52 protein-coding genes and 1 pseudogene (1 of these 53 cut by a window edge) are annotated in these 56,905 nt (G+C 65.6%); 29 read left to right on the top strand and 24 right to left on the bottom strand.

Features of this window, described 5'->3' with window-relative positions; translation table 11 throughout:
- From BFF94_RS32880 to BFF94_RS32855, 6 genes are all read left to right on the top strand, one after another.
- Positions 1-599, top strand: the 3' portion of a protein-coding gene (locus BFF94_RS32880; RefSeq protein ID WP_128843312.1) for a DUF4123 domain-containing protein. It extends 424 nt beyond the left edge of the window; 599 of the gene's 1,023 nt are visible here — the last part of the coding sequence; its start codon lies off the left edge, out of view; the stop codon is at positions 597-599.
- A 4-nt stretch (positions 600-603) separates the two neighbouring features.
- A complete protein-coding gene (locus BFF94_RS32875; RefSeq protein ID WP_128843313.1) occupies positions 604-1,419 on the top strand; it encodes a DUF3304 domain-containing protein in 816 nt (271 codons plus the stop codon).
- Positions 1,420-1,577: 158 nt separating this feature from the next.
- Complete coding sequence (locus BFF94_RS32870) at positions 1,578-2,429, top strand: DUF3304 domain-containing protein (RefSeq protein ID WP_128843314.1); 852 nt, start codon at positions 1,578-1,580, stop codon at positions 2,427-2,429.
- Positions 2,422-4,716 carry a DUF2235 domain-containing protein gene (locus tag BFF94_RS32865; protein WP_128843315.1) on the top strand — a complete coding sequence of 765 codons (2,295 nt, stop codon included), beginning with the start codon at positions 2,422-2,424 and terminating at the stop codon, positions 4,714-4,716. Before BFF94_RS32870 ends, BFF94_RS32865 begins: the two co-directional genes overlap by 8 nt.
- Before the next feature lie 80 nt (positions 4,717-4,796).
- Positions 4,797-5,507, top strand: coding sequence for a hypothetical protein (locus BFF94_RS32860; protein WP_219140278.1), 711 nt, complete (start codon positions 4,797-4,799; stop codon positions 5,505-5,507).
- A gap of 11 nt (positions 5,508-5,518) precedes the next feature.
- A complete protein-coding gene (locus BFF94_RS32855; protein WP_128849534.1) occupies positions 5,519-6,322 on the top strand; it encodes a hypothetical protein in 804 nt (267 codons plus the stop codon).
- Positions 6,323-6,406: 84 nt separating this feature from the next.
- Here BFF94_RS32855 and BFF94_RS32850 read toward each other — a convergent pair.
- From BFF94_RS32850 to BFF94_RS32825, 6 genes and pseudogenes are all read right to left on the bottom strand, one after another.
- A pseudogene (locus BFF94_RS32850) lies at positions 6,407-6,583 on the bottom strand (IS30 family transposase); the annotation flags it as partial.
- 315 nt (positions 6,584-6,898) lie between these two features.
- Positions 6,899-7,474, bottom strand: coding sequence for a DUF3592 domain-containing protein (locus BFF94_RS32845; RefSeq protein WP_128849531.1), 576 nt, complete (start codon positions 7,472-7,474; stop codon positions 6,899-6,901).
- Between the two features lie 137 nt (positions 7,475-7,611).
- Positions 7,612-8,571, bottom strand: coding sequence for an OmpA family protein (locus BFF94_RS32840; RefSeq protein WP_219140277.1), 960 nt, complete (start codon positions 8,569-8,571; stop codon positions 7,612-7,614).
- Between the two features lie 4 nt (positions 8,572-8,575).
- Entirely contained in the window at positions 8,576-9,565 is a 990-nt protein-coding gene (gene tagF / locus BFF94_RS32835; RefSeq protein WP_219140276.1) for a type VI secretion system-associated protein TagF, read from the bottom strand.
- Positions 9,562-13,512: a type VI secretion system membrane subunit TssM gene (gene tssM / locus BFF94_RS32830; protein WP_219140275.1), complete on the bottom strand. Its 3,951-nt coding sequence runs from the start codon at positions 13,510-13,512 to the stop codon at positions 9,562-9,564. Before tssM ends, tagF begins: the two co-directional genes overlap by 4 nt.
- A 301-nt stretch (positions 13,513-13,813) precedes the next feature.
- Complete coding sequence (locus tag BFF94_RS32825; RefSeq protein WP_128848028.1) at positions 13,814-14,659, bottom strand: M15 family metallopeptidase; 846 nt, start codon at positions 14,657-14,659, stop codon at positions 13,814-13,816.
- 121 nt (positions 14,660-14,780) lie between these two features.
- On the opposite strand from BFF94_RS32825, the gene BFF94_RS32820 reads away from it, so the two are divergent.
- The gene (locus tag BFF94_RS32820; RefSeq protein ID WP_219140274.1) at positions 14,781-15,749 is read left to right on the top strand and encodes a phage tail protein; all 969 of its coding nucleotides are present in this window, start codon (positions 14,781-14,783) and stop codon (positions 15,747-15,749) included.
- A 202-nt stretch (positions 15,750-15,951) separates the two neighbouring features.
- Complete coding sequence (locus BFF94_RS32815; protein WP_162285578.1) at positions 15,952-16,980, top strand: transporter; 1,029 nt, start codon at positions 15,952-15,954, stop codon at positions 16,978-16,980.
- A 21-nt stretch (positions 16,981-17,001) separates the two neighbouring features.
- Here the strand turns inward: BFF94_RS32815 and BFF94_RS32810 are convergent, their stop codons facing one another.
- Both BFF94_RS32810 and BFF94_RS32805 read right to left on the bottom strand, forming a co-directional pair.
- Complete coding sequence (locus BFF94_RS32810) at positions 17,002-17,154, bottom strand: DUF1427 family protein (protein WP_128848329.1); 153 nt, start codon at positions 17,152-17,154, stop codon at positions 17,002-17,004.
- Positions 17,155-17,178: 24 nt separating this feature from the next.
- Complete coding sequence (locus BFF94_RS32805) at positions 17,179-18,156, bottom strand: quinone oxidoreductase family protein (protein ID WP_219140273.1); 978 nt, start codon at positions 18,154-18,156, stop codon at positions 17,179-17,181.
- Positions 18,157-18,317: 161 nt separating this feature from the next.
- Between BFF94_RS32805 and BFF94_RS32800 the strand changes: the two genes are divergently transcribed.
- Positions 18,318-19,238, top strand: a complete 921-nt coding sequence (locus tag BFF94_RS32800) for a LysR family transcriptional regulator (protein ID WP_219140272.1) — start codon at positions 18,318-18,320, stop codon at positions 19,236-19,238.
- Between the two features lie 144 nt (positions 19,239-19,382).
- On the opposite strand, the gene BFF94_RS32795 is transcribed toward BFF94_RS32800, so the two are convergent.
- Positions 19,383-21,551 carry a M1 family metallopeptidase gene (locus tag BFF94_RS32795; protein WP_219140271.1) on the bottom strand — a complete coding sequence of 723 codons (2,169 nt, stop codon included), beginning with the start codon at positions 21,549-21,551 and terminating at the stop codon, positions 19,383-19,385.
- Between the two features lie 684 nt (positions 21,552-22,235).
- Between BFF94_RS32795 and BFF94_RS32790 the strand changes: the two genes are divergently transcribed.
- From BFF94_RS32790 to BFF94_RS32780, 3 genes are all read left to right on the top strand, one after another.
- Positions 22,236-22,730: an LEA/WHy family protein gene (locus tag BFF94_RS32790; protein ID WP_219140270.1), complete on the top strand. Its 495-nt coding sequence runs from the start codon at positions 22,236-22,238 to the stop codon at positions 22,728-22,730.
- 123 nt (positions 22,731-22,853) lie between these two features.
- Positions 22,854-23,987, top strand: a complete 1,134-nt coding sequence (locus BFF94_RS32785) for a methyltransferase (protein ID WP_143269662.1) — start codon at positions 22,854-22,856, stop codon at positions 23,985-23,987.
- A gap of 89 nt (positions 23,988-24,076) precedes the next feature.
- On the top strand, positions 24,077-24,967 hold the full coding sequence (locus BFF94_RS32780; RefSeq protein ID WP_128845033.1) for a class I SAM-dependent methyltransferase: 891 nt from the start codon (positions 24,077-24,079) through the stop codon (positions 24,965-24,967).
- Between the two features lie 46 nt (positions 24,968-25,013).
- Here the strand turns inward: BFF94_RS32780 and BFF94_RS32775 are convergent, their stop codons facing one another.
- Together BFF94_RS32775 and BFF94_RS32770 are read right to left on the bottom strand one after the other, a co-directional pair.
- The gene (locus tag BFF94_RS32775) at positions 25,014-25,586 is read right to left on the bottom strand and encodes a DUF1415 domain-containing protein (protein WP_128851406.1); all 573 of its coding nucleotides are present in this window, start codon (positions 25,584-25,586) and stop codon (positions 25,014-25,016) included.
- Between the two features lie 76 nt (positions 25,587-25,662).
- The gene (locus tag BFF94_RS32770) at positions 25,663-26,283 is read right to left on the bottom strand and encodes a TetR/AcrR family transcriptional regulator (RefSeq protein ID WP_128851404.1); all 621 of its coding nucleotides are present in this window, start codon (positions 26,281-26,283) and stop codon (positions 25,663-25,665) included.
- A gap of 223 nt (positions 26,284-26,506) precedes the next feature.
- Here BFF94_RS32770 and BFF94_RS32765 point away from each other — a divergent pair, with 223 nt between their 5' ends.
- The 3 genes from BFF94_RS32765 (at position 26,507) to BFF94_RS32755 (ending at position 29,966) form a co-directional block, all read left to right on the top strand.
- Complete coding sequence (locus tag BFF94_RS32765) at positions 26,507-27,790, top strand: MFS transporter (protein ID WP_219140269.1); 1,284 nt, start codon at positions 26,507-26,509, stop codon at positions 27,788-27,790.
- Between the two features lie 132 nt (positions 27,791-27,922).
- Positions 27,923-28,528, top strand: coding sequence for a nitroreductase family protein (locus BFF94_RS32760; protein ID WP_128851401.1), 606 nt, complete (start codon positions 27,923-27,925; stop codon positions 28,526-28,528).
- 187 nt (positions 28,529-28,715) lie between these two features.
- On the top strand, positions 28,716-29,966 hold the full coding sequence (locus BFF94_RS32755) for an Hsp70 family protein (RefSeq protein ID WP_128851398.1): 1,251 nt from the start codon (positions 28,716-28,718) through the stop codon (positions 29,964-29,966).
- Between the two features lie 97 nt (positions 29,967-30,063).
- Here the strand turns inward: BFF94_RS32755 and BFF94_RS32750 are convergent, their stop codons facing one another.
- Complete coding sequence (locus BFF94_RS32750) at positions 30,064-30,267, bottom strand: cold-shock protein (RefSeq protein WP_085042926.1); 204 nt, start codon at positions 30,265-30,267, stop codon at positions 30,064-30,066.
- A gap of 420 nt (positions 30,268-30,687) precedes the next feature.
- Here BFF94_RS32750 and BFF94_RS32745 point away from each other — a divergent pair, with 420 nt between their 5' ends.
- The gene (locus BFF94_RS32745) at positions 30,688-32,286 is read left to right on the top strand and encodes an APC family permease (RefSeq protein ID WP_128851392.1); all 1,599 of its coding nucleotides are present in this window, start codon (positions 30,688-30,690) and stop codon (positions 32,284-32,286) included.
- 121 nt (positions 32,287-32,407) lie between these two features.
- Here BFF94_RS32745 and BFF94_RS32740 read toward each other — a convergent pair whose 3' ends face one another.
- From BFF94_RS32740 to BFF94_RS32710, 7 genes are all read right to left on the bottom strand, one after another.
- Positions 32,408-33,199, bottom strand: coding sequence for a DODA-type extradiol aromatic ring-opening family dioxygenase (locus tag BFF94_RS32740; RefSeq protein ID WP_128851390.1), 792 nt, complete (start codon positions 33,197-33,199; stop codon positions 32,408-32,410).
- Positions 33,200-33,410: 211 nt separating this feature from the next.
- Positions 33,411-34,007 (bottom strand): UbiX family flavin prenyltransferase, encoded by a 597-nt coding sequence (locus BFF94_RS32735; protein ID WP_114175933.1) that lies wholly within the window; start codon positions 34,005-34,007, stop codon positions 33,411-33,413.
- A gap of 13 nt (positions 34,008-34,020) precedes the next feature.
- A complete protein-coding gene (gene grxD, locus BFF94_RS32730; RefSeq protein WP_006753626.1) occupies positions 34,021-34,332 on the bottom strand; it encodes a Grx4 family monothiol glutaredoxin in 312 nt (103 codons plus the stop codon).
- Between the two features lie 67 nt (positions 34,333-34,399).
- Positions 34,400-35,242, bottom strand: a complete 843-nt coding sequence (prmC, locus tag BFF94_RS32725) for a peptide chain release factor N(5)-glutamine methyltransferase (protein WP_128851387.1) — start codon at positions 35,240-35,242, stop codon at positions 34,400-34,402.
- Between the two features lie 7 nt (positions 35,243-35,249).
- The gene (gene prfA, locus BFF94_RS32720; protein WP_128851385.1) at positions 35,250-36,332 is read right to left on the bottom strand and encodes a peptide chain release factor 1; all 1,083 of its coding nucleotides are present in this window, start codon (positions 36,330-36,332) and stop codon (positions 35,250-35,252) included.
- Positions 36,333-36,415: 83 nt separating this feature from the next.
- Complete coding sequence (gene hemA, locus BFF94_RS32715) at positions 36,416-37,714, bottom strand: glutamyl-tRNA reductase (protein WP_128851383.1); 1,299 nt, start codon at positions 37,712-37,714, stop codon at positions 36,416-36,418.
- Positions 37,715-37,740: 26 nt separating this feature from the next.
- Positions 37,741-38,502 carry a response regulator transcription factor gene (locus BFF94_RS32710; protein WP_219140268.1) on the bottom strand — a complete coding sequence of 254 codons (762 nt, stop codon included), beginning with the start codon at positions 38,500-38,502 and terminating at the stop codon, positions 37,741-37,743.
- A 171-nt stretch (positions 38,503-38,673) separates the two neighbouring features.
- Here BFF94_RS32710 and BFF94_RS32705 point away from each other — a divergent pair, with 171 nt between their 5' ends.
- The 4 genes from BFF94_RS32705 to BFF94_RS32690 are packed head-to-tail and all read left to right on the top strand — an operon-like array spanning position 38,674 to position 41,987.
- Positions 38,674-38,928 carry a DUF1129 domain-containing protein gene (locus BFF94_RS32705; RefSeq protein WP_128851380.1) on the top strand — a complete coding sequence of 85 codons (255 nt, stop codon included), beginning with the start codon at positions 38,674-38,676 and terminating at the stop codon, positions 38,926-38,928.
- A gap of 18 nt (positions 38,929-38,946) precedes the next feature.
- Positions 38,947-40,761 (top strand): aminopeptidase P family protein, encoded by a 1,815-nt coding sequence (locus BFF94_RS32700; protein WP_219140267.1) that lies wholly within the window; start codon positions 38,947-38,949, stop codon positions 40,759-40,761.
- Between the two features lie 54 nt (positions 40,762-40,815).
- Complete coding sequence (locus BFF94_RS32695) at positions 40,816-41,367, top strand: cysteine hydrolase family protein (protein ID WP_128851378.1); 552 nt, start codon at positions 40,816-40,818, stop codon at positions 41,365-41,367.
- Entirely contained in the window at positions 41,364-41,987 is a 624-nt protein-coding gene (locus tag BFF94_RS32690) for an HAD family hydrolase (RefSeq protein WP_128851375.1), read from the top strand. The genes BFF94_RS32695 and BFF94_RS32690 overlap by 4 nt, the downstream gene beginning before the upstream one ends.
- 131 nt (positions 41,988-42,118) lie before the next feature.
- Here the strand turns inward: BFF94_RS32690 and ettA are convergent, their stop codons facing one another.
- From ettA to gcvA, 3 genes are all read right to left on the bottom strand, one after another.
- Positions 42,119-43,786: an energy-dependent translational throttle protein EttA gene (gene ettA, locus BFF94_RS32685; protein ID WP_128851371.1), complete on the bottom strand. Its 1,668-nt coding sequence runs from the start codon at positions 43,784-43,786 to the stop codon at positions 42,119-42,121.
- 187 nt (positions 43,787-43,973) lie between these two features.
- Positions 43,974-44,282 (bottom strand): DUF3761 domain-containing protein, encoded by a 309-nt coding sequence (locus BFF94_RS32680; protein ID WP_128851369.1) that lies wholly within the window; start codon positions 44,280-44,282, stop codon positions 43,974-43,976.
- A gap of 106 nt (positions 44,283-44,388) precedes the next feature.
- Positions 44,389-45,306: a transcriptional regulator GcvA gene (gene gcvA, locus BFF94_RS32675; protein ID WP_128851366.1), complete on the bottom strand. Its 918-nt coding sequence runs from the start codon at positions 45,304-45,306 to the stop codon at positions 44,389-44,391.
- Between the two features lie 194 nt (positions 45,307-45,500).
- Here gcvA and BFF94_RS32670 point away from each other — a divergent pair, with 194 nt between their 5' ends.
- The 5 genes from BFF94_RS32670 (at position 45,501) to BFF94_RS38250 (ending at position 50,459) form a co-directional block, all read left to right on the top strand.
- Positions 45,501-46,766: an MFS transporter gene (locus BFF94_RS32670; protein ID WP_219140266.1), complete on the top strand. Its 1,266-nt coding sequence runs from the start codon at positions 45,501-45,503 to the stop codon at positions 46,764-46,766.
- A gap of 78 nt (positions 46,767-46,844) precedes the next feature.
- The gene (locus BFF94_RS32665) at positions 46,845-47,189 is read left to right on the top strand and encodes an MmcQ/YjbR family DNA-binding protein (RefSeq protein WP_128843754.1); all 345 of its coding nucleotides are present in this window, start codon (positions 46,845-46,847) and stop codon (positions 47,187-47,189) included.
- A 417-nt stretch (positions 47,190-47,606) separates the two neighbouring features.
- Positions 47,607-48,998, top strand: a complete 1,392-nt coding sequence (gabP, locus tag BFF94_RS32660; protein WP_128843753.1) for a GABA permease — start codon at positions 47,607-47,609, stop codon at positions 48,996-48,998.
- Between the two features lie 355 nt (positions 48,999-49,353).
- The gene (locus tag BFF94_RS32655; protein WP_128843752.1) at positions 49,354-50,223 is read left to right on the top strand and encodes an alpha/beta hydrolase family protein; all 870 of its coding nucleotides are present in this window, start codon (positions 49,354-49,356) and stop codon (positions 50,221-50,223) included.
- 107 nt (positions 50,224-50,330) lie between these two features.
- Positions 50,331-50,459 carry a hypothetical protein gene (locus BFF94_RS38250; RefSeq protein ID WP_281426397.1) on the top strand — a complete coding sequence of 43 codons (129 nt, stop codon included), beginning with the start codon at positions 50,331-50,333 and terminating at the stop codon, positions 50,457-50,459.
- A 140-nt stretch (positions 50,460-50,599) separates the two neighbouring features.
- Here BFF94_RS38250 and ychF read toward each other — a convergent pair whose 3' ends face one another.
- Positions 50,600-51,694 (bottom strand): redox-regulated ATPase YchF, encoded by a 1,095-nt coding sequence (ychF, locus tag BFF94_RS32650; RefSeq protein WP_128843751.1) that lies wholly within the window; start codon positions 51,692-51,694, stop codon positions 50,600-50,602.
- Positions 51,695-51,940: 246 nt separating this feature from the next.
- On the opposite strand from ychF, the gene BFF94_RS32645 reads away from it, so the two are divergent.
- From BFF94_RS32645 to BFF94_RS32630, 4 genes are all read left to right on the top strand, one after another.
- Positions 51,941-53,119, top strand: coding sequence for a UbiH/UbiF family hydroxylase (locus tag BFF94_RS32645; protein ID WP_128843750.1), 1,179 nt, complete (start codon positions 51,941-51,943; stop codon positions 53,117-53,119).
- A gap of 90 nt (positions 53,120-53,209) precedes the next feature.
- On the top strand, positions 53,210-53,938 hold the full coding sequence (locus BFF94_RS32640) for a DsbC family protein (RefSeq protein WP_128843749.1): 729 nt from the start codon (positions 53,210-53,212) through the stop codon (positions 53,936-53,938).
- A gap of 107 nt (positions 53,939-54,045) precedes the next feature.
- A complete protein-coding gene (locus BFF94_RS32635; protein WP_219140265.1) occupies positions 54,046-55,845 on the top strand; it encodes a M61 family metallopeptidase in 1,800 nt (599 codons plus the stop codon).
- Between the two features lie 146 nt (positions 55,846-55,991).
- A complete protein-coding gene (locus tag BFF94_RS32630) occupies positions 55,992-56,588 on the top strand; it encodes an FMN-dependent NADH-azoreductase (RefSeq protein ID WP_128849885.1) in 597 nt (198 codons plus the stop codon).
- Positions 56,589-56,660: 72 nt separating this feature from the next.
- On the opposite strand, the gene BFF94_RS32625 is transcribed toward BFF94_RS32630, so the two are convergent.
- Positions 56,661-56,905, bottom strand: a 245-nt coding sequence (locus tag BFF94_RS32625; protein ID WP_219140264.1) for an integrase core domain-containing protein, incomplete at its 5' end; no start/stop codon positions are given.

Here is a 56,905-nt window from a genome sequence, read left to right as displayed (position 1 = left end):
ACGTGAAGTACACGCTGCCGAACGGTCGCGCGTACTACCTGTTTTTCTTCGACAACCACGTATTGGGGCGACTTCGACTGGCGTGGAGCGATACGCAGGCGCAGCAGTTCGTCGCCCCGTTCGACGAGATCCGGTATCGCGACCGGCGGCTCGATGAAGTCGTGTGGCGCAACGACACGCCCGCGGTCGAAGGGGCGGCATCGGCAAGTCAGGCGCCAGGCCTGAGCGAGCGGCAGCATGCGCGACTGATCGAACTCGGGTATCCGGACAAGCTCGTGCTGAAGTTTCGGGAGACGATGGGGGCGATGGTCGACCACTTGTCCGATGCGGAACTGTATGACGAGGTCGTCGAGCAACTCGATCGCGCTGCCGCGCATGGGATTGCCGATGAAGCGGAATTGCAGTGCTACGTGATGACGGGCGTGCTGGTCTCGCCGCGGTTCGACGAGTATCCGGCGGTGCAAGCTTGCCTCGGAGCCGTGGCTCATGGGGACACGACGCTCAATGACGCGTTGGCTACGATCGACGACGCGACATGGGATGTGATTCGCGATGCGCACGAGCAAGCGTTGCCGGAGGTGCGTAGTGCCGTGGCGTAGGTCCATGCTAGCGGTGGGGCTGCTTGTTGTCGCTTTGAGCTTGAGTGCCTGCGGCAAGTCGGAGCCGACCTATAGCGGGATTTCCATGATGGGCCGGAATTATCTGCCGTACAACATGAGCGGTTTCACCATTACCGACGCGTATGGGAACAGGGCGAGTGGTGGTGGCGATGATCCGCCGGGTGCGGGTGGCGGGAGCCTGACATGTTGCTACAAACTCAAGGGAACAGAGTTTACGGTCAGGTGGGAGTACTACGATGTCGACCAATGGCACAAAGGGGACGAGCAGACGTTCCGTGCCGAGGCGAAGGTGTCGATGCCGCCGTCCCAGTCGCCGGACAATGTGGGTTCCCGGATTTTTGAGGTGCACTTCTTTCCGGACCGGCATGTCGAGTTCCAGTTTCCGGGCCAGATGCTCGATGATGCGCGCCTGCCGATTGTCGATGTCGTGAGATGGGTGAAGCGGTATCAAGGGCAACTGGACAAGCGATACGACGAGCGCGAGGACCAGCAGTTTCGTCGTGTCGCCCGGATCGTGGCGTCTGCGTGGCTGAAATATCGTCTGACCGACCGTGACGATCTGGAGCAGTACGCGTACTTCGCTTTGTTGGTCAACAGTCGATTCGATGCGCATTCCGAGATTCAGCGTCTCTTGCAGACGGTTGCCGGTAAGCCGGGTATGTTCGCGAAGTCGATGCAGTCTCTGCCGAAGAACGTGAAGTCGGCGCTGGCAACCGATAGCTTCGAGCCAGTGGTTGTCCCGGTCATTCCAGATGGATTGTTGCCGCCGCTGCGTGTGCCGGAGGTGCGGCATGGTTGAATCGGGTGCGTTCGATCAGGAGTGCGCGCAGTCGCCTATCGGCATCGCACGCCGGACGGCATTCGAGCCGTGTGCAAAGGTGATCGATAACAGATGCAAAACAGGCGCTTGCTCGCCACGGCGCGGCGTGCGAGGTGCCACTCAGAAGGGAAACGTCGATGCATAGAGGAACGAAACCGGCGCGCATGACGGGCCGTGTTCTGGCGACTTGCCTGCTGTTCGCAGCCGTGACGGCTTGCGGCAAATCCGAGCCAACCTATAGCGGGATTTCGGTCATGGGCCGGAACTATCTGCCGTACAACATGAACGGCTTCACAATCACCGATTCTTATGGCAACAAGGCAAGCGGTGGCGGAGACGATCCTCCCGGCGCAGGTGGCGGCAGCGTCGCGTGTTGCTACAAGCTCAAGGGCACCGAATTTACGGTCAAGTGGAAGTACTACGACGCAGATCGATGGACGATTGACGACTCGCATACGCAGCAAGTCGAGACTAAGGTGGTGATGCCGCCGTCGGCCGTTCCCGAGAAAGTCGGCGGCCGTATTCTTGAAGTTCATTTCTATCCGGATCGTCACGTCGAGTTCCAGTTCCCTGGCCAACTTTTGGACGAATCGCGTATTCCGGTCGTGGATGTTTCCCGATGGATGGCGACGCACTATCAGGAGCAACTGGACAAGAAATTCGACGATACGGACGGACAGTCGCATCGGCGCATTGCGAGTGCCGTAGCTGCCGCGTGGCTGAAGTACCAACTGACCGACCGGAATGACCTCGAGCAGTATGCGTATTTCAGTTTGCTCGTGAACAGTCGATTCGATGCGCATCCGGAGGTGCAGCGGATCTTGCGGGCAGCGGCTGGAAAGCCCGGTTGGTTTGCCAAGTCGATGCAAGCGCTTCCAAAGAACGTGTTGTCCGAACTGGCAAGCGGCAAGTTCAAGCCGGTGAACGTACCGACAATTCCCGACGGACTGGTGCCGCCGCCACGCGCAGAGGAGAAGCAGCATGGCTGAGAGAATCAAGCTCGATCCGGACGACGCGACGCCGATGTCCACGTATATGCAGCTTGTCTGCCAGGACGCGAACATGTATCCGAAAGGCGATTGTCTGCCATGCGGCGCGACGATTCGCATGGGATTTTTCTTCGATGCGTTTGGCAGAAGTCGCGATATTGACGACAAGTCGAGCTCTCAATATTCGAACATCTGCCGTTTGTGGGAGGCGCACCGGGACAACGACGACAGGCATCGGCCGGTCAATCAGTTCTGGTTCCGCTTCTATTATTCGGGACTGGGCACGCCGCTAAACGAGTCAGCCAAGGCCAATGAGTGGATCAATGCGGGCGTAGCTGCAGTCAAGATGGGGGGCAAGAAGGCGATGAGCGGAGCGGAGTCGGTCGCCAAGTCGTTCACGCGCGTCGATACGCCAATCAAACAGGCCAGCGTGAAAAAACGTGTCGACGACGTAAAAAAGCAGTTCATTGAGAACTTTCTCGAGGGGGATTTTTCGCTTCGACCAATCGACAAGGCATTCCAGGATCTTCGCAAGGACATCGAGCACATCCCTGCTCAGGCGCGACGTGTGATGAACGTGTTGAATGCATCGCAGGAGCGTTACTGGGAACGAACCAAGGCGACCGGAACGCTGCTGTGGCGCAACGCGAAGAACGACTTCAAGAACAACGTCAAAGGCGCGCCGATGAAGGCGGGCTGGGCGGTCGCGCGCAGTCTTTTTGTCGGCATTGCGATGGAGAACGTGCCGATCGTGCGTGACAATTCCGTCATGGCGAAGGCTTTCGGCACGGGTGTCGATACGCGATTGATTGCAGCGAAAGACCAGTTCGAGGCTGCGTACCACGCCGTCAAGAAGCAGATGCCGAAAGTTCGGGCCATCGAGGTATCGGTGTTCGGCGCCGACCGGGGATGCGTACTCGCGCGTGCCTTCATCAACGATCTGGCGGAAAAATACAAGCGCAGGGACGACATGGATCTCGCCATTGACGGCGTATCGATTCAGATCAAGTTTGTCGGACTGCTCGATGCCGTTTCATCGGCCATGTCCGAAGAGGCTGGCGAGCTGATCGGCATGGTGCCGTATCTGGGAATGATCAAGACCAGCTTCAAGGACCGGGCCCTCGGCATACCGGCCAGTGTGCAGCGCTGTGTTCATTTTGCCGCGGCACACGAGATGCGCTTTTATCAGCGTCTCGACAGTCTCGAGAAGACCCGTGGCGAGCAATTCCTTTATCCGGGTACGAGTTGCGATGTCGTAGGCGGCGCGCCCAAGGGTTCACTGGGTTTCAATGCCGAGTTGATGCGGATTCCTCTGCGTGACATGCTGCTGGAGGCATTGAAGGCAGGTGCAGTCATGGATACGATGGAGGATCTGCGAGACAAGAAGCCGGACACTTTCCGGAAATTCACGATTGCACCGCCGATCAACGCGGACGGCAAGCAATACCGCATCAAGCAACTCGTCGACGCGTACTACGCGCTCGTCCCCCGCAAATCCGGCGCCGACTTCATGGAGCATTCGAAAGTCTTCATGCGCTGGATTTCGGCCCGCTACATGGATCCCGAATTCCGTCGCACGATCGCGGACCCCGTCGCCGACTGGAAGCGCAACATGAGCGACGCCGACCTGCAGCGCAAGACCGCGAAGTCGCAACTCGACTGGGAGCTGCAGCGACAAGGCATCAACATGAGCATGCTCGCCAGCCGCAGCCAGGACGATCAGGCGAAGCTTCGGGGAATGAAGGCGGCGAGCGACGCGGCGCAAAAACGCTATGAGAAGTTGATCGCGGAGGCGCCGAAGGACTATTCGACGGTGTGGGAGCGTCTCGAAAAAGAAGCGGCAAAGAAACTGCGCAGCGCGTCGTATCAGGAGGGCCTGAAGCAATCCGCCGAGCGCATCCGCAACATGCCGGATTCGTGGGATTCCAACAACAAGGCCAGCGCGGATGCGGTCGAGGCGGCCATGTTGCCTGAAGCCGAGATGGAGCTCGTGTCGGCCTGGAAGGAAGGGATCGAAGGCAAGCATCCGCTACCGGCGGAAGTCATGGCGCTGTTCGACATGCTCGTCCACGATACGTTGCTGACGAGCTGGCAGGACCATGTGCTGGCGCCGTCACTGTACTTCCGGACTCGCGACAAGGATACGTTCGGGTCGAGCGATCTCGCAAAGGAAGCGAAGCAGCGCAAGAAGGACGACCTCGCCGCGGCGCGCATCGACCAGGCAGCCAAACAGAGTCAGGAATGGGCACGGGGCTACAAGGGCGGTGCAACTCCCCCCATTCATTGAGCGGCGTTGCTGGATGACGGAGCGCTTGCCTCACTGTCTGTCAGAGACGAGCGCTCCGGGATATATCCGTCATATTTTTGATGCAGGCTGGGAATATCGGTGCGTATATCAGGGATGCTTGGTACGGAAGTGAGCCTTGGGCGAGGGATTTTTTTAAAAGGTCATTTTTTTTAATAGAGCGTGGTGGTGAAACGGTGCTCGCGTTCTCCACCGTTCCGGAAGATTGGAAAACTCTAGGGTTTCTACTGGTTGGCTATGCGCGGGAAGTGCAGCCCGGTACCAAGCTGGCAACGATAGCTGGCGGGGCTGGATCATTGTCGTCCGCGGGAGCGGCGGCGTGGAATGCAGCCAAGGGGTCCTTTTCCGGAAATGCACTCATCGCATTCTTTATTGGCGCCGGCATAGATGCGATCGTCTGGTTTTCGGATTCAAATCAGGATTTCCGAGATTTAATCGCAATATTGTTGGTGGATGCATTCAAGGCGGCATTGGTCGGTGCGGCGATAAGCTTGGTCAATGCAGGCATAGTCGCTATGGCTGCAGCGACCGGAGTGACTGTTGGTGCTTTGGCAATAGGTGGATTTTTCTTGATTTTGGGCGTCGGTTTGCTTGTTGATTATTTGTTCGATGCTAGTGGGAAGAGGTTCATGAAGTTGCTGCTTCATAATTCGAAGGCCATCGTGGATGAAATCGATGACATGGTGCGAAGAGCGGGTAAGGCACTCGAAGAAAGGCTGCCGAATGACTATGGGAATTATTATTCTGGGTCGCAATGGATGTTGCTTCCCTGAGGATTCGCTAATTGGCGATTTTTGAGGGTTTTGATCTGGCGATGATGGAATCAAATATTGACAGAGAACCGGTCGATGACGGATCGCCGATAGATTTTCATGGAAAGCTGGCTGCGATCGAGTTGGCTATTGGTTTGCTTGTGGCTGGCATATATTACGTATTTTCCCAGTTGGGTGTGATGGCGGATTCTCTGTGGAAATCAATAATAGTTGTTCAGTTTTGTATATCGATTGTTTTGTTTATTCATTATGTTGAGAATCGGCAATCTCGAAGACTCTGGGTTGAGGGTATAGTTTCTTTGTTTGCCTTGGGGCCGTGGTTGATGATCGCGTTGGTTTGGTTGTTCTATATATCATATATTCCGATGCCCGTGATTCTGAAGGTTTCTGTGATTGCTGCGTGTTTTGCTATTATTGGGTGGCACTCATTCAAGGTTTTGGCGGATTTTCGTTGTGCGGTGGAAAAGGATTCGGTTGTAAAGACGATTTATTATGAAGGTGGTGCGAATATGGTGTTTCGTAATTCGCTGGGTGGTTATATCGATCAATTGACTTCGCGGAATCCGCTGAAAAGGTCTCTGCTTTCCGTGGTCGGTTATTCGATGCCGTTTGCTGCGGCATTTGGATTGAGTGCGAATCATATTTTTGGTGAGAACGTTGGCCCTCATGTGTTGTGCATTATTTTGTCGCTCCTTGGGTTTCCGATGTCTATCTGGATTATTGGGAATACCTACGTGCGATCGATTTTTTTTCGAGTGTATTTGCCATTGATGCTTGAGAGGAAGACCGGGAAGAAGGTTATTCTGAGTTCGTGAGTGGGCTGATTGCTTGCAATGATTTGAAGCGAAGCTTCATATCTGCGCAATGCCACAATTTCCAAAGCGAATCGGGTTGCAGGTGCGGCTATTGCGGCGTCGGTTTGGCTGTATGCGGCCCGTTTCGGCCAGAATCCGTTGTGCCGAAGAATGGTTCTGATCAAACAACTGAGCGATCTGCAGCGATTCGCCCTTGTGCCAGCGCTCCCACATTAACGCCTTCTGGCTGTCTGTATAGTAGATCCGCCGCCTCTGTTTCATTGCAACACTCCTTGCTGCTATGCAGCTTCAAGTGTGTTGCGTCGACGGGTTGAATCCGCAACATTTATCTGCCACTCAAACTAGAGCGTGAAACCGGAAAAAGGGTAATTCTCGGGCAGTAAGGTGGGATGATTGCGCGAGCATGGATGGTGGCGTGCGATTTGACGGAGCAACGAACGAAGACCTTTCTGGATTACCTGAAACAGGTACGCGATCAGTGAATGCCCGATTCCCGGGCTACGCGCTACGGCGGTCAGCGGCCTCACATGGTTGGCCGCGACGAAGCGAGATCCGAAACCAGTCAGCACGTCCGCATCACGAACCACTGACGCGAATCCGTGCGCGCCGCGCTTTCCGATTCACCACGGGCTTTTTGCGATCCTCGATCCACGGAAGCAGCGAAATACCCCCCGCACACAGCATCAACCCGGCGACCAGGGCAAACAGACCGAATCCGATTTCACGTACCCATGCTCCACCCACAACCGCTTCGTTGCGCCGGGCAATGCCCGGAAACATCGGCGAAATGCGCAGGCCATCGTCCGCGGCCGCACTGCAATAAGTCTTCGTGAACGCGGCGAACTGTTCGCGGCTGATGTTCGATGCGGCCGAACGCGAATACACCGGCGATCCGGCAGGCTGCCACGTCGTATCGTAGTGCTGCGTCTGTCCCGCGCCATAGCGGAAGACGGCCTGCGCCTCCCATGTCGCGTCGGATTTGCCGTATCGCAGAGACATCGCACATTGCTCGACGAGGGCGGGGACATGAGGCCACGCGCGAGCGCGAACGAGGATGGCCGAATTGATGGTGCCAACTGCGCCCGCCAGCAGGACGAACGCACCGACAAGCAGAAGAATGGCCGATCGCAAGCAGCGCAGTGCGAATGTCACTGGAATGGCTGGATTCAGTAGTCGGTTAGTGAGGTGACCGGCGTACCGCCGATGCGGGAGCTGACGGGGCCCGCGCAATCCGCGGGATGTATCTGCCGGTATCGTGCGCCCGGCTCGCCATGCCTCCGAATCCCCGCCTACTGCCCCACCCGGAACTCGATCCGCCGATTCCTCGCCCTTCCATCCGCCGTATCATTCGGCGCGATCGGCTGATCCGGCCCGACGCCCGTCGTCGTCATCTGCTGCGGCGGGATGCTCTTCGTGATCAGGTAGCCCTTCACCGCGTCCGCGCGCGCCTGGCTCAGCGCGATGTTCGACGTCCGGTTCCCCGAGTTGTCGGTGTGGCCGATGATGTCGACCGTGCGGTTCTGCATCTTCGCGAGCGCGGCCGCCATCTGGTCGAGGATCAGCCTGCCCTGCGGCGTGAGCGTTGCGCTGCCGGTCTCGAATTCGATCGTCCGGTTCGCGAGCGTCTGATCGAGCACGCCCTGCTCGGATGCCGACACGCGCAGCCCGTTCTTGATCGTGTACGTCGGGTTCAGCGTGTTTGCCATGTCGCTCGCGAGCTGCTGGCGCTGCGCTTCGTTGTGCACCTCGCCCTTCATCTCGATCTGCGTGCCGTTGATCTTCAACTGCCCCTTGCTGATCTGCTTGAGCTGCGCGCCGAGCAGCTTCTGCACGTTCGCGCTCCAGTTCGGCGGCGTCGCGACGTCGCCGACCTCGATCTGGTCGACGACGTTCGCCGCGCCGTAGGTATCGCGCAGCTTCTGCAGCACGGCGGCCTTGGTCGCCTCGTCGGGCACCTTGCCGCCGGCGACCACCTGGCCGGGCGCCGCGTTCGCGGGCGGCGGCGTGATGGTGCCGGCCGTGCCGTGCACCACCGTGCCGGATGCGGTCGCCGCCGCGGCGCCGGCGTTCGTGTTCGACGACGGCAGCGCGGTCGTTGCGACCGTGCCGTTGCCGACCGGCGTGACGGTCGCGCCCGTGTTCTGCGCGAAGGCCGCGCCGCTCGCCACGAGGCCGGCGGCGAGGAGGGCGAAGAGGGTGGAGCGGGCGGGCGAGAAGCGCGCGCGCCGAGCGTGAATCGTGCGATGCATCCCGTCAGCCTCCGATGAACGCTTCGCGGAACGCGTCGATGGCGACGCGCAGCGAGAGTTGCGGTTGGTCGAGGTAGCTGACGAGCTTGCTGATCTGGTGATCGTTTTGCGCATGGGCGTCGATCCACTCGGGATCGTCGATGTCGATGTTGTGGGCGGCGTAGGTCTGCGGGTCGACAACGCTCAGCAGCGTCTTGGCCGACGCGCCGTTGAAGCCGATGATGAGCCGTTCGCGCTCGGCGATCGTGCCGATGAAGATCGCGAGCTCGAAATCGGCCTGCGCGACGAACGGCGCGATCAGTTCGAGCCAGAACGCGGCGACGAGGCTGCGGTAGAACGGATCGACCGGCAGCGGCAGCGTGAGGCCGCGCTCGATGTGCGACGAGCCGCTCTGCATCACCGGCCGCAACAGCGAGCCGAGCGCGAGCATCGCGCCGCGCAGCCGCACGGGATGACCGCTTTCGAGCAGCATCTCCTGGAGGCCGTACAGCGACTGGTGTTCGACGAAATCGTTGAAGGTGCCGTCATGCGACGTGCCGGGGCCGCCGACGTCGATCGGCACTTGCGTGTCGCCGAGCGCCTGCAGCGCGCCGGGCGGCTCGTCCTTGCCGAGCAGCGGCGGGATCTGCGTGGCGACGCGCGACCACAGCCGCGCGAACGCCAGCGGGCTGCGCGCGAGGAACGCGAGCGGCCGGTCGACCTCGAGCGCCGTCGCGCCGAGGAACGGGAAGCGGCGCATCGACACGTCGTGGCTCGCGACCATGTGGCCCGCGATCACGAGTTTGCTGCGCGAGCCGAGGAACGCGAAATGCATCGGCTTCGCATCCTCGTAGACGAGCTTCCAGCGCGGATCTTCCGCGAGCAGTTCGAGCGCCTGCGCGATCCAGCGGTCGAGCGTCTGCAGCAGTTGCGGATTGTGCGCGCTCTTTACGAAGTCGCCGCGCGACGGAATCTTGCCGAAGTACGCGATTTGCGCCTGTACGGTTTGCGTCATTGCGCCCCCTGTGCGTTCGTTGCGTTGGCGGCCGCGACGGCCGGCGCTGCGCCCGGCGTGCCCGTGCCGGACTGGGTCGCGTTCTGCGCGGCGCCCGCGCTCGCGTCGGCGACCGACGACGGCAGCTGCAAGCCGCGCAGGCTTTGCTGCTGCGGCTGGTCACCGCCGCCGCCGCCGCCGCTCGGTTGCGACGTGCTGATGATGCGCATCGTCACCGACACGTTCACGCTGCCCTGCACCCACGTCAGGTCGAAGGTGCCGTCCGGACGGCGCTTGCGTTGCGCCGAGTTGATCAGCTTCTCGAGACCGTAGCGGCCCGGCTCGTTGACGAGCTGCACCGTGCGGCCGTCGAAGGTCGTCGCGGACAGCGTCGCGCCCGGCGAACCCTGCGGGTTCGGCCACACGAAGTTGGTCCACTGCGGCGGCGTGTTGCGGTAGCGCAGTTGCTGGCCGTCGATCGCGATCGTGTATTCCGTCGTGCCCGTGCTCGGCTGCGGCAGGATCTGGAACACGGTCTGCGGCTCGGACGCGGCGGCCGCGCCGCCTGCCGCGCCGCCCGCGAGCGGTGCGACCCAGCGCGCGAAGCCGTTCGTGAAGTCCGGCGTGAGCCCGACGCCCATGTCGCCCCACGTGCGGGCGGCGAGCGTGTCGCCGCGGCGCACCGCGAGCGGCCCGAGCGTCGTGCCGACGAACTTCGCGATCGAACCGTCCGGACCGAACACCTGCGCGATCTCGCCGGCGCCGGCCTCGACCTTCGCGTTCGCCGCGAACGGGTACTTCGTCGCGAGCGAGTTCTGGAACGGCTGGTAGACCTGCGCGTTCCACACCTTGTTGACTTCGGCGCTGGCCGGCTGGATCACGACCGCGAACGCCTGCATCAGCGGCCGCACGAGCAGCGGACGCAGCGACTTGCGTTGCGAATCGGTGAGGCCCGTCAGCATCTGCTCGTCGACGAGCTTCAGCGAATCGGCGAGTTCCGAACCGTTGCCGTCGAGCGTCTGCTGCATCAGCTGGCGCGCGCCGGGGCCCGGGTCGCCCTGGTTCTTGATCACGTTGAAGCGCGTACGGACCTTCGACAGCGAATCCATGTAGCCCTTGAGCATCGACGTGCCGTCATGCGTCGCGACGATCCGCGCGAGCCCGATGAACTCCTGGCCGATCGGACCCATCGGCACCTCGGCCGGATTGCCGTTGATGTCGATGTTGGCGGCCGCCACCTGGCCGGCCTGCGAGCGCGAGAACAGTTGCTTGACCCAGTTCACGACGCCCGTCTGCGCCTTCTTGATCGTCACGTTCGCGAGCGACGGGTTGTCCCACGACGTCTGGTCGTACGCGGTCTCGAGGATCTTGCGGATCGGCGAATCCTGCGGGTCGCCTAGGCGGTTCATCCCGTCGACGGCCTGGCCGAAGCTGCTGAAGCCCTGCACCGCGATGCCCTGCATGAACTTCTGCCAGTGCTGCGCGTACTCGGTCTTGTACATGCCGACGAGCGTCTTCTGGATCTGCTCGGGGCTGCCCTCGAGCGTCAGGTCGTCCTGCGTCGACGTGTTCAGCACCCAGTCCTTCGCCTGCAGTTCCTTGGTCGCCGCGTCGCGGATCGCCGGCTGCACGTAGTCGAACCACGCTTCGCGCGTGAACGTGCCCGGAATCGCGTAGCTGCCTGCCACGAGACCCTGGTTGCCGTCGCCGACGATGCGCGCGATGGTCATCGGCGCGAAGCGGGTCGACGCGCGCGCCTTGATTTCCTCGTAGACGCGCTGGCGGGCCGGCATGCCGCGTACGACGCGGCGCAGGTTCTCGCGAGTCTGGTCGACGAGCGCGAGGTTCGCGTCGATCATCGGCCAGTCGTTGTCGTTCACGCGGGACAGGTAGAACGAGATCATGCGCTCGGCGCTCTTGATCATCTCGTCACGCGGCATGTTGCCGCGATTCGTCTCGAGCCAGCCGCGCCAGAAGCGGGCGAGCTGGTCGGTCAGGTGCGCCTGCTCGACGTGACGCTTGTCGGACAGCATCAGGTACGTCTTGAGCGCGTTGTATGCGTCCTGCACGTTGGTCGGCGACGCGTCGCTGTAGAGCCCGCCCTGCGGTGCGGCCGCCTGCTGCGGCGCGGCGGCCGGCGCGGTGCCGGATGCTGCCGGTGCGGCACCGGCCTGCGGCGCGGCGCCTGCCGCGTTCGTCGAGACCGGCAGCGTGCCGCCCTGCACGGCGCCCGATTCGGGCGGGCGCGTCATCGGCACGAGCTGTTCGGGGTGCGTGTTCACGTCCTTCATGAACGACGCGAGGTTTTGCGACACGGGGGCCAGCAGGATCTGGCGCACGCCGTTGTAGTACTCGGTCAGCAGGTGCTGCTCGAGACGGTCGCCCTGGTACAGGCCGAGCGACACCGACAGCGGCTTGTCGCGGCGGAACTGCTCGAGCTGTTCGATCCGGTCTTCGAGGATGTCCATCGCCTGCAGGCGCGACTGCAGGTCGTTGCGCCCCTGCTGGAGGCGCGTGACGTTGTCGAGGTCGGCCTGCACGTTCGACACGAGCTGCTGGTTGCCGATCGTCGACCAGGTCCAGCCGCCCAGCGCGAGCGCGAGCGCCGCGACGAAGCCGAAGAAGGTCGCGTAGCGCAGCCGCGTCTTGGTCGGGCTGGCGAACTGGCGCACCGTCTGGCGGTCCGCGAAGATCACCTTCGAGAACAGGTCGCGCAGGAAGAAGCCGTTCTTCGAGAACGCGCTGTGCGGCTTCGGCAGCGCGTCCGCGTCGAGGCCGAAGCGGTGCGCGATGCGGTGCGCGGCGGCGCTGTTGGTTTCGCCTTCCTGCAGCGCGCTGGTGAAGTAGAAGCCGCGGAAGATCGGCTTGTACTGGAACGGGTTGTTCTCGAACAGCGTCGCGAGGAACGCGCGCAGCGACGGCTTGATCGTCGAGAATTCGAGCGGGAAGCTCAACTGGCCCGGCGACAGCTGGTTGCCGCGCGACAGCGAAAGCTGCGCGACGCTGATCTCCTTCAGCCCTTCGTAAAGCTCTTCGAAACGCTCGTCGAACTGCGCGACGACGTCGCGCTTCTCGTCGGGCTCGTAGGGCAGGGTGGCGCCCCACACGCGGTCGTACTCGTGCTTGTCGCTGCTGCTGAAGAATTCGGTGAAGCCGGTGATCAGGTCGGCCTTCGTGAACATCACGTAGACCGGCGCGAACACCTCGAGCTTTTCCGTCAGCTCCTGAACGCGCTGACGGAGGTTTTTCGCGAGGTTGATCGCGAATTCGGGGCGGTTGCCGGTGAGTTCGGCGATGCTCGCGGTGACGATGATGCCGTTGATCGGCGCCTTCGGGCGATAGCGCTTGAGCAGGCCGAGGAAGCCGAGCCACTCGCTGCGGTCTTCCTCGTGCACCGAATAGCGGCCGGCCGTGTCGAGCAGGATCCCTTCGGTCGTGAAGAACCAGTCGCAGTTACGCGTACCGCCGATGCCGTGGATCACGGCGCTGTTCTTGTCCGCGAACGGGAATTGCAGGCCGGAATTGAGCACGGCGCTGCTCTTGCCCGCGGCCGGGTTGCCGATCACGATGTACCACGGCAGTTCGTACAGCGCGGAGCCGCCCGATACCTGGCCGATCTTCGACGTCTTGATCGTCTTCACCGCATCCGACAGGCGCGTGCGCAGCACGTCGAGGTCGGCGGTCTTCGAGTCGGGCGCGAGCGCGGCGGCGGCGGGCGCGGTGATCTTGCCGGTTTCCGCCTGCTCTTCCAGCACCTGGCCGAGCTGCTGGTTCGCGCGCTTCACGCGCCAGCGGCGCCACAGCGCGACGACGAGCCACAGCGCGAGGATCGTCGCGAAGGCGATCGCCGCCCACAGGAGCGGCAACTGCAGCATGTCGGCGACGATGAAGAGGATTGCCGCTAGCGCGACGATCCCGACGATCGAGAGCGTACGCGGATGAGTCAGCACGTTGAGGATGCGTTGCATAGGACGTTCAGGTTCCGGTGCGATTCGGTGAGGCGACGCAGGCGCGCCGAGCGGCAAGGGTGGCGCCGCGATGTGTCGCCACGCTGTCAAACGGGATGAAGGGGGCAGGCATCAATGCGCCCGCGGCATCGGAGAAGGCGCGCGCATTAATGAAAGGACGCTGTGAGATTTAAAACGGAAGCGGCGGCCGGAAAAAATCGCGCACCGGAATGCTCGATTTTTTGCGCCGCCCATATCGTTTCCTGCCGGGATATTAAAAAGCCCCATGCCGCCCTCATTATTTCCTGTCCGGCAGCCATGGCTAGCTGCCGCGTCCCAGTTTAAAACCGGGTTTATGGTATTCCACGTGCCCGAGATCCATCATTTTCCATCGGCCCCCCCAGGTCAGGCCGACCTGCTCGGCGACCTGGCCGTACAACTGGTAGCCGCGCATCGCCCACGGATCTTTCTCGGAAATGACCAGCTTGCCGTCGCGCAGGAATGCGTTGTCGGCCGCCAGCCCGAATTGGTGATAACTCTGGAAGGCTGCCGCGTTGGTCACGTTGCCGCCCATCTGTGCCAGCCGGTTCTGCCGTTCCGGGCTCCGGTAACCTTCCAGCAACGCCATTTCATAACCATATTGTTCGTGCATGATCTTGTAGACCAGCAGCAAACGCGTCCGGAAATCCGGGTCCAGCAGGTTCCAGTCGCGGCTCGCATCCTTCAGCGCCGGGCGCACCTGTTCGACTTCCTTGGTGGCGAAGACTTCCGGCGGCAGCGGCGGGGGCGGCACGAGCTGTTCGCCCTGCAGCAGCGCGGCGATCTTCTCGTCGGGCACGCGCGCCGTGTCGTCGTACTGGAACAATTGCCGGCCGCGTAACGCAATGGCGACCAATGGCGGCGTCGCAAGAATACCTGCCGACACCATAATCATCAAGCGCCGCCGAACCAGTAAATTTTGCACGTCGTTTAAAGCGCCGCGCGTAGCGGTTGCCGATTTAACAATCTGACTTCGCGTACGCGTGGCGCGGTCGTTCGCACGGCGCGTAAGACGGCCATGAAACTGCGCGACGGATTCGAAAACGGTCGCGCGGATACCCGGTAAAAGCAACAGTGCCGCAACCGCGACGGCAAGGGCGAAATAGGCGACGAGTGCGACGGCAATCAAAGAAATCCCCGGAAATTGGAATTGATTGTGTTTTGCAATGCTTGCTCTTAGAATCAGGCTGCTTCGAGAGGCCGGGCTATATTATCGCGGTGAATTAAACCAGGATTCAATGAGACGCTGAATGAGTGCGCCGGAAAATTCAAATTCGAAAACTCCGCCCAGCCTGCTGTCGGATACGAAACCGGCAGGCAACGGAGGACCTCAGCAGTCGCGCATTCTCGCGAATCTGGAAGGACGTGTCACGCCGCCGGCCGAATCGCCGCGCCGTTCGCTGAAGGCGCCGATCGCGGCCGTCGTGGCATTGGTGGTTGCCGTCGGCGGCTGGGGCGCGTGGCGCACGCAGCAGCATTCGGGCGAGCCGGCCGCCGCTGTCACGGCCGCGGCCGCGCCCGCAGCGACGGCGCCGGCCAAGGTCGCACCGGCCAGCGACGCCGCCGTGCAGGTCGCGCAGAATGCGGCATCCGCCGTGCAACCGGCCACGATCGTCATCGACGATTCGGCCTCCCAGACCGTTGCTTCCGCATCGTCCGCGCCCGCGGCGGACAACAGCCGCCTGTCGCGTGCGCTCGCCGGTGGCGCCGACGACGCAGCGGGCGCTGCCACGGCCGGTGCTGCCGCAGTCGCCGCGGCTGCCGCTGTCGGAACGACGAAAGCCGCGAAGGCCGACTCCGCGAAGAGCGCGAAGGTTGCGGCGCACGGCAAGGCCGACACGAAGGCCGATGCCAAGGCTGACGCCCGCAAGCATCGCAAGGAACAGGAGGCGGAGCTCGCGCAGGCGAAGAAGCGCCGCGACGCGACGTCGACCCGTACCGCGAGTGCGAAGGCGTCCGGGAAGGACGATCCGGATGCGGATCTGCTCGCGGCGCTCGTCGCGCGCACGAAGCCGGCCGACAAGAAACTGGCCGCGCAGAAGGGGCAGGCCGTACCGACCAAGACGGGCGCCGCGACCGGTTCGGTGGCGGCGCGCGTGAAGGAGTGTTCGGAGCGCGGCTTCTTCGAGGATCAGCTGTGCCGCTGGCGCGTTTGCGACGGCCACTGGGGCAAGGACCCGGCGTGCCCGAACGCCGCGCAGTCGGAGACGCGTCAGTAACCCGTTTCCGCACGCCACCATGCCTTGCTTGCGCCGCCCGTTGGGCGGCGCGTTGCTTTGGTGGCCGGGACGCGACGGTATGATGCCGCGTGACACTGTCACGAGAGCGTCATGCCCGTCGGGCATACGTTTCCTTTCTTTTCCCGGCGCGGGCCCGCGACCCGCGATGTGCGGCGCGCCGCGCGCCGCACGACCTTTGACGATGGACCTGATCGTACAGACTTACGGCGCCGATACGTCCGGCATGGTGTGCGGATTCCGCTTCGTTCCGGGCGGATCGGGCGCGATGCTCGATGCCGACGCGGCTGCCGCGTGGCTGCGCACGTGCCGCGCGCACGATGCGACGACGCCGGGCGATTTCGTCTGGCTGCACTTCAATCTCGCGCACGGCGCGAGCGAGCGCTGGATGCGCACGCATCTCGAGCTGCCCGACAGCTTCTTCGAATTCCTCCACGAAGGTTCGCGCTCGACGCGCATCGAGCAGGAAGACGGCGCGTTGCGCGCGATCGTCAACGACGTGATGTTCAACCTCGAGCTGACGCCGTCCGAGATCGCGACGCTGTTCGTCCACGTCGAGCGGCGCATCATGGTCACCGCGCGGCTCAAGCCGCTGCGCTCGGTCGATACGCTGCGCGCGTGCGTGCGAGACGGCGAGCAGTTCCGGTCGCCCGCGGAGCTGCTCGTGCACCTGCTGCGCGACCAGGCCGATCTGCTGATCCAGATCATGCGGCGCACGAGCATCGACGTCGACCGCATCGAGGATCGCTTCCTGTCGCAGCGGCTCACGTCGAGCCGCATCGAGCTTGGCGCGATGCGCCGCACGCTGACGCGCCTGCAGCGCATGCTTGCGCCCGAGCCCGGGTCGATCTTCCGGCTGCTCGCGAAGCCGCCCGCATGGCTGCACATCGAAGACGTGCAGGAGCTGCGCGAATCGACCGAAGAGTTCTCGCTGGTGCTCGCCGATCTGTCGGGGCTCAACGAGCGGATCAAGCTGCTGCAGGAAGAGATCGGTTCGCGTCTCGACGAGCAGAACAACCGGACGCTGTTCACGCTGACGCTTGTGACCGTGATCGCGCTGCCGATCAACATCGTCGCCGGTTTCTTCGGGATGAACGTCGGCGGCGTGCCGTTCTCGGAGAACAAGCACGGCTTCTGGCTGATGGTGCTGCTCGTCGCGGGTTTCACGGCGCTCGCCGCATGGTGGGCGTTCCGCCGGCGCGACGACCGCTAGCGCAGGCGCCGCATCAGCGCATCAACGCAGCAGCGCGATCGCGCGCTCGCCGATCACCATCCCGAGCAGGCCGACAAGCGCGACGAGCGGCGGCGCCGGCGAGCGCACGTGCAGCAGCGCATACAGCACGCCGACGCCGAGGCCCGCCGCGAGCGAGGTCACGTAATCCGTCATGGCGGTCTCCCGTCTGGTCCGGCGTCAGGGCTTGAGGATGACGCGCTCGCGCGCACCGGCCAGCACCGCGCGATACGCGTCGTGCGCGCGGTCGAGCGGGTAGATATGGTCGTCGCCGATCGGGAACGGGCGCAACGTGCCGTTGCCGAAGCCGGGTGCGAGCGCGTCGAGGATCTGTGCGACCGCGGCGTCGCCTAGCTGCAGCGAATCGACACCTACGTACGTGTGCTGGCCGCGATAGAACGCGAAGATGTCGAACGGCACGCTGCGCTCGATCGTCGAGATGAAGATTTGCCGCGCGCCGATCGCCATCGATGCGTTCGCGGCTTCGAAATACGGGCTGCCGACCGTGTTGTAGACGATGTCCGCGCCGTGGCCGCCGGTCGCCGCGCGCACCGCGTCGGCAACCGTTTCGTTCGATGCGTCGATCATGCGCACGTCGCCCGATGCGTGGCCGCGATAGCCGCCGGGGCCGCGCTCGACGCCGATCACGCGCGCGCCGCGCGCGCTCGCGAGCTGGATCGCGGCCTGGCCGACCTTGCCGTTCGCGCCGAACACGAGCACGACGTCGTCGGCCGTCGGCATGCCGGCCCGGCGCAAGCCCTCGTACGCGGTGACGAACGGCACGCCGACGCCCGCCGCTTCGTCGAGCGTCAGCACGGCCGGCTTGCGGCGCACCCGTGCCGCGTCGAGCACGAGCCATTCCGCGTGCGAGCCGTCGCGCCCGACGCCGAGATCGCCGCCCGAGCCCCACACGGGCGCGCCGATCCAGCCGTCCGGGCCGCTGCGCACGATGCCGGCCCAGTCGCGCCCGGGCGTGCGCGGCCACACCGCATGCGGCATGCGGCCGAGCGCGGCCTTCACGTCGCTCGGGTTCACGCCGGCCGCGCGCACCTCGATCAGCATCTGGCCGTCGGCCGGCACGGGCGGGTCGATTTCCCGGACGCGCGCGTCGAGCGACTCGATGTCGGCGGCGGGGGCGTCGAAGCGGATGCTGCGCATGATGATCTCCGTAACGGATGGCTGCTGCGCGGCCCGGCGGGCCGGCGCGTGCAATGGATGGAAAGGATGGATGCAGTCTAGGCGGTCCGGTTTGACGCGGAAACGTGCAAAGGCGGATGATTGTTTTGCGAATTACGCATAGCCAAATCCGAAGGCCTTGAATGGACGACTTCCTTTCCCCGCATCTGGCGCTGTTCGTCGACGTGGTCGACCAGCAGAGCTTCTCGGCGGCCGCGCGCCGGCTGGGCGTCGCCGCGTCGTCGGTCACGCGGCGCATCGACCGGCTCGAGACGCAGCTCGGCATCCGCCTCCTCCATCGCACCACGCATGCGCTGCGGCCGACCGAAGCCGGGCAGTTGCTGTACGGTCGCGCGACGCGGATGCTGGCGGAACTGCGCGGCCTGCAGGAAGACCTGCACAGCCAGCACGACGAGCCGAGCGGGCTGCTGCGCGTCGATTGTCCGGCGCCGTTCGGCCGGCGGCACCTGATGGCCGCGCTGGCCGCGTTCATGCAGTGTCATCCGGCGCTGCAGGTCGACCTGGTGCTGACCGACAGCATGGTCGATCTGCAGGGCGCGCGGCTCGGCTCCGACGTCGATCTCGCGGTGCGCATCGGCCCGCTCGAGGACACGCGCTTCGTGGCGACCGTGCTGGCGCCGCAGCGGCGCGTGCTGTGCGCGAGCGCGGCCTACCTCTCGCGGCGCGGCGAGCCCGAATCGCCCGACGCGCTCGCCGGACACGACTGTCTCGCGTGGCATGGCGCACCGCCGCCGGGCGCGTGGCGCTTCGGCGAGCGCCGCCACGTGCCGGCGCAGCCGCGGTTTCGCAGCAATCATTCGGAAGCGTTGCTCGAGGCGGCGATCGACGGGCTCGGTCTCGCGCACCTGCCGACCTGGCTCGCGGGGGACGCGCTGCGCGACGGACGGCTGCGCGTGGTGCTGCCGCAGTACGCGGCAGAGCCCGAGCAGGCGACGATCCATGTGTTGCGCCAGCAGGCGCGCGGCAGCGCGCGTGCGTCGCGGCTCGTCGCGTTCCTGACGACGTGGTTCGCGCAGCCGGCGTGGGATGCCGCGTGGGCGTGACGGCGGGCGGGTGCGCAGGACCATGGGGCCACCGGGCCGCGCCGAAAGAAAAAAGGGCCTCGCTCGCGAGGCCCGTCAAAGGTCGGAGAAGCCGGTACGCCGGCCGGCGCCGCAGGCTGCGCGGCACCGGCCGGGTGCGCACCGTTACTGCGTCACTACCTTGCGCGGCTTGAAGATGCCCTGGTATTGCAGTGCCGGGCGTTCCTTCGTTACCGGCTCGATGCCGCCGAAGGTCGGCGTCTGGCGCAGCTTCATCGCGGCCGGCGAAGCGACCGAGCCGATCGACGTCGAGCGCGAAGCCGGCGCGAGGTTGTTCGCGACGAGCAGCGCCGCCTCGCTCTTCAGGTTCGCCAGCAGCACCGGATCGGTCGAGCCGTTGACCTGCGTGAGCAGTCCGCTCCAGGCCGCGTCGCTGTAGTTCACGACGTAGTAGTCGAGCCCGCTCGGGTCGGCGACCACGCCCGTGCAGCCGTCGATCCGCGTCTGCGTCTGCGTATCCTTCAGCGCGAGCGTCGTGTGTTTCGCGAGACCCTGGCCGTACGCGAGCGTGATCGGCACCGTCCACTGCAGGCCCGGATACGCGTTCTTGTTCGGGAACGGCTGCTGTTTCAGCGTGACGATCGTCTGGTTCTTCGTCAGGTCGCACTGCGTGTCGAGCGAGATCAGCGGCACGCCCGTCTGGCGCACATAGCTGTCGCCGATCGGGCCGACCGCCTGGCCGCTTTCCTTCGACAGCGCATCCCACAGGCGCTTCGGCGTGCCGTTGCCGAACGAGTAGTCGACCAGGTATTGCTGCAGGCCCTTGCGCAGCGTCTGTTCGCCGAGATAGTTCTCGAGCGTCTTCAGCACGTGGCCGCCCTTGTCGTACGTGAACGCGCTGGCGCTCAGCACGAAGTCGTTCGACGCCCAGTCGTTGAAGTTCGGCGCGACCGGGAATGCGTTCGGGCCGATGTCGCGATTGATCACGCGGTACTTGTTCTTCACCTGGTCGAGCCAGCTGAACTCGTTGGGGAAGAACTGGATCGTCGTCTTCGTCTCGAAGAACGTCGCGAACGACTCGTTGAGCCACACGTTGTCCCACCAGTCGGTCGTGACGAGATCGCCGAACCACTGGTGCGCGACTTCGTGCGTCAGCACTTCATTGCCGTAGTGCGACATCGGCTGGCCCGGCTGCGGCAGGATGTCGTCGGCGAACTCGAGGATCGACCCCCAGTTCTCCATCCCGCCGAAGTTCAGGTCCTTCTGCTCCTTGAACGCGTCGTTCGCGGCCACCGTGTCGAACTTCGTGAGCGGCAGCGCAATGCCCGTGTAGCGGTAGTAGAAGTCGAGCGCCTGCTTGGTGCGGTCCATCGCCGGCTTCGCCCAGTCGCTCATGCCCGGCGGCGTGAACACGCGCAGGTGCAGGCCGCCCTTGCCGCCCGGCAGCGGGCTCGTGAAGTCGTCCTCGTAGGTGTCGAACAGGCCGCCGCCGAAGAACAGCAGGTACGACGGCATCGGCGGGGTCTTGTCGAACTGCACGAGCTTGTAGCCGCCGCCGATGCTGGTCGACGGCTTCTCGGCCGCGTTCGACACGACGCGCCAGTTCTGCGGCACTTCGGCCGTCACTTCATAGGTCGGGCGGAACGCCGGCTCGTCCCAGCCGGGGAACCACTGGCGCGACAGGTTGGTTTCGCCCTGCGTGAGGATCGCGCCGCTCGTCGTGCCGTCGGTGCTCTTCAGGTCGACGCGGAAGATGCCTTCCGCGGCCGAGCAGCCCGGATACGGATCGTCGCCGCAACTGCCGCCCGTCTTCTTGACCGGATCGTCATACGACTTGAAGTTGATGATGCCCGACCACTCCATGTGCAGCGAATAGTTGCCCGGCGAGATCGTGCCGCTCACGGGGCGCAGCTGATAGAAGTCGCCCTTGTCCTGCGGCGTCGCGATCAGCTGGATGTTGCCCGGCTGCAGCGTGATGCGGCCATTCGTGAACTTGATCCGGTGGCCGGCGATCACGATGTTGTTGACCGGCTTCAGCACCTTGATCTCGACGTCGGCGCGGCCGTCGAACGCGTTCAGCGCTTCGTTCGGGCGGAACCACAGCCGGTAGTTCACGGGCACCACTGTGTCCGGCAATTCGACAGGCGAAACGCTCTTGTCGACGTTGGATGCGCTCGGCGGCGCGGTGACGGCGGGCGACGAGCCCGAATGCGGCGCGCCGGCGGAGCTGAGCGCGGAAGCCGAGCCCACGCCACCGTCGTCGCCGCCGCACCCGGCGAGCGCGAGTGCGGCGACGAGCGGCAGATAACGCATCTTGCGAATGTTGATCGACATGACTGAAACCTCGATTGTTGAATGAATCGTTCAGTGCTGCGAAAACGCCGGCAATAGCAATCCCCTCGCCGTTAATCAACGGCGATGAAAATGCATATGACGGATTATTCGAAAAGACGGTGGCCGACTACGTGAAGGTAATCATGGTTTACTGCCCCCTCTGGATTTCCGGATGTCGGTTAACTGGCCGGTTCAAAATGGCCGGGCGCGTGTTGTACTGAGTTGATTTCGCGCGCACGACACGGGGCCGCACGCCCTGCGCGGGCGCGCAATCCCTTTGAACCGACGACCTACAGGGCTGGCCGGGCCAGGCCGCAGGATGGCGGGAAGGCGTGTCGCCTTTCCGTAAAATCTCCGTCATGCGGCTTCAAGGTTTGTCGGCTTGCTCGAAGGATGCGTAAATATACTTGATGGTTTTAGGTAAAGGAAACGAAAAATTTAGAACGTGATGCTATTGATTTTCTTGCGCTTCATTGAATGCTGAAAGTCATTAATTCGCTTTCGTTTAGCTGGCGATTTCGTAGTTTTAATGTATTAAGGATCTTGCGCGGATGCGAAAACTACGAAATCCGGCGTACCGGCGCGGGCATACCAGCGCGGGCGTGCTGGGGCGGGCGTACCGGGACACGCTCGGTACAATGCCTCGACGACCCGCTCACCGATTGCCGCGAGGAGGCCATCCCCATGCCACGAGCCCTGTTTCGTTTCGCGCCGCTGCGCGCCGTGCCGCTGCTGTTCGCCGCCGTGCTCCTGCTCGGCGGTTGCGCGGGGCTGACGCGCGATCCCGTGCGCGTGACGGTCGCGGGGCTCGACCCGCTCGTCGGGCAGGGCCTCGAGATGCGTTTCAGCCTGAAGCTGCGCGTGCAGAACCCGAACGACGCGCCGATCGAATACGACGGCATCTCGGTCGCGCTCGACCTGAACGGCACGCCGTTCGCGAGCGGCGTCAGCGATCGTTCGGGCACCGTGCCGCGGTTCGGCGAGGCCGTGCTCGACGTGCCGGTTTCCGTGTCGGCATTCGCTGCCGCGCGGCAGGCGTGGAACCTGCCCGGCGCGGCCGCGAACGGCGAGCTGCCGTATGCGCTGCGCGGCCGGCTCGCGGGCGGCGTGCTCGGCACCGTGCACTTCAACGACGCGGGCACGCTGCGCATGCCGGTGATGCCGGGATGGGGCGGCTGAGCGGCACGCCCGCGGCGGCGCCCGGCGCCTGGCCGCGCTTTGCCGTGCGGGCAAAGCGCGGTATGGTGTGAGCCGCGCGGCGCGATGCCGCCGCCCGTTGAAGCCAACCGTAACCGAGTTCGCGTGACCGATTTCCCCGTTTTCCACTGGACCGACGCCGACGGCGCCGATCATGCCGTGCGCTGGCGCTCCGAAGCCGGCGTGCAACCACCGAAGCGCGCGGTGCCCGCCGACGACCGCCTCACCGCCGACGCGGCCTACCGTCTTGCGTGCGAGGGCACCGCGCTCGTCTGGCAGGGCGACTTCCAGAATGCGCGCCAGCTCGTGCAGGCGATGGCGCGCCGTGTCGAGCGCAAGCCGAAGAAGGCGAAAGCCGCGGCCGGCGTCGACGCGTTCAACCTGCATCGTCTCGCGCAGTCGCAGCGCGCCCGCACGCTCGGGCTGCTGCTGATCCCGCTCGACGCCGACTACGCGATCCCGCTGCGCCGCGCGCCCGACGTGCGCGCCGCGTGCGAGGAGGCTTACGGGCCCGGCGGCGCGCCGTCGGTCGTGTCGCTGCGCGAGCTGCTCGGCCTCGTCGGCGCGCACGAGTGGCGCAAGAAGGGCGTGCCGATCCCGGCGCTCGGCGGCGCGCCGATCCACCCGCATTACGGCGTGTTCTCGCCGGTGCGCGGCGAATACGTCGAACTCGTCGCGCGCGCGCCGTTGCCCGCGACGTCGCTCGCGTTCGACATCGGCACCGGCACCGGCGTGCTGGCGGCCGTGCTCGCGTCGCGCGGCGTCGAGCGCGTCGTCGCGACCGACCAGGATGCGCGTGCGCTTGCGTGCGCGCGGGAGAACATCGCGCGGCTCGGTCATGCGGACCGGGTCGACGTCGTCGAGGCCGACCTGTTTCCGGCCGGCCGTGCGCCGCTCGTGGTCTGCAACCCGCCGTGGGTGCCGGCCCGGCCGAGCGCGCCGATCGAATACGCGGTCTACGACCCCGACAGCCGCATGCTGCGCGGCTTCCTCGCGGGGCTCGCCGCGCATCTCGAGCCGGGCGGCGAGGGCTGGCTGATCCTGTCCGATTTCGCCGAGCATCTCGGCCTGCGGCCGCGCGACACGCTGCTGCAATGGATCGACGAAGCGGGCCTCGTCGTGCTCGGCCGCGACGATATCCGCCCCGCGCACCCGAAGGCGGCCGACGCCGACGATCCGCTGCATGCGGCCCGCCGCGCCGAGGTCACGTCGCTCTGGCGGCTCGGCGCACGAGCGTGACCGCGTATTTTCGGTAAACTGTCGCCATTCCTCACGAATTCCCGCCGCCGGGCCGTGGTCGACCGACCGTGGCCCGGCGCCGCTTCAAGATGTCGAACAAGACCCACGAAATCCGCCCGGAGCAGTCCGTCGAGCTGCTGAAGGAACTGCACATCCTCACCCGCGACGGGAAGCTGAACCAGGACAGCCGCCGCAAGCTGAAGCAGGTCTATCACCTGGTCCAGTTCATCGAGCCGCTGCTCGCCGGCGTGCAGGCCGACAAGGGCAGCGTGACGCTCGTCGATCACGGCGCCGGCAAGTCGTATCTCGGCTTCATCCTGTACGACCTGTTCTTCAAGCAGCAGCCGGGGCACGGCACGCCGGCGTTCGCGTCGCACGTGTACGGGATCGAGACCCGCGAGGAGCTCGTCACGCGCTCGGCCGAGCTTGCCGCGCGGCTCGGGTTCGGCGGCATGTCGTTCCTGAACCTGTCGGTCGCCGATTCGATCACGTCGCCGCAGCTGCCCGAGACGGTCGACGTCGTCACCGCGCTGCACGCGTGCGACACGGCGACCGACGACGCGATCCGCTTCGCGCTCGCGAAGCGTGCGCAGCACATCGTGCTCGTGCCGTGCTGCCAGGCGGAAGTCGCGGGCGTGTTGCGCAGGAACAAGGGCAAGTCGCTCGCGAACGCGCTGACCGAGGTATGGCGGCATCCGCTGCATACGCGCGAATTCGGCAGCCAGATCACCAACGTGCTGCGCTGCCTGCAGCTCGAGGCGCACGGCTACCAGGTCAGCGTGACCGAGCTGGTCGGCTGGGAGCATTCGATGAAGAACGAGCTGATCATCGCGCAGTACAAGAACCTGCCGCGCCGGCGGCCCGGCGAGCGGCTGAACGAGATTCTCGGCATGTTCGGGCTCGCCGAGCTGAACGAGCGCTTCTTCGTGGCGGAGGCCGCGGCGGCAGGCGGCGACGCCGTCGAGCCGGCCGAAGGCTGACGCGCGCGGACCTGGCCGCGCAGCCGGCGACGCGCCGCCCGGCGCGTCAGACGTCGTCGCCCGGCCGGCGCATCCATTCGCGCCAGCCGTCGTGGCCGAGGCGGCGCAACGTTTCCTGATTCCTTTCGTAGATCGCGGACGCGTCCGGGAACGCGTCGACCGCGCGCGCGATGCTGTCCTCGCGCAGCAGGTGCAGGATCGGATACGGCGCGCGGTTCGTGTAGTTCTCGATGTCGTCGGGTTCGCTGCCTTCGAACCGGTACTGCGGATGGAAGCTGGCGATCTGCAGCACGCCGTCGAGCCGCAACTGCTGCACGAGCCGGTCGGCAAAGAACAGCGCATCGTTGTAATCGACGAAATCGGCGAACGCATGCGGGAAGATCACGAGCGTCGTATCGACCTGCTGCGGGTCCGCCGCGTCGAGCGCGCGCAACTCGGTCTCGAGTTCGGCGAGCGCGTCTTCCAGTGTCGTCGCTTCGCTGATCGCGTAGCGCACCTGTTCCTTCACATAGACGCTTTTCGCGAACGGGCACAGATTGAGCCCGATCACCGCGCGCGCGAGCCAGTGCCGCGTGGCGGCGAGGATGTCGTCGTGCGATTCGGGGCGGGTGTCGGTCATCGTGAAACCAGTCGGGCGGAAGAGCGGCGAGGGCCGCATTGTAGCGGGCACGCCGGGTTCGGGCGTGCACGATCCGTCATGCGCATGCGGCTTCGATCAACTGCGTGACGAGCGCGGGCGCGGTGCCGATCGGCGTTTCGCCGTGCCGATAGGTCTGGCTCGCCGCGTAGATGCCTTCGACTATCAGCGCGAGCGCATCGGCGAGCGCCTGCGGCTGGCGCGCGCCGGCGCCTTCGCACAGCGCGACGAGCCGCTTCATCAGCTGTTCCTTGTTCTGCGCGACGCGCTCGCGCGCCGGGTGCGACGCATCCGGGAATTCGGCGGCGACGTTGACGAACGGGCAGCCGCGATAGTCCTTCTGTGTCGCGCGCTCGGCAAGATCGACGAAGTACTGGATCAGTTGCGCCTTCGGCTGGCCCGGATGCTTGGCGGCGCTCGTGTCGAGACGCTCGAAGAAACACGCGTCCATCCGCTCCAGATACGCGAGGATCAGCTCGTCCTTCGACGAGAACTGGCGATACAGGCTCATCTTGTTGACGCCCGCGCGCTCCACGACCGCGTCAACGCCGACGGTGCGAACCCCTTCCTTGTAAAACAGCTCCTCGGCGGCACGCAGCAGGTGCTCCTGCGCGGTGGCGCCGTCGATCGGCCGGCGCGTGCGACGCGCCAGCGGTTTGGCGATCTCGCTGCCCGACATGATGACCCTCGACTACGTGTTGAATTGCTTGACATGTTACCGACTGGTAACTACGATCGCAACACACTTGTGACCGGTCGGTAACAATGCCGGTCGGATCGACAGACAAATGCCAAGCGTCGGCCCGGGTCAGCCGATGCAGTCGTGTGCGGCGGAGGTGGCCTGGCTGGGTGGGGCGGGGCTGGTGCGATGGCGCCGGAGCCGCCAACTGGAGAACATGAAGATGAACTGGGCAGTGACACGAATCGGCGGGCGCTTCCACTACGGATGGCTCGCGGCGGCGGTGGTATTCCTGATCCTGCTGGCGGCGGCGGGCACGCGCGCGACGCCGAGCGTGCTGATGGTGCCGCTCGAACGCGAACTCGGCTGGAGCCGCGCGGCGATTTCGCTGGCGATCTCGGTGAACATCGCGCTGTACGGACTGACCGGCCCGTTCGCGGCCGCCGCGATGCAGCGCTTCGGGCTGCGCCCGACGATCCTCACCGCGCTCGTGACGATGAGCGCGGGCGTCGCGTTGTCGTCGATGATGACGCAGAGCTGGCAGATGGTCTTGATCTGGGGCCTGATGGTCGGCTGCTCGACGGGCGTCGTCGCGCTGACGCTGTCCGCGACCTTCGTCACGCGCTGGTTCCATGCGCGGCGCGGCCTCGTGATGGGCCTCCTGACCGCGAGCACGGCCACCGGCCAGCTCGTGTTCCTGCCGATGCTCGCCGCGATCGCGCAGCGCCATGGCTGGCGGCCGGTCGTGCTGGTCGTCGCGGTGGCGGCCGCGATCGTGATTCCGCTCGTTGCGTTCCTGCTGCCCGAGCGGCCGGCCGACGTGCAGCTGCGCCCGTACGGCGAGCCGGCCGACGCGCCGCCCGCGCCCGACGCGTCGAAGGAGAACCCGCTCGCGGTCGCATTTCGCACGCTGCTGATGGCCAGCCGTTCGCGCGACTTCTGGCTGCTGTTCTTCAGCTTCTTCATCTGCGGCGCGAGTACCAACGGCTATGTCGGCACGCACCTGATCGCGATGTGCAGCGACTACGGGATGAGCGAAGTGCAGGGCGCGTCGCTGCTCGCGGCGATGGGCGTGTTCGACCTGTTCGGCACGACGCTGTCGGGCTGGCTGTCCGACCGTTACGACAACCGCGTGCTGCTGTTCTGGTATTACGGGCTGCGCGGGCTGTCGCTGATCTACCTGCCGCACGCGTTCGGGATCGATTTCTTCGGGCTGCCGCTGTTCGCGATGTTCTACGGGCTCGACTGGATCGCGACCGTGCCGCCGACCGTGCGGCTCGCGACCGACGTGTTCGGCAAGGCCGCCGCGCCGGTCGTGTTCGGCTGGATCGTCGCCGGCCACCAGCTCGGCGCCGCGTTCGCGGCGCTCGGCGCGGGGCTGCTGCGCGCAAGCCTCGGTACCTACACGATCGCGTCGATGATCTCGGGCGGGCTGTGCATCGTCGGCGCGCTGATCGTGCTGCGGATCAACCGCGGCCCGTCGCGCGCGGCCGCGCAGGCGGCCTGACCGCGGCGGCCGGCCAATGCAGGCGCGGTGATTTGCATAGCGCGGGAGGATCGGGCGCGCAACCGCTCAAGCGGGTATGCTTGCGGTTCGCCGGGCGTTCGCGCCCTTTCATCGATGCCAGCGAGGAACCGCATGTCCGTCAAACCTGCTCCCACCACTGTTTCGATTCACGATCTGATCGCGGGCCGCTGGAGCCCGCGCGCGTATTCGGATGAGCCCGTCAGCGCCGGCGATCTGCACGCGCTGCTCGAAGCCGCGCGCTGGGCGCCGTCCGCGTACAACGCGCAGCCGTGGCGCTTCGTCGTATTCGATCGCACGCGGGACGAAGAGGCATTCAAGCGCGCGTTCGCGACGCTGGTGCCGTTCAACCAGGGCTGGAATGCGCCGGCGCCGGTGCTGATCGCGGTGACCGCGCATACGCTCACGCCGAAGGGCGAGCCGGCGCCGACCGCGCTGTACGACGCGGGCGCGGCTGCGATGTCGCTGGTGCTGCAGGCGCACGCGCTGGGCCTCGCCGCGCACCAGATGAGCGGTTTCGACGCGAAGGCGTTCCGCGACGCGTTCGCGATTCCGGCCGACGTCGCGATTCCGGCGATCATCTCGATCGGCCATTACGGCAACGTCGACAAGCTCGATCCCGTGCTGCGAGATCGCGAGAAGGCGCCGCGCACGCGCCATGCGATCGGCGAGGTCGTGTATGCGGGCGCGTGGAAGAAGGGTTTCGACGCGGCAGCCTGACCCCGCAAGCGGGCGGGCTGCGTCTTGCAACCCGTCCGCGCGCGTCCACGGCGCGCCAGGCGCGCGCCGTCGCCACCGAGGCCCGTTGCGCGCCCCTGGTGGCCGGCCCCGGTTGTGATCCCGCGGGCTTCATGTTAAAAAGCCCGTCCTTTCCGTTTTCGCGCCGGCCCCGCCGCGGCACTTTCCCATGACTTACTGCGCGATCGATTTCGGCACGTCCAATTCCGCCGTGGCGCTGCCCGACGGCGGCGGCATGCGCCTCGCGCCCGTCGAGGGCGACCACCTGACGCTGCCCACCGCGATCTTCTTCAACAACGACGAAGCGACGGTCGAATACGGCCGTGCGGCGCTGGCATCCTATATCGACGGTTTCGACGGCCGGCTGATGCGCTCGATGAAGAGCATCCTCGGCTCGCCGCTCGCGGAAACGACGACCGACCTCGGCGACGGCAGCGCGATCGCGTACACCGAAATCATCGCGCGCTTCCTGACGCACCTGAAGCGCAAGGCCGAAGCCCGCGCGGGTGCGCCGATCGGCCGCGCGGTGCTCGGCCGGCCCGTGTTCTTCGTCGACGACGATCCGCGCGCCGACCGCCTCGCGCAGGATCAGCTCGAAGCAGCCGCGCAATCGGTCGGCTTCGCGGACGTTCAATTCCAGTACGAACCGATCGCGGCCGCGTTCGACTACGAATCGCGCCAGCAGGCCGAGCGCCTCGTGCTCGTCGCCGACATCGGCGGCGGCACGTCCGACTTCTCGCTGGTACGCGTCGGGCCTGAACGGATGGCGCGGCTCGAACGCAAGGACGACGTGCTGGCGCACCACGGCGTGCACGTCGCGGGCACCGACTACGACCGGCGTGTCGAGCTGGCGGCGATCCTGCCCGCATTCGGCTACCGTTCGCTCGACCCGGAAGGGCGCGAACTGCCGAACAAGATCTACTTCGATCTCGCCACCTGGCACCTGATCAACACGGTCTACACGCCGAAGCGGCTCGGCGAGCTGAAGCTGATGAAGCACCTGTACCAGGAGGCGCGGCAGTACGACCGGCTCACGAGCGTGGTCGAGCAGCGGCTCGGGCATGCGCTGATGGCGCGCGCGGAAGAAGCGAAGATCGGTGTCGCGGCGGGTGGGGAGACGATGATCGACCTGAACGACGTGGAAGAAGATCTGCTGATCGCGTTCGATGCCGACCGCCTCGTCGATGCGAGTCGTGACGACACCGCGCGCATCGTCGACGCCGCGCGCGAGACGGTGCGGCTCGCGGGCATCGCGCCGCGCGATGTCGGCGCGCTGTATTTCACCGGCGGCTCGACGGGGCTCGCGTTCCTGTCGGACGCGCTTGCGGGTGCGTTCCCGGATGCGCAGCCGGTGTTCGGCGACCGCCTCGCAAGTGTCGCGACGGGGCTCGGCATTCACGCGCAGCGATTGTTCGGCTGAACGGCGGGCGGCAGCATTGCCGCCGTGCCGGAGCGGCGTCGAAAAACAAAAAGCCCCGCCGAAGCGGGGCTTTTTAACACGAAATCTCGCGCAAAACTTACATCGGCTTGATGTTCGCAGCTTGCAGACCCTTCGGGCCCGTCTTCACTTCGAATTCAACCTTCTGGTTTTCTTGCAGCGTCTTGAAGCCTTCCGTGCGGATTTCCGAGAAGTGTGCGAACAGATCGTCGCCGCCGCCTTCCGGGGTGATAAAGCCGAAGCCCTTTGCGTCATTGAACCACTTGACGGTACCGGTTGCCATGTTACTTGTTCCTAAAAAAATAAAACGGGGCCGAGGCCCATGGGGTGCGGAAAATCAAGGAAGGGGTAATAGGACCAACCGGAGTACCGTTGATGGGCGAACTACGAAAGAACCAATTCACTCGCCGCTTGAAATCCTGCGAAGTCCTTTATACGGCGAATCGGTCGTATGGTCAACCGTATTTCCATGTACTCAGGGTTATTGCGTATATCAGGTTTACAAAGCTTGCAAACGATGCGAATTTTTTGTAGGGGCCGAACGATTTTGGCGCCACGTTCCAGGTGCAACCGTTAAACTACGCGCCGCGCGGACGGGTTGCCCCGATCGGATGACTCGTCCCCCCAAGAATGCGTGCGCGGTGCTGTCCGAGCCGATCCCGGACCGCAAGCCGACCATGCTTTTTGAGACACAGGAGAGGATGTGAAGAGTTCTATTCAACGGAACATCGGCCCGTTTGCATTGATGCTGACGGGACTGGGTTCGATTATCGGCTCGGGCTGGCTGTTCGGTGCCTGGAAGGCCGCGAAGATTGCCGGTCCGGCGGCGATCTGCGCATGGATCATCGGCGCTGTCGTGATTCTCGCGATTGCCCTGACGTATGCGGAACTGGGTGCAATGTTCCCCGAGTCGGGCGGCATGGTGCGTTACGCGCGCTACTCGCACGGTTCGCTGGTGGGCTTCATCAGCGCCTGGGCGAACTGGATCGCGATCGTATCCGTGATTCCGATCGAGGCCGAAGCTTCGATCCAGTATATGAGCACATGGCAGTATCCGTGGGCGCACGCGCTGTTCGTGAACGGCGAGTTAACGACACCCGGGCTGCTGCTGTCGGCCGTGCTGGTCGTCATCTACTTCCTGCTGAACTACTGGGGCGTCAAGGCCTTCGCACGGGCGAACACCACGATCACGATCTTCAAGTTCCTGATCCCCGGCCTCACGATCCTCGGCCTGATGCTGACGAGCTACCACCCGGAGAACCTCGGCACTGCATCCAACGCGTCCTTCGCGCCGTACGGCTGGTCGGCCGTGCTGACCGCAGTCGCGACGAGCGGCATCGTGTTCGCGTTCAACGGTTTCCAGAGTCCGGTGAACCTGGCGGGCGAAGCGCGCAATCCGTCGCGCAGCGTTCCGTTCGCGGTGATCACGTCGATCCTGATCGCGCTCGTGATCTACGTGCTGCTGCAGCTCGCGTATATCGGCTCGGTGAATCCGGCCGACGTCGCGCAGGGCTGGTCGCACTTCAACTTCAAGTCGCCGTTTGCCGAACTGGCGATCGCGCTGAACCTGAACTGGCTCGCGATCCTGCTGTATATCGACGCGTTCGTCAGCCCGAGCGGCACCGGCACGACCTACATGGCGACGACCACCCGCATGATCTACGCGATGGAGCGCAACAACACGATGCCGAAGATGTTCGGCAACGTGCACCCGCTCTACGGCGTGCCGCGCCAGGCGATGTGGTTCAACCTGCTCGTGTCGTTCGTCTTCCTGTTCTTCTTCCGCGGCTGGAGCTCGCTCGCGGCGGTGATCTCGGTCGCGACGGTGATCTCGTACCTGACCGGCCCGATCAGCCTGATGGCGCTGCGCCGCGCGGCGACCGACATCGAGCGTCCGCTGTCGATCCCGCTGATGAAGCTGATCGCCCCGTTCGCGTTTGTCTGCGCTTCGTTGATCCTGTACTGGGCGAAGTGGCCGCTGACGGGCGAGATCATCCTGCTGATGATCGTCGCGCTGCCGGTGTACTTCTTCTTCCAGGCGAAGTCGGGCTGGAGCGGCTGGGGTGCCGACCTGAAGGCCGCATGGTGGCTGGTCGCGTACCTGCCGACGATGGCCGTGCTGTCGCTGATCGGCAGCAAGGAGTTCGGCGGTCACGGCGTGCTGCCGTACGGCTGGGACATGCTGGTCGTCGCGGCGATCGCGCTGGTGTTCTACTTCTGGGGCGTGAATACCGGCTACCGCACCAAGTATCTCGACGAGCGTGAATCGCACGACGAGATCCTCGAAGGGGTCGGTGTCTGACGCTTGACCTGTCGCCGGATCCGGCGGCGGCAGGAAGCAGCGAAAAAAGCCCGCCCGAGCGATGCTCGGGCGGGCTTTTTGTTTGCGCTCGGCGGTTGTCGCAGCCGGATCCGGCGACAGCTCAGGCTGCCGCGCTGGTGAACACGTAGTTCGTCATCGCGAGCACGCGCTGGTAAGTGCCAAGTGACTGGATGCCGAGCCGGTAGTCGTCGTCCGCTGCGCCGAGCGCCGTGAATACCGGCAGCAGATGCTCGTCGGTCGGATGCATCAGCGCCGCGTGCGGCGCCTGCCGGCGGTAGTCGAGCAGTGCATCGACGTCGCGCGCGGCAAGCTTCGCCTCGAACCAGTCGGTGAATTCCGCGACGCGCGGGTCCGCATCCTCCGGTGCCGCACCGAAATCGGCGGCGCGCAGATTATGCGTGATCTGGCCCGAGCCGATCACCATCACGCCTTCGTCGCGCAGCGGCCGCAGCGCACGGCCGAGCGCGAAGTGGTGGGCCGCATCCGCGCGCGGCTGGATCGACAACTGCGCGACGGGCACGTCGGCTTCCGGGTACATCAGGAGCATCGGTACCCACGCGCCGTGGTCGAGGCCGTGCTCGGTCGTCGCGGTCGCCATGCCGGCCGCGTTCAGCAGGGCAGCCGCGCGCCCGGCGACGTCGGGCGCGCCCGGTACCGGATAGCGGATCTCGTATAGCGCGGGCGGAAAGCCGTAGAAGTCGTGGATCGTTTCCGGGTGCGCGGCGACGCTCACGACCGGCTGTTGCGTGCCCCAGTGCGCGGACAGCATCAGCACCGCGCGCGGGCGCGGCAATTCGGCGCCGAGGTGCGTGAAGGCACCGGACGGCAGCGACGGGTCGATCGGCAGCGTCGGGGCGCCGTGGGACAGGTAGAGCGAAGGCAAGCGGTTCATGGCGGTGGCCTGCAAAAGGGTTTGCCTGTGACTATAGGTGCGCACCGGACGTTGATAAATCCGCGTTTAGGAATTTGATTGACGCTTGTTTGTTGATAATCGGGGCGATGCGGCGCGCCCCTGAGCGGGTCGGCGCTTGTAGTCGTGAAATCGGATGAATTGCCGCAGGAATCGGCGAAGATGCGCGAAGAACGGGCCTTCGGCAGTACGCTTACTGCGCGTGCCGGATGCCGCCCCATGGCGTCGTCAGCGGTGCGCTGAGCGCGAACAGGTCGAGCACGCGCGTGACGGTCTGGTCGACGAGTTCCTCGATCGTCTTCGGCATCGCGTAGAACGCGGGCAACGGCGGAAAGACGATGCCGCCCATTTCGGTGACGGCGGTCATGTTGCGCAGATGCGCGAGGTTGAACGGCGTTTCGCGCACCATCAGCACGAGACGGCGGCGTTCCTTCAGCGTGACGTCGGCCGCGCGCGTGATCAGGTTGTCGGACAGCCCGTGCGCGACGCTCGCGAGCGTCTTCATCGAGCAAGGCGCGATCACCATTCCGTCGGTCGCAAACGACCCCGATGCGATCGTCGCGCCGACGTCGCGCACCGAATGCACGACGTCCGCACGGCTTTCGACATCGGCCTTCGGCAGCTTCAGTTCGTGCTGGATGTTGAGCCAGCCGGCGTTCGAAATCAGCAGATGCGTTTCGACGCCGCCGGCGGCGCGCAGCAGGTCGAGCAGCCGTACGCCGTAGATCGCGCCGGTGGCGCCGGTGATCGCGACGATCAGCCGGCGTGGCGGCGCGCTGGGAGATGCCATCGAAAGGGGAACGTTACGCGGCGGCGAACAGTTGCTGCAGTTCGCCCGACTGATACATCTCCATCATGATGTCCGAGCCGCCGACGAATTCGCCCTTCACATAGAGCTGCGGAATGGTCGGCCAGTTCGAGAATTCCTTGATGCCCTGGCGGATTTCGTCGTCTTCGAGCACGTTGACCGTCTTGAACTGGTCGACGCCGCAGGCCTTCAGCACCTGCACGGCACGGCCAGAGAAGCCGCACATCGGGAATTGTGCGTTGCCCTTCATGAAGAGCACGACCTGGTTTTCGTCGACGATTTGCTTGATACGTTGTTGGGTGTCCATGACTGACCTTGCGTTTGCGGGGCGTTAGATCGAAATGATAGCGGATTTCAACCGGGCGGGCCGGGCATTAGGCCGGCAGGCGGCCGCCGGTCGTGCGTTCGATCGCGGCCAGATCGGCGAGCGATTCGACCGCGACGAAGCCGTGCGACGCGAGCACCGCGCGGACGGCTTCCGCCTGGTCGTAGCCGTGCTCGATCCAGAGCGTGCCGCCCGGTTTCAGATGGGCGCCGGCGCCTGCGACGATCGTGCGGATCGCGCTGAGGCCGTCGGCATCGTCGGTGAGTGCGCCGCGCGGCTCGAAACGCAGGTCGCCTTGCGCGAGGTGCGGATCGTGCTGCGCGATGTACGGCGGGTTGCTGACGATCGTGTCGAATGCGAGCGCCGGATCGAGTGTTGCGTACCAGTCGCTCTGCAGCCAGTGCAGCGGGCCGCCGGGGCGGTGCGCGTCCAGCAGCTTGTCCGCGTTGCGTTGCGCGACCGCGAGCGCAGCCGGCGAACGGTCGAGCGCCCATACGCGTGCATCGGGACGCTCGGCGGCGATCGACACGGCGATCGCGCCGCTGCCGGTGCCGAGATCGAGCACGGCCGGATGCGGCAGCCCGTCGATGGCATCGAGTGCGGCTTCGACGAGCAATTCGGTTTCGGGCCGCGGGATCAGCACGTCGGGTGTCACATCGAACGGCCGGCCGAAGAATTCGCGCATCCCGACGAGCTGCGCGACGGGCTCGCCGGCCACGCGGCGCGCCTCGAGCGCGCGGTAGCGTTCGACCGCGGCGGCGTCGAGCGGCGCGTCGCCGCGCGTGATCAGTTGCGTGCGGGTCCAGCCGAGCGCGTGCGCGAGCAGCACGCGTGCATCGACCGCGTCGAGCGGCGACGCGCGCAGCAGTTGGTCGGCGGTAGTGTCGGGCATCGCGGCCTCAGTCGGCGTCGCCGAGCGACGCGAGCAGTTCGGCCTGGTGCTCGGTGACGAGCACGCCGATCAGTTCGTCGAGATCGCCGTCCATGATCGCCTCGAGCCGGTACAGCGTCAGGTTGATCCGGTGGTCGGTCATCCGGCCCTGCGGGAAGTTGTACGTGCGGATCCGCTCCGAGCGGTCGCCGGAGCCGATCAGGCTCTTGCGCGTTGCAGCTTCCTTCGCGTGCTGCTCGTGATACTGCTTGTCCTTGATGCGCGCGGCGAGCACCTTCAGTGCGCGATCCTTGTTCTTGTGCTGCGAGCGGTCGTCCTGGCATTCGACGACGATCCCGGTCGGGATGTGCGTGACGCGCACCGCCGAATCGGTCTTGTTGATGTGCTGGCCGCCCGCGCCGGATGCGCGGAACGTGTCGATCCGCAGGTCGGCCGGATTGATCTCGACCTCGCCGATCTCGTCGGCTTCCGGCATGACCGCGACCGTGCACGCGGACGTATGGATGCGCCCCTGCGTCTCGGTGGCCGGCACACGTTGCACACGATGGCCGCCCGATTCGAACTTCAGGCGCGAATATGCGCCCTGGCCCGCGATCCGCACGATCACTTCCTTGTAGCCGCCGAGATCCGACGCGCTCTCCGACATCATTTCGACCTGCCAGTGCCGGCGCTCCGCGAAGCGCAGGTACATGCGCAGCAGGTCGCCCGCGAACAGCGCCGATTCGTCGCCGCCCGTGCCCGCGCGGATTTCGAGGAAGATGTTGCGATCGTCGTTCGGATCCTTCGGCAGCAGCATCTTCTGCAGCTCGATCTCGAGGCGGGCCATGCTCTCTCGCGCGCTGCGGATTTCGTCTTCCGCGAAGTCGCGCATCGACGGATCGGCGAGCAGTTCCTGCGCGGCCGTCTCGTCGCTGCGCGACTGGCGCCACAGCGCGTACTGCTCGACGACCGGGCCGAGTTCCGCATGTTCGCGCGTCAGCTTGCGGTACTGGTCGAGGTCGGCCGTGACGTTCTCGCGGCTCAGCAGGTCGTTCAGTTCGGCCAGCCGTGTGGACAGCTGGTCGAGCTTGCGTTGCATGCTCGTCTTCATGGTGTGGAGCGGCGCTCCCGGGCAAAGGGGTATTCGGAAAGGATAGGCCGGCGCGCGGCCGGCGGCAGGGCGAGCGACCGGCGCTAGTGGCCGGACGGGTCGTTCGAGCGCGGCGCGTGCTGGTAGAAGCCGCGCATCAGGTCGATCAGCGAATCGCGATCGGCGCCGTTCACGCGGTTGAGCGCGCTCGTCGGGCCGTGGATCAGCTTGTTGGTCAGCGCCTGCGACAGCGCTTCGAGTACGGCGGCCGGATCGTCGCCGCGCGCGAGCAGCTTCTGCGCCTTGTCGAGTTCGGCCCGGCGCAGTGCGTCGGCCTGCGTATGCATGTGACGGATCACCGGCACGACACTGCGCGTGTCGAGCCATTGCATGAAATTCTGCACGCGCGTCTCGATGATCGCCTCGGCCTGCGCGACCGCGGCCTGGCGCGATGCGTTGCCTTCGCGCACGATCGCGCCGAGATCGTCGACGGTGTAAAGGAACACGTCCTTCAGCTTGCCGACTTCGGGCTCGATGTCGCGCGGCACCGCGAGGTCGACCATGAAGATCGGCCGGTGGCGGCGCGCCTTCACCGCGCGCTCGACCGCGCCGAGACCGATGATCGGCAGCGTCGACGCCGTGCACGACACGATGATGTCGAACTCGTGCATGCGGGTCGGCAGATCCGCGAGCGGCATCGCGCGGCCGTTGAAGCGTTCGGCGAGCCGCTGGCCGCGCTCGGCCGTGCGGTTCGCGACGACGAGTTCGCGCGGGGTTTGCGCGGCGAAGTGCGTCGCGCACAGCTCGATCATCTCGCCGGCGCCGATGAACAGCACGCGCTGATCGGACACCTTTTCGAAGATCCGCTGCGCGAGGCGAACCGCGGCGGCGGCCATCGACACCGACTGCGTGCCAATCTCGGTCGTGCCGCGCACTTCCTTCGCCACCGCGAACGTGCGCTGGAACAGCTGGTTCAGATAGGTGCCGAGCGCGCCGGCTTCCGTCGCGGTGCGTACGGCGTCCTTCATCTGGCCCAGAATCTGCGTTTCGCCGAGCACCATCGAATCGAGGCCGGACGCGACGCGGAACGCGTGCCGGACCGCTTCCGACTGCGGCAGCGCATAGACATGCGGTGCAAGCTCGTCGACCGGAATCCGGTGATACTCCGACAGCCAGCGGACCGCGCCTTCGCGTGCCGCGCGATCATCGGTCGCGCAATACAGTTCGGTGCGGTTGCAGGTGGAGAGGATCGCCGCTTCGGGCGAATTGGGTGCCTGGGGGCCGAGAAACACGTTCTTGAACGTGACGAGAGCCGGCTTGATCTGCTCGAGCGGAAACGCCACGCGTTCGCGCAGGGCGACAGGCGCAGTGTGGTGATTGATTCCGATCGTGAGGAGTTGCATATCGAGGGCTATCGTTTAGCCCCATATTATAGCGTTTCAGTGATTTCCTCACCCGCTGCATACCGGGCATCAGCGTGGCGGGGGCGAGAATTTGGGGGCTCGATCGGCACGCGGTCGAGCTGATAGCCGTAGCCGTAGAGCGGCAACAGCCGGTAGCCGCGCTCCGGAAGCAGCTGCAACTTGCTGCGCAGCCGGGACGCGTGCGTATCGAGCGTACGCGACTTCATGTCGCGGCGGCGCGCCCATACCGTTTCGAGGATATGGGCGCGCGACACCGGCCGCGACACGTTCGCGAACAGCAGTTGCGCGAAGCGGAACTCCTTGGGCGTGAGTGAAACGATTGCGTCGCCGAAACGCACGAGGCAGTGCGTGGCGTCGAATGCGTATTCGCCATACATTTCGCGTGAGCGGGTGGGTGAGCGGCGCACGCCGGCACGCCGGCTCAGCGCGTTGACGCGCGCGAGCAGTTCGGGCCCGCTCACGGGGCGCACGAGGCAATCGTCGGCGCCCGCGTGCAGGCACGATACGATTTCGCTTTCGCGCGGCAATTGCATCACGGCGATGGCCGGCAGCCCGGGCAGGATCGTCTGCGCGCGCGGAATGACTTCCTCGGCCGGCTGGTCGCCGGCCCAGTTGCCGGTGATCAGCATGTCGCAGGTGTCGGTGGCGAGCCATTCGAAGAACAGCGTGCTGGACGGAAACGCGTGGCATACATGACCGCCCGCGAAGAGCAGGCGGTTCAGGAGTGCGGCATGACGCGACTCCGGATCGATCAGAGCGATTCGCATGAGAATTTCTTCAATACGGCAGCTGGTGCGCGCTTGCCATAACGTCGAGTCGGCCCCTAAACTCGAATGTTCGCGGCACCCGGCTGGTCCCGGGTTCGATGGATGAATCGATGCTAGCCGCTGGCAACGTTCACGCCTATGGGACGAATCTGAATTTATAGAGGGCGTCGAATGAACTGGTTTGGAATCCTTGTCCTGGGAGCGGCCGTCGGGCTGTTCGGCCGCTGGCTGCATCCGATGCGGCGCACGGGCCGGCCGGCGTGGTGGATCGCGGTGCTCGTCGGCATCGTGGGCGCAGCCGCCGCCCGAATGGCCGGCAATCTCTCGGGACTGTTTTACGATGGCGAGACGCTCGAATGGCCGGTCTGCACCGGCGTCGCGTTCCTCGCCGTAGCCGTGACGGTCGCGCTGTCGTCCCGTCGCTGAATGCTCTCAGGTGAAATCATGAATGCCCGTCTTCCCGAAGTCTTGCCGGTGCCGGCCCGCCTCGCGCTGCTGCGCGGCGCTATGGCCCGCGAGGACCTGGCCGCCTATCTCGTGCCGTCCGCCGATCCCCATCTGTCCGAGTACCTGCCCGAGCGCTGGCAGGCCCGCCGCTGGCTGTCCGGCTTCACGGGCTCGGTCGGCACGCTGGTCGTGACCGCGGATTTCGCGGGGCTGTGGGTCGACAGCCGCTACTGGGTGCAGGCCGACGCCGAGCTGGCCGGCACGGGCGTGCAACTGATGAAGATGACGGGCGGGCAGCAGAGCGCGCCGCACGTCGACTGGCTCGCGCAGAACGTGGCGGCGGGTGCGACGGTCGGTGTCGACGGCGCCGTGCTCGGCGTCGCGGCCGCGCGCGGGCTGACGGCTGCGCTGAGCGCGCGCGGCATCGCGCTGCGCACCGATCTCGATCTGCTCGATGCGATCTGGCCCGAGCGGCCGGGGTTGCCCGGCGACGCCGTGTTCGAGCACGCGGCGCCGCAGGCCGACGCGACGCGCGCGAGCAAGCTGGCCGAAGTGCGCCGCGCGATGCACGCGCAGGGCGCGCAGTGGCATTTCGTGTCGACGCTCGACGACCTCGCATGGCTGTTCAACCTGCGCGGCGCCGACGTCAACTTCAATCCCGTGTTCGTTGCGCATGCAATGATCGGCGCCGATCGCGCGACGCTGTTCGTCGCCGACGGCAAGGTGTCCCCGGCGCTGGCCGCGTCGCTCGCGCAGGACGGCGTCGACGTCCGTGCATACGACGCCGCGCGCGCGTCGCTCGCGGCGCTGCCCGACGGCGCGACGCTGCTGGTCGACCCGCGCCGCGTGACGTTCGGCACGCTCGAGGCCGTGCCGGCCGGCGTGAAGCTCGTCGAGGCCGTGAATCCGTCCACGTTCGCGAAGTCGCGCAAGACGTCCACCGAGATCGAGCACGTGCGCGTGACGATGGAGCACGACGGCGCCGCGCTCGCGGAATTCTTCACATGGTTCGAACAGGCGGTGAACCGCGAGACGATCACCGAGCTGACGATCGAGGAGAAACTCACGGCCGCGCGCGCACGGCGCCCCGGCTATGTGTCGCCGAGCTTTGCGACGATCGCCGGGTTCAACGCGAACGGCGCGATGCCGCACTACCACGCGACGCCCGAGTCGCACGCGACGATCGCGGGCGACGGCCTGCTGCTGATCGATTCGGGCGGGCAGTACATGACGGGCACGACCGATATCACGCGCGTCGTGCCGGTCGGCACCGTCAGCGACCTGCAGCGGCGCGATTTCACGATCGTGCTGAAGTCGATGATGGCGCTGTCGCGCACGCGCTTCCCGCGCGGCATCCGCTCGCCGATGCTCGACGCGATCGCGCGCGCGCCGATGTGGGCGGCCGGGCTCGACTACGGGCACGGCACGGGGCATGGCGTCGGCTACTTCCTGAACGTGCACGAGGGCCCGCAGGTCATCTCGCACTACGCGCCGGCCGAGCCGTACACGGCGATGGAAGAAGGCATGATCACGTCGATCGAGCCGGGCGTGTACCGCCCCGGCCAGTGGGGCATCCGGATCGAGAACCTGGTCGTGAACCGCGCGGCCGGGCAGACCGAGTTCGGCGATTTCCTTGCGTTCGAGACGCTGACGCTGTGCCCGATCGACACGCGCTGCGTGCTGATCGAGATGCTGCATGACGAAGAGCGCGCCTGGCTGAACACGTATCACGCGACGGTGCGCGAGCGCGTCGGCCGGCACCTGAGCGGCGATGCCAGGGCGTGGCTCGACGCACGCACGCAGCCGATCTGACGCACGTGCGATAACGGCCGGACGCCGGCCGGACAACAACAGCGAGGGCAGCAAATGGCGGACACCGCAGTGATCGTGGTCGACATGCAGCGCGGGCTGGTGGAGCGGGCTCGGCCCGCTTACCGGCTCGACGACGTGGTGTCGGGCATCAACCGGCTGACGGCGGCGGCGCGCGCGGCGAACGCGCCCGTGTGCTTTGTGCAGCACGACGGCGATGCCGACGACGACATCGTGCCCGGTACGCCGGGCTGGGAGCTGCATGCGGGGCTGGTCGTCGGCAGCGGCGACTGGCGCGTGCGCAAGCAGGTGAGCGACGCGTTCCACGACACGCCGCTCGCGGCGCAGCTCGACCGCCACGGCGTCCGCTCGGTGCTGATCTGCGGCTATGCGACCGAGTTCTGCATCGATTCGGCCGCGCGCCGTGCGGCACTGCTCGGCTATCGGACGACGGTCGTGTCCGACCTGCACACGACGAACGAGCGCACGCACCTGTCGGCCGCGCAGATCGTCGCGCACCACCACTTCATCTGGAACAACAATTCGCTGTCGGGCAACGCGGTGACGCCGCGCCCGCTCGCGGACGTGCTTGCTGCGGAGTTCGCATGACGATCAAGGCCGTGGTGTTCGATTTCGGCGGCGTGCTGATCGACTGGAGTCCCGAGTACCTTTACCGGGAACTGATTCCCGACGATACCGAGCGTCGCTGGTTCCTCACGCATGTCTGCGCGATGGACTGGGTGATCCGCCAGGACGGCGGGCAGACGATCGAGGAGGGCACCGCCGAGCTCGTCGCGAAGTTTCCGGAGCACGACGCGCTGATCCGCGCGTTCTACGCACGCTGGCACGAGATGATCGGCGGCGTGCTCGACGAAGGCGCCGCGCTCGTCGACCGGCTCGACGCGCAGGGGATGCCGCTGTTCGGGCTGACGAACTGGTCCGCGCAGACGTTTCCGTATGCGTGGGACAACTTTCCGGTCCTGCGGCGTTTCACGGACATCGTCGTGTCGGGCCGCGTGAAGCTCGTGAAGCCCGATCCGGCGATCTACCGCGAGATGCATGCGCGGATCGACCCGCACCTGCCGGGCATCGCGCCGCACGAGCTCGCGTTCATCGACGACAACGCGAAGAACGCGGCGGCTGCGACGGCGCTCGGCTGGCACGGCATTCATCATACGAGCGCAGCGGCGACCGAGGCGCGGCTGCGCGAACTGGGCGCGCTCGCGTAAGCGGCGGGCGAGCGGCCATCGGATAAAAAAAGCGGGCTAGAGGCCCGCTTTTTCGTTTCGCCGCACCGGAGCCGGCCACCGTCGGCGCCGGGCTCCGCGTTGCCGCAGTGCCGGGCGCCCGGTCGTGCCGGTCAGCGGCTGATCGGCTTGTAGCGCAGCCGTTTCGGCTTCGCGGCTTCCTCGCCGAGGCGGGCACGCTTGTCGGCTTCGTACTCCTGGTAGTTGCCGTCGAAGAACGTGACCTGCGAATCGCCTTCGAACGCGAGGATGTGCGTCGCGATCCGGTCGAGGAACCAGCGATCGTGCGAGATCACCATCACCGAGCCCGCGAATTCGAGCAGCGCGTCTTCCAGCGCGCGCAGCGTTTCGACGTCGAGGTCGTTCGACGGTTCGTCGAGCAGCAGCACGTTGCCGCCCGAGATCAGCGTCTTCGCGAGGTGCAGGCGGCCGCGTTCGCCGCCGGACAGGTTGCCGACGATCTTCTGCTGGTCGCCGCCCTTGAAGTTGAAGCGGCCGATGTACGCGCGCGACGGCGTCTCGTACTTGCCGACCGTCAGCACGTCGGCGCCGCCCGAGATTTCCTCGAACACCGTCTTCGAGCCGTCGAGCGCGTCGCGGCTCTGGTCGACGTACGCGAGCTTCACGGTCGGCCCCTTCACGACCTCGCCCGAATCCGGCTGCTCCTTGCCCGTCAGCATCTTGAACAGCGTCGACTTGCCGGCGCCGTTCGGCCCGATGATGCCGACGATCGCGCCGGCCGGAATCTTGAAGTTCAGGTTGTCGATCAGCAGGCGGTCGCCGAACGACTTGCTGACGTTCTTGAACTCGATCACTTCATTGCCGAGGCGGTCGCCGACCGGAATGAAGATTTCCTGCGTCTCGTTGCGCTTCTGGTATTCCTGGCTGTTCAGCTCCTCGAAGCGCGCGATACGCGCCTTCGACTTCGCCTGACGGCCCTTCGGGTTCTGGCGCACCCACTCCAGTTCCTTCTTGATCGCCTTCTGGCGCGCCGATTCCGACGCTTCTTCCTGCTTCAGGCGATCTTCCTTCTGGTCGAGCCAGCTGCTGTAGTTGCCCTTCCACGGAATGCCGTGACCGCGGTCGAGTTCGAGAATCCACTCGGCTGCGTTGTCGAGGAAGTAGCGATCGTGCGTGACGGCGACGACGGTGCCCGGGAAGCGCACCAGGAACTGCTCGAGCCAGTCGACCGATTCGGCGTCGAGGTGGTTGGTCGGTTCGTCGAGCAGCAGCATGTCCGGCTTTTCGAGCAGCAGCTTGCACAGCGCGACGCGGCGCTTTTCGCCGCCCGACAGGTGCTCGATCTTCGCGTCCCACGGCGGCAGGCGCAGCGCGTCGGCGGCCACTTCGAGCTGCTGCTCGGGGCTGCCGCCGTCGCTCGATGCGAGGATCGCCTCGTACTTCGCCTGTTCGGCCGCGAGCGCGTCGAAGTCGGCGTCCGGCTCGGCATACGCCGCATAGATCTCTTCGAGCTTCTTGTTGGCCTGGAACAGGTCGCCGAGGCCGTCCTCGACGGCTTCGCGCACGGTCTTCGTCGGGTCGAGCTGCGGTTCCTGCGGCAGGTAGCCGATGTTCAGGTTCGGCATCGGCGTTGCTTCGCCTTCGATGTCCTTGTCGACGCCCGCCATGATGCGGATCAGCGTCGACTTGCCCGAGCCGTTCAGGCCGAGCACGCCGATCTTCGCGCCGGGAAAGAACGACAGCGAGATGTCCTTCAGGATCTGGCGCTTGGGCGGCACGATCTTGCCGACCCGGTTCATCGTGAAAACGTATTGGGCCATTTCGGTGTGAAAGTCAGAAGTGGTTGAGACTGCCGCGCAGCGCGCGGGCGTGGCGGCGTCGGGTGATTCGGTACGGAGCGTGCCGCGCGGGGCGCGACGGTGTCGCCGCGTGTCGGCGGCGCGAGCGGCTATTGTACTTCGCCGCCGGCTGCCGCTGGCGCAGCGCAGGCGTTTGCGCGCGCCGCATTCACAGCCACGCGCCGACGCCGCCGTGCCCCGAGCACGTGCCGCGCCGGTGCCGGCTGAAGCTGTACGTGCCGTCGCGGCAGCGCGCGCTCGCGCCTTCGGGCACACGGCCCGATTTCGAATGCGCGGGTGCATGCACGGTTTCGCCGTCGCGGTTGCGATACGTGTCGTGACGGTCGAGATCGGCTTCGTTGCCGTAGCCGGGCGGCGCGCGGTACGCGTGCACCGGATGGGGCAGCACGGCGCACGCGACGAACAGCGCGGCGGACAGGGTTGCGATGTGCGTCGCGCGGCGGAGCAGGGCAGGCATGGTCTCTCTCGGTCTGTATGTTGTTATCGAAGTCGGGCCGATGGCCCGCGCCGCATGTTAGCGGATCGACCGCGAACCGGCGCCGGTGCCGAGCAATGGAGCGACGCTACGCCGCGCCGGACATCGTTGCCGCGCCGTCGGCCTGCGCGGCGTCGAGAATCCACCGGCGGAACGCAGCGACCTTCGGCCGTTCCGCATGATGCGGCGGATAGACGAGGTAGTACGCGAAATCGTCGAGCCACGCGACGTCGGCAAGCTGCACGAGCCGGCCGCTCGCCAGCTCGCCGCGCACCATCGCGGCCGGCAGCAGCCCGGCGCCCTGGCCGGCGACGATCGCCTGCAGCAACAGGCCGGAGTCGTCGAACGCGGGGCCGCGCGGCGGGCCGAAATCGTCGATCCGTTGCGCGCCGAACCAGATGTGCCAGCCCTTGCGCTCGGCGTCGTGCAGCTGCGGCCAGCCGACGAGATCGGCGGGCGTCGCCGGCATGCCGAGCCGCGCGACGAGTTCGGGCGACGCGAGCGCGACGATCTCCACCGTCAGCAGGCGCTCGCTGCACAGCCCGATGTAGCGCCCGAGGCCGTGACGGATCGCGACGTCGACGCCGTCGCGCGCGAAATTCGCGAGCGCGTGGCTTGTCGCGACCTGCAGGTCGACGTCCGGGCACGCCTGCCGGAACTGCGCGAGGCGCGGTACGAGCCACGCGGATGCGAAGAACGGCGTGACACTCACCGTCAGCACGCCGCTGTCGGCCGCGCCCGATACGCGCTGCGATGCATCGGCGATCTGCCGGAACGCGTTACGCACCGGCGGCAGGTAGTCGCGGCCGGCGGCCGTCAGCAGGATGCCGCGGTTGACGCGCTCGAACAGTTGCACGCCGAGATGCGTCTCGAGCGTGCGGATCATCTGGCTCACCGCGCCGGGCGTGACCGACAGTTCCTCGGCCGCCGACTTCACCGACAGGTGGCGGGCGGCTGCTTCGAAGGCACGCAGCGCGTTGAGCGGCGGCAGACGGGAACGGTTCATTCAGTTTTTCTAAAGCGAAAGGCCGATGAAATATCGTTTGAGGCGACGCGTACGCACGAGTACCGTTGTCGCATCGGGATCGCATGCTTCGCGGCTGCCTTTCGGCGGCCGATGCGATCAACATAGTTCAACTATATCCATGAGGCAATCCGGACGCCGCCCGGCGGCCGGTGGGACCTGAGAGGAGCATCGTCATGAACCGCCCGGACGCCTCGCGCTTCTTCTACGGCTGGTACGTGGTTGCAGCCGCGTTCGCCGTCACGTTCGTCGGGTTCGGCAGCGCGTATACGTTCAGCGCGTTCGTCGAATCGCTGCAGCGGGATTTCGCCGCGTCGCGCGGGCAGATCTCGCTCGTGTTCTCGCTCGCCGGCTTCCTGTATTTCGGCTTCGGCATCGTCAGCGGGCCGCTTGCGGATCGCTTCGGCTCGCGGCGGCTCGCCGTCATCGGGATGGTGTTGACGGGCGCCGGGCTCGCGGCCGCCGGTGCCGCGCATACGCTGCTGCAGGTCTATGTCGCGTACGGGCTCGGTGTCGGGTTCGGCGTCGGCTGCGCGTACGTGCCGGCCGTCGGCGCCGTGCAGCGCTGGTTCGTGCGCCGGCGCGGCTTCGCGTCGGGGCTCGCGGTCGCGGGGATCGGCGTCGGCACGCTGGTGATGCCGCCGCTCGCGTCCGCGCTGATCGCGCATGTCGGCTGGCGCGGTGCGTATTTCACGCTGGCCGCGATCGCGGTCGTGCTGGGGGCGGGCATGTCGCTGCTGATCGAGAACGATCCGCGCGCACGCGGACTGTTGCCGGACGGCGATGCCGGTGGCGACGGCGGGCGGCAGGCGGGTGCTGCCGCGACCGCCGCGGCCGCGCATGCCGGCGCGACGGTGCGCGAGGCCGTCACGTCGCGGCCGTTCGCGAGCCTCTACGCCGCATGCCTCGTGTGCTCGTTCGGTGTGTTCGTCCCGTTCGTTCACCTCGTGCCGTACGCGCTCGACCATGGCGTCGCGCCATCGACGGCCGTGCTGCTGCTCGGCGCGATCGGCGTCGGCAGCACGGCCGGCCGCTTCTTCCTCGGCGGCCTCGCCGACCGCTTCGGCCGCCGCGCATCGCTGCTCGCGATGTTCGCGGGCATGGCTGCAGCGCTCGTCACATGGGCGGGCGCTGGCACCGTCGCGACGCTTGCCGCGTTCGCACTCGTGTTCGGCGTGTTCTACGGCGGCTGGGTCGCCGTGCTGCCGGCGGTCGTGATGGACTACTTCGGCGGCCGCAACGTGAGCGCGATCATCGGCATCCTGTACACGAGCATCGCGTTCGGCACGCTGATCGGGCCGGCCGCCGCCGGCTTCATCTACGACGCGGGGGGCGGCTATCTCGTGCCGATCCTCGCGAGCGCCGTTGCCAATGCAATCGCGTTCGCCATCGTCGCGACCACCGGGCGCGCGCCGGCTGCCGCGCGCGCGGCCGGCGGATAGGCTCCGGCTGGGCGCGCCGCGCGATTTCCGGTAGGGTGGCCGAACTGTCAACCATGGACGAACGGTCGGGGAGGCATCGTGACATTCGACGAAGTCCGGCAGATCGCACTGGCGTGGCGCGGCGTCGAGGAAGGCACGTCGTACGGCACGCCCGCACTCAAGGTGAAGGGCAAGATGCTCGCGCGGCTGCGCGATGACGGCGACACGCTGGTCGTGAAGGGGGTTAGCCCCGACGAGCGCGCGTGGCTGATCGAATCGGAGCCGGACGTGTATTACGTGACCGATCACTATGTCGGCTGGCCGATCGTGCTGGTGCGGCTGTCGGTCGCGCATCCCGACGCCGTGAAAAACCTGCTTCTGCGAGAATGGCACGCGATCGTGCCTGCGAAGTGGCGGGATGAAGCGGCGCGCGGCACGAACTGAGTACCGGGCGCGCGACGCGACCGGAAGGCCTTTGACGGAAGCGCCGTGACGGTGCGCGAGCCGGTGCCGAACCGGATCAAGTGTTGCATCGGTTCGTATCGATGCAACAAGTGGTTCCATCGAAATTCTTCAATTGGTTCTTAGTGACGAACCGTTTGATGCTTACACTCCTTCGCTTCGAAGGCGGCTGACGAAAGCCGACGGAAAGGGCGCACGCGATGCGCCGGCGCGCTGCGCGCCGCATCGCACCCGCAGCTTCGCAGACTGCGTGGCGCACCGTTCCGAACGGCCCCGATCCGGCCTCGGGCCTGCATCCAGTGCAGGCGCCGCGCCCGGCCCGGTTCAAGAACGACAATCCCCCGCGCCGCCTTCACGCGATACCCGGACATACCGGAACCGTTTATTGGAGAGAGACAGATGAGTGGAAGCAACACAGGCCTCGGTACCGGCCTGAAGCAGCGGCACGTGACGATGATGTCGATCGCCGGCGTCATCGGCGCGGGCCTGTTCGTCGGCTCCGGCCATGCAATCGCGGAAGCCGGTCCGGCGTCGATACTCGCTTATGCGATCGCGGGCATGCTGGTCGTGCTGGTGATGCGCATGCTCGGCGAGATGGCCGTCGCGCATCCGGACAGCGGTTCGTTCTCCACCTATGCCGATCGCGCGATCGGCCACTGGGCCGGCTTCACGATCGGCTGGTTGTACTGGTGGTTCTGGGTGCTCGTGATTCCGATCGAGGCGACCGCCGCCGCGACCATCCTGAATGCGTGGTTCCCCGGCGTCGCGACCTGGGTCTTCGCGCTCGGCATCACGCTGGTGCTGACGGTCACCAACCTCTTCTCCGTCAAGAACTACGGCGAATTCGAATTCTGGTTCGCGCTGATCAAGGTCGTCGCGATCGTCGTGTTCCTGTGCATCGGCGGCGCGGCGATCGTCGGCATCATTCCTGCCCCGGCCGTGTCGGGCGTATCGAACCTGTTTGCGCATGGCGGCTTCATGCCGCATGGCGCCGGCGCGGTGCTGGCGGCGATGTTGACGACGATGTTCTCGTTCCTCGGTACCGAGATCGTGACGATCGCGGCCGCCGAATCGGACAACCCGCAACGCCAGATCGTGCGCGCGACGAACTCGGTGATCTGGCGCATCACGCTGTTCTATCTCGGCTCGATTCTGGTCGTCGCGGCCATCGTGCCTTGGAACGATCCGCTGCTGCCGACGCACGGCTCGTATCAGCGCGCGATGGAATTGATCGGCATCCCGAACGCGAAGGCGATCATCGACGTGATCGTGCTCGTGTCGGTCGCGAGCTGCCTGAATTCGGCGCTGTACACCGCGTCGCGGATGCTGTTCTCGCTGTCGAAGCGCAAGGACGCGCCCGCGTTCCTGCATCGCACCGATTCGACCGGCACGCCGCGCGCGGCCGTGCTCGCGTCGACCGCATTCGGCTTCGTGACCGTGATCGCGAACTACCTGATGCCGGAGCAGGTGTTCGGCTTCCTGCTCGCGACGTCGGGCGCGATCGCGCTGCTCGTGTATCTCGTGATCGCGATCTCGCAACTGCGGATGCGCAAGACGCTCGAATCGAGCGGCGCCGACCTGACGCTGCGGATGTGGATGTTCCCGTGGCTCACGTGGGCCGTGATCCTGTTCATCTGCGGCACGCTGACCGTGATGTTCGTCAGCGAGGATCACCGGATGGAAGTCGGGGCGACGGCCGTACTGGCGTTGATCGTGCTGCTCGCATCGTGGCTGAACAAGCGCGGTCGCGATGCGCGGGCGAGCGAGGGGCGGCGGGTGTCGGCGACGTGACGAGCTAAAGTGATGGTGTGGCGGTGGGCGGGAACGCTCCCGTCATGAAAAATGGCCCGACCGGCAAGCGCTGGTCGGGCCATTTTTTTTGATAACCGACGCGGCTGCCGGGGGCGGCGGGAGAATCATCGCGAGGGACAAGGAGCAAGGCGCAATTAGCGCGCAATAATCGAACTCGTCTGATTTCATCGGCAAAGACTTGCTCTTACATTGATTGCTTCGACTACCGAGGTGAATCGATGGATGAATCGATTTGGTGTCCTTTGTCGGTGAACAACATTATCAGACAGCGCTTTCTGTCTGATCGCGCGATCGATGCGCCTTTTCGTTCGTCGACTGTATTGAAGTCGAAACGATGAGTGAGCGCTCGACAACTCGCGCCTACATTGCTTTCCCCGCCCGCGACGGATTCCCGCTAAACGGAACCTATTTCCCGGCAGTCGACGGTGATCGTTCCCCAGTGCTCATCTGTCCTGCAACAGGGATTCGACAATCTTTTTATTTTCCGTTCGCAGATTGGTTACGTCACGACGGCTATTCGACGTTCGTATTCGACTATCGCGGAATCGGCGCGTCGCTCGGTACGCATCATGTTCGCCAGTCACGCGCGCGGAAACAGGACTGGGGGCAGCTCGATATGCCTGCGGCGCTTGATTGGCTCCTCGGCGAAACCGGTGCGCACGACGCGCATTTGATCGGGCATAGCGCGGGCGCACAACTGGTTGGCCTGATGTCGAATCACGCGTTGGTTCGTTCTTTGTGCGCTATCTCGGCGTCGTCCGGATATGTCGGCAACATTCGCTGGCCAAAGCGTTTCGCCGCATTGCTGCTTGCGAATGCGTACGTGCCGATTTCCGCTCGGCTGCTCGGCTACGTTCCAGCCAGGGTACTCGGTTGGGGCGATGATTTGCCGCCGTGCGTCGGACTTCAGTGGGCCCGGTGGTGCCGTCGGCCCGGATATGTGGAGAACGAGTTCGGAGCAGGGGTGACACGCCACTACTACGACGAATTTGCTGCGCCCGTCACCGTTGTGGCCGCAACCGACGACCCGCTCGCCACGCCGGCCAATATCGAAGATTGGTTGCGCCTGCTGTCGAGAGCAGAGCGCGACGTCCATTTCATCCATCCAGAAACCCCCGACGGCCGAGCAATTGGGCACGTCGGCATGTTCCGCCGCGAGCATTCGTCGCTGTGGCCGGAACTCACCAGAGGATTGCTGCGCTGACAGCACGTGTCGTTCGCATCCTCGCACCAGGAGACCACGATGGATGATTCAATTGACATGAAAGCGCGCTTCAGGGCTGTCAGAAACGAGGCGAAGGAGACGCGCGCATGCCGCAAGAAGGCGGCTGGCTCCGGACACGGCCTGAGGTTGCGGAAAGCTATTTCAGTCAGTTTGTCTGGTCGAAATATCATCCGCGCAACCGTATCGAGCACGCGTCGATTTGCTCCATGCACTGAGCTTGGCATTAAAAGGGGCAGGCTGCAGGCGTAACCGGATTGAAATCGAGCCCGTGGAATCGATCATGACGAACCCGGCGCACCGAAAAGAAAAAAGCCCGCGCAAGCGGGCTTTTCGCTGATATGTGTCGAAGCAACGCTCAGACGTTGAACAGGAAGTTCATCACATCCCCGTCGTGCACGACATATTCCTTCCCTTCCGCGCGCATCTTCCCGGCTTCCTTCGCACCTTGTTCACCCTTGTACGTGATGAAGTCGTCGAACGCGATCGTCTGCGCGCGAATGAAGCCGCGCTCGAAGTCGGTGTGGATCACGCCGGCCGCCTGCGGCGCCGTGTCGCCGATATGGATCGTCCACGCGCGCACTTCCTTCACGCCCGCGGTGAAGTAGGTCTGCAGGCCGAGCAGCTTGAAGCCCGCGCGGATCACGCGATCGAGGCCCGGCTCTTCCATGCCCATGTCGGCGAGGAACGCTTCCTTGTCCGCGTCGTCGAGATCGGCGATTTCCGCCTCGATCGCCGCGCATACGGCGACCACCGGCGCATTCTCGCTTTCCGCGTACTTGCGCACTGCGTCGAGGTGCGGATTGTTCTCGAAGCCGTCGTCCTTCACGTTCGCGACGTACATCGTCGGCTTCGCGGTGATCAGGCAGAACGGCTTGAGCAGCGCCTGTTCGTCGTCCGACAGCGTGAGGCCGCGCACGGCCTTGCCCTGGTCGAGTTGCGCGCGCACCTTGTCGAGCACCGCGACGAGCTTGGCCGCTTCCTTGTCGTTGCCCGACTTCGCGGCCTTCGAGTAGCGCGTGAGCGCCTTCTCGACGGTGCTGAGGTCGGCGAGCGCGAGTTCGGTGTTGATCACCTCGATGTCGTCGATCGGGCTGACCTTGCCGGCGACGTGAATGACGTTCTCGTCCTCGAAGCAGCGCACGACGTGCGTGATCGCATCGGTTTCGCGGATGTTCGCGAGGAACTGGTTGCCGAGGCCTTCACCCTTGCTCGCGCCCGCGACGAGGCCGGCGATGTCGACGAATTCGACGACGGCCGGCACGACACGCTCGGGCTTGACGATCTCGGAGAGCCCCTTCAGGCGCGTATCGGGCACCTCGACGATGCCGACGTTCGGCTCGATCGTGCAGAACGGGTAGTTCTCGGCGGCGATGCCGGCCTTGGTCAGCGCATTGAACAGGGTGGACTTGCCGACGTTGGGCAAGCCGACGATGCCGCATTTGAGACTCATGGAATCCTTCGAACGGGTGTGGCGGCGCGGCCGGACAGGGCACGGCGGCGCGGGAAAAAAGGGCGGCCGGCGCTTGGGGCGCGGCGGGCCGACGGTCAAGGACGCTATTGTACCGTGCCGACGCCCCGGATTCCGGGCTTGCGCCGAACGGCGGATGCGGCGGGCCGCTGTGCCGCCGCATCCGCCTGCGATTCTGCTGATTTCCCGCAAAGTCCGGCCGCGTAAGGGTTTGGCCCCGCGGCTATAATGCCCGCCATGACTGCCCACCACACCTTCGACGTCGCCGTGGTCGGCGGCGGGCTCGTCGGCAAGACGGCCGCGCTCGCGCTGACCCAGTCCGGCTACAAGACGGCCTTGCTCGCCCAGCCGGCCACGCCGCGCCCTGCCGATCTCGCATTCGACACGCGCGTCTACGCGCTGTCCACCAGTTCGCAGGCCTTGCTCGAGCGGCTGCGGGTCTGGCAGGCGCTCGACCACGGCCGGCTCGCGCCCGTCTACGACATGCGTGTGTACGGCGATGCGCACGCGGAACTGCATTTCTCCGCGTACCAGGCTTCCGTGCCGCAGCTCGCGTGGATCGCCGAATCGTCGCTGGTCGAGACGTCGCTCGACGCCGCACTGCGGTTCCAGCCGAACCTCACGTGGTTCGATGCGCGCGCGCAGGGTTTCGACGTACGCGACGATGCGGCCGTGCTCACGCTGTCGTCCGGGCAGGTGCTGGAGGCGGACCTCGTCGTCGGTGCCGACGGCGCGCATTCGTGGGTGCGCTCCCAAATGGGGGCCAGGGTCGAGCGGCGCGACTACCGGCAGACGGGCGTCGTCGCGAACTTCAAGGCGTCGTTGCCGCACCGCGAGACGGCCTACCAGTGGTTCCATGAAGGCGAGATCGTCGCGCTGCTGCCGCTGCCGGACGGCCACGTGTCGCTCGTATGGTCCGCGCACACCGCGCACGCGGACGAATTGCTCGCACTCGATCCGGCGCAGCTCGCGGCCGAGGTCGAGCGTGTGTCGCACGGCCAGGTCGGCACGCTCGAATGCGTGACGCCGGCCGCCGGCTTTCCGCTGGCGCTGCAGACGGTCGACAAGCTGATCGCGCCGCGCGTCGCGCTCGTCGGCGATGCCGCGCACCTGATCCACCCGCTCGCGGGGCAGGGGATGAACCTCGGGCTGCGCGACGTCGCCGCGCTCGCCGACGCGATCGCGGGCAAGGAAAGCTTCCGCAACCTCGGCGATACGGTGCTGCTGCGCCGCTACGAACGTTCGCGTCGCGAGGACATCCGTGCGCTGATGGTCGCGACCGACGGGCTGCAGCGGCTGTTCGCGGTGCCGGGCTCGCTCGCGAAGGCCGTGCGCAATGCGGGCATGGCCTTCGTCGGCGCGCAGCCGCTCGTGAAGCGCTGGCTCGTGTCGGCTGCGCTCGGCTGATCGAACCTTCGGCCGCTTTGCCGGTCGGACACGGTTCCGTTACGGCGTACACTGTGCCGTGCACACCGATTGAGCTGAAGGAAGATTTCGATGAAAAAAACGATCCGCATCGCGTCGCTGGCGCTGGCCGTCACGATGGCGACGCTTGGCTGCACCGCGCAGGCCGACCAGACCACCGACAAGCTGAAAGCCACGCTGCAGGCCCGTCTCGGCAGCGACGCGCCGATCAAGAACGTGTCGAAATCGCCGGTCGCGGGCCTTTACGAAGTGGACCTCGGCTCGCAGATCATCTATAGCGATGCGGCGGGCGACTACGTGCTGCTCGGCGATCTCGTCGACACCAAGACGCACAAGAACCTGACCGACGCACGCCTGTCCGAAATCAACAAGATCGACTTCGCGAGCCTGCCGTTCGCGAATGCGATCAAGGTGGTCAAGGGCAACGGCGCACGCAAGATCGCGGTGTTCTCCGATCCGAACTGCCCGTACTGCAAGAAGCTCGAGACGACGCTGCAGTCGGTCGACAACGTGACCGTCTATACGTTCCTGTACCCGGTGCTGTCGCCGGATTCGACCATGAAGTCGAAGGCGATCTGGTGCGCGACCGACCGCGCGAAGACGTGGCAGAGCTGGATGCTCGACCACCGCGCCCCGTCCGGCGCCGCCAGCTGCGATACCAGCGCGCTCGACAAGAACCTCGCGCTCGGCCGCGGGATGAATGTCACGGGCACGCCGACGATCTTCCTGCCGGACGGCCGCCGCCTGCCGGGCGCAGTATCGGCCGACCAGCTCAACCAGGCGCTCGCCTCGAGCAAGTAACCGACCGACACGCCGGGCCGCATGGCCCGACCAGCGAGGGGCGCCCGCGTTATCTGCCGGCGCCTCTCTTCGTTTTCGCCGCCGTATTCGACCGACCGATTGCCACGATGACCCAGCCGATCCGCTATTCGATTGTCCCGAAAGATCTTGCCGCGCACCTGTTCGAAGTGTCGGTGACGGTCGCCGATCCCGATCCCGAAGGCCAGCGCTTCTCGCTGCCGGTATGGATTCCGGGCAGCTATCTCGTGCGCGAGTTCGCGCGCAACATCGTGACGCTCGGCGCGTTCAACGAGGCGGGCCGCAAGGTGCGGATCGCGAAGACCGACAAGCACACGTGGCAGGCTGCGCCCGTGAACGGCGCGCTGACGCTGCGCTACGACGTGTATGCGTGGGACCTGTCGGTGCGCTCCGCGTATCTCGACGAATCGGGCGGTTTCTTCAACGCGACGGCCGTGTTCCTGAGCGTCTCCGGCCGCGAGGATGCACCGTGCGAAGTCGACATCGCGAAACCGGCCGGCGCGGCGTTCCGCGCGTGGCGCGTCGGTACCGCGCTGCCCGAGGCGCGCGGTACGAAGCGCTACGGGTTCGGTGCGTATCGTGCGTCGAACTACGATGAGCTTTCCGACCATCCGGTGACGATCGGCGAATTCGCGCTCGCGACGTTCGACGCACACGGCGTGCCGCACGACATCGTGATTGCGGGGCGCGTGACGCAGCTCGACCTGGAGCGGCTGCGTACCGACCTGAAGCGGGTGTGCGAAGCGCAGATCGCGCTGTTCGAGCCGAAATCGAAGAAGGCGCCGATGGACCGCTACGTGTTCATGACGCTTGCGGTGAGCGACGGCTACGGGGGCCTCGAGCATCGCGCGTCGACCGCGCTGATCTGCAACCGGACCGACCTGCCGGTGAAGGGGCGGCCCGACACGACGGAAGGCTATCGCACGTATCTCGGTCTCTGCAGCCACGAGTACTTCCACACGTGGAACGTGAAACGCATCAAACCGGCGGCGTTCGTGCCGTACGACCTCACGCGCGAGAACTACACGTCGCTGCTGTGGCTGTTCGAAGGCTTCACGTCGTATTACGACGACCTGATGCTGGTGCGTAGCGGGCTGATGTCGCAAGACGAATATTTCGCGGCGCTCGGCCGCACGGTCGGCGGCGTGCTGCGCGGCACGGGCCGGCTCAAGCAAAGCGTCGCGGAAAGCTCGTTCGACGCGTGGATCAAGTACTACCGCCAGGACGAGAACGCGACCAACGCGATCGTCAGCTACTACACGAAGGGTTCGCTCGTCGCGCTTGCGTTCGATCTCGCGATACGCGCACAGACGCGCAACCGGAAGTCGCTCGACGACGTGATGCGCCTGCTGTGGCAACGCTACGGTCGCGATTTCTATCGCGGCAAGCCGGCGGGCGTCGAGGAAAACGAAGTCGAGGCGCTGATCGAACAGGCGACCGGCGTCGCGCTCGGCCGCCTGTTCGCCGACGCCGTGCACGGCACGCGCGACCTGCCGCTCGGCGAGTTGCTCGCGCCGTTCGGCGTGACGCTGGCGCCCGAGGTCGCCAGCGGCGCGGCCGCGAAGCCGACGATCGGCGCGCGCCTGCGCGGCGGCGCGGACTGCACGTTCGCGGCCGTCTATGAAGGTGGCGCCGCGCATCGCGCGGGGCTGTCGGCCGGCGACACGCTGATCGCAATCGACGGGCTGCGCGTGACGGGTACGAACCTCGATGCATTGCTCGCGCGCTACCGGCCGGGCGACAAGGTCGAGGTTCACGCGTTCCGCCGCGACGAGCTGCGCACCGCGAAACTGAAGCTCGACGGCCCGGAAGTGACGCGCTACCGGCTGACGGCGGCAGCGAAGCCGGCTGCGCTATCGAAGGCCCGGGAAGCCTGGCTGAAAGGTTGAACACCGGCAGCGGGTATCAGGGCGCGATCGAGGATTGTTCTGCTGCTGCAACAATCCGTCGCCCTGAACCCGCTTTTTCGCGTTCATGCGGCCACGCACAATGGCGTCACTCGCGCTACCGAAGCGCAACCTAACTGGAGCCTGACATGACGACCATTCTGCAAATCAATTCCGCGGCGCGTTCGCAAGGTGCGCAATCCACGCTGCTGGCCAACGAACTGACGGCAAAGCTGCAACAATCGAACCCCGGCGCGAAGGTCGTGGTTCGCGACCTGCTGGCCGATGCACTGCCGCACCTCGACGAATCGGTGCTCGGCGCGTTCTTCACGCCGGCCGACCAGCGCACCGCGGAGCAGAATGCGATCGTCGCGAAGAGCGATACGCTGATCGCCGAGCTGCAAGCCGCCGACATCATCGTGATCGGCGCACCGATGTACAACTTCGGCATCTCGTCGCAACTGAAGACGTACTTCGACTGGATCGCCCGTGCAGGCGTCACGTTCCGCTACACCGAGAACGGTCCGGAAGGCCTGATCAAGGGCAAGAAGGTCCACGTCGTGACCGCCCGCGGCGGCAAGTATGCCGGTACGCCGAACGACAGCCAGACGCCGTACCTGCGCACGTTCCTCGGCTTCGTCGGCATGACCGACGTGAGCTTCATCTTCGCGGAAGGCCTGAACCTCGGGCCGGATGCGCAAACCGCCGCGCTTGCCAGCGCACGCGAAGCGATCGCTGCCGCGTAAGGTCGATGCGGGTGCGACGCACCCGCAGCTTCGTCCTGTCAAGTCCTGGAATAGGTTGACAGTATCCGGCCCCTAGAGCGCCCGATGCACCGCATCGGGCGTTTTGTATTTCAGAGCGGCATGTGGCCGCTCGTGGTTATAGATGCGAACCGACTGTTCGACCATCTTGGCGGCCTGCTCAAGGTCAGCGGGACGTTGCAACAGGAACTCGCCCTTGAGGATGCCGTTGACCCGCTCGGCCAGAGCATTCTGATAGCAGTCGTAGCCGTCCGTCATCGAACAGCGCAAGCCGTAACGCTCATGGATGTCCTGATAGT

Origin of the sequence: Burkholderia catarinensis (assembly GCF_001883705.2) — a bacterium.
In the GTDB taxonomy this organism is placed as follows: domain Bacteria; phylum Pseudomonadota; class Gammaproteobacteria; order Burkholderiales; family Burkholderiaceae; genus Burkholderia; species Burkholderia catarinensis.
This window is presented reverse-complemented; position numbering and strand designations above follow the sequence as displayed.

Bases quoted from the DNA above. Each gene is read 5' to 3' on its own strand.
- BFF94_RS32875 (WP_128843313.1), top strand. From the start codon at position 604: ATGCTAGCGGTGGGGCTGCTTGTTGTCGCTTTGAGCTTGAGTGCCTGC.
- BFF94_RS32870 (WP_128843314.1), top strand. From the start codon at position 1,578: ATGCATAGAGGAACGAAACCGGCGCGCATGACGGGCCGTGTTCTGGCG.
- BFF94_RS32865 (WP_128843315.1), top strand. From the start codon at position 2,422: ATGGCTGAGAGAATCAAGCTCGATCCGGACGACGCGACGCCGATGTCC.
- BFF94_RS32860 (WP_219140278.1), top strand. From the start codon at position 4,797: ATGCAGGCTGGGAATATCGGTGCGTATATCAGGGATGCTTGGTACGGA.
- BFF94_RS32840 (WP_219140277.1), bottom strand. From the start codon at position 8,571: ATGCATCGCACGATTCACGCTCGGCGCGCGCGCTTCTCGCCCGCCCGC.
- tagF (WP_219140276.1), bottom strand. From the start codon at position 9,565: ATGACGCAAACCGTACAGGCGCAAATCGCGTACTTCGGCAAGATTCCG.
- tssM (WP_219140275.1), bottom strand. From the start codon at position 13,512: ATGCAACGCATCCTCAACGTGCTGACTCATCCGCGTACGCTCTCGATC.
- BFF94_RS32820 (WP_219140274.1), top strand. From the start codon at position 14,781: ATGAGTGCGCCGGAAAATTCAAATTCGAAAACTCCGCCCAGCCTGCTG.
- BFF94_RS32815 (WP_162285578.1), top strand. From the start codon at position 15,952: ATGGACCTGATCGTACAGACTTACGGCGCCGATACGTCCGGCATGGTG.
- BFF94_RS32810 (WP_128848329.1), bottom strand. From the start codon at position 17,154: ATGACGGATTACGTGACCTCGCTCGCGGCGGGCCTCGGCGTCGGCGTG.
- BFF94_RS32805 (WP_219140273.1), bottom strand. From the start codon at position 18,156: ATGCGCAGCATCCGCTTCGACGCCCCCGCCGCCGACATCGAGTCGCTC.
- BFF94_RS32800 (WP_219140272.1), top strand. From the start codon at position 18,318: ATGGACGACTTCCTTTCCCCGCATCTGGCGCTGTTCGTCGACGTGGTC.
- BFF94_RS32795 (WP_219140271.1), bottom strand. From the start codon at position 21,551: ATGTCGATCAACATTCGCAAGATGCGTTATCTGCCGCTCGTCGCCGCA.
- BFF94_RS32790 (WP_219140270.1), top strand. From the start codon at position 22,236: ATGCCACGAGCCCTGTTTCGTTTCGCGCCGCTGCGCGCCGTGCCGCTG.
- BFF94_RS32780 (WP_128845033.1), top strand. From the start codon at position 24,077: ATGTCGAACAAGACCCACGAAATCCGCCCGGAGCAGTCCGTCGAGCTG.
- BFF94_RS32775 (WP_128851406.1), bottom strand. From the start codon at position 25,586: ATGACCGACACCCGCCCCGAATCGCACGACGACATCCTCGCCGCCACG.
- BFF94_RS32770 (WP_128851404.1), bottom strand. From the start codon at position 26,283: ATGTCGGGCAGCGAGATCGCCAAACCGCTGGCGCGTCGCACGCGCCGG.
- BFF94_RS32765 (WP_219140269.1), top strand. From the start codon at position 26,507: ATGAACTGGGCAGTGACACGAATCGGCGGGCGCTTCCACTACGGATGG.
- BFF94_RS32760 (WP_128851401.1), top strand. From the start codon at position 27,923: ATGTCCGTCAAACCTGCTCCCACCACTGTTTCGATTCACGATCTGATC.
- BFF94_RS32755 (WP_128851398.1), top strand. From the start codon at position 28,716: ATGACTTACTGCGCGATCGATTTCGGCACGTCCAATTCCGCCGTGGCG.
- BFF94_RS32750 (WP_085042926.1), bottom strand. From the start codon at position 30,267: ATGGCAACCGGTACCGTCAAGTGGTTCAATGACGCAAAGGGCTTCGGC.
- BFF94_RS32740 (WP_128851390.1), bottom strand. From the start codon at position 33,199: ATGAACCGCTTGCCTTCGCTCTACCTGTCCCACGGCGCCCCGACGCTG.
- BFF94_RS32735 (WP_114175933.1), bottom strand. From the start codon at position 34,007: ATGGCATCTCCCAGCGCGCCGCCACGCCGGCTGATCGTCGCGATCACC.
- grxD (WP_006753626.1), bottom strand. From the start codon at position 34,332: ATGGACACCCAACAACGTATCAAGCAAATCGTCGACGAAAACCAGGTC.
- prmC (WP_128851387.1), bottom strand. From the start codon at position 35,242: ATGCCCGACACTACCGCCGACCAACTGCTGCGCGCGTCGCCGCTCGAC.
- prfA (WP_128851385.1), bottom strand. From the start codon at position 36,332: ATGAAGACGAGCATGCAACGCAAGCTCGACCAGCTGTCCACACGGCTG.
- hemA (WP_128851383.1), bottom strand. From the start codon at position 37,714: ATGCAACTCCTCACGATCGGAATCAATCACCACACTGCGCCTGTCGCC.
- BFF94_RS32710 (WP_219140268.1), bottom strand. From the start codon at position 38,502: ATGCGAATCGCTCTGATCGATCCGGAGTCGCGTCATGCCGCACTCCTG.
- BFF94_RS32705 (WP_128851380.1), top strand. From the start codon at position 38,674: ATGAACTGGTTTGGAATCCTTGTCCTGGGAGCGGCCGTCGGGCTGTTC.
- BFF94_RS32700 (WP_219140267.1), top strand. From the start codon at position 38,947: ATGAATGCCCGTCTTCCCGAAGTCTTGCCGGTGCCGGCCCGCCTCGCG.
- BFF94_RS32695 (WP_128851378.1), top strand. From the start codon at position 40,816: ATGGCGGACACCGCAGTGATCGTGGTCGACATGCAGCGCGGGCTGGTG.
- BFF94_RS32690 (WP_128851375.1), top strand. From the start codon at position 41,364: ATGACGATCAAGGCCGTGGTGTTCGATTTCGGCGGCGTGCTGATCGAC.
- ettA (WP_128851371.1), bottom strand. From the start codon at position 43,786: ATGGCCCAATACGTTTTCACGATGAACCGGGTCGGCAAGATCGTGCCG.
- BFF94_RS32680 (WP_128851369.1), bottom strand. From the start codon at position 44,282: ATGCCTGCCCTGCTCCGCCGCGCGACGCACATCGCAACCCTGTCCGCC.
- gcvA (WP_128851366.1), bottom strand. From the start codon at position 45,306: ATGAACCGTTCCCGTCTGCCGCCGCTCAACGCGCTGCGTGCCTTCGAA.
- BFF94_RS32670 (WP_219140266.1), top strand. From the start codon at position 45,501: ATGAACCGCCCGGACGCCTCGCGCTTCTTCTACGGCTGGTACGTGGTT.
- gabP (WP_128843753.1), top strand. From the start codon at position 47,607: ATGAGTGGAAGCAACACAGGCCTCGGTACCGGCCTGAAGCAGCGGCAC.
- BFF94_RS32655 (WP_128843752.1), top strand. From the start codon at position 49,354: ATGAGTGAGCGCTCGACAACTCGCGCCTACATTGCTTTCCCCGCCCGC.
- BFF94_RS38250 (WP_281426397.1), top strand. From the start codon at position 50,331: ATGCCGCAAGAAGGCGGCTGGCTCCGGACACGGCCTGAGGTTGCGGAA.
- ychF (WP_128843751.1), bottom strand. From the start codon at position 51,694: ATGAGTCTCAAATGCGGCATCGTCGGCTTGCCCAACGTCGGCAAGTCC.
- BFF94_RS32645 (WP_128843750.1), top strand. From the start codon at position 51,941: ATGCCCGCCATGACTGCCCACCACACCTTCGACGTCGCCGTGGTCGGC.
- BFF94_RS32640 (WP_128843749.1), top strand. From the start codon at position 53,210: ATGAAAAAAACGATCCGCATCGCGTCGCTGGCGCTGGCCGTCACGATG.
- BFF94_RS32635 (WP_219140265.1), top strand. From the start codon at position 54,046: ATGACCCAGCCGATCCGCTATTCGATTGTCCCGAAAGATCTTGCCGCG.
- BFF94_RS32630 (WP_128849885.1), top strand. From the start codon at position 55,992: ATGACGACCATTCTGCAAATCAATTCCGCGGCGCGTTCGCAAGGTGCG.